The following is a 57671-nucleotide window of genomic DNA, read 5'->3' on the forward strand; positions in this document are numbered from 1 at the left end:
AAACGAATTCACAGTAAACTGGGATATCTGTCTCCAGATCGTTTCGAGTCACTGTACTACAGCAATCTAAAACTAGCGAATTGACCCTATTTACTGTGTCCACTCTATTGACAGAGGTACATTATTGCACTTAATCGCTACTAACCCTTAGCTGCAGAGGATTTAAGGTACAGAAATGCCGTTAATTACACTTCTTCCTTCTTATATAAACTCTCTTTTTCTTGGCTATAATTTAATGCGTTCTATATAGTCGGTGAGCTGTGCCCATTCACACCGCTATTATGCCTTGATCTCCTGGTTATATCCGGGGAACATGCCATGGATGATGAAGAGACTAAAGATATAAGCTAAAAGTTCAATAAGTAAAAAATACAACATATGAAAAATTCACAACAATAGAGATATCCAGAGCATCGAGCCTACAATTGCTGTGAAATTTGCATAGACGCTCTTACTATACACAGAAAGGTTATAAGGAAACGATTACATAATAGCTGTCAGGGTGAAAACAACATTTTGTTGTTATATATATTGACATAAAAGCGTGTGAATACGTAGAATGAAAATAAAACCAGCGTTAATTCACATTTTTTTCTAGAATGAAACGAAATTATTGTCAGAAAACATTACATTTATCCGGAAGGAGAGTCGGGCTCATGTCCAAACTCGATCCACTGCTCGGCCTATCCCCGTATCCGCTATTTCATTACTATGATGAGATGTATGCCGATGCGCGGAGTGTCAGGCCCCACTATCAACATGTGAGCCGTATGTTTGCCGGAATGAGTCCCGAAGAGCTGCAGGGGAAGCAGAACCTCATGCAGCGTCGGATGATGGAAGAAGGCATTACATTTACACTATACAATCCGGCTCAGGACCATCCAATGGAACGGACGATTCCTTTTGATATGGTGCCGCGGATTATCCCGAAGGGGGAATGGGAGCGGCTGGAGGCCGGGATCGTACAGCGCATTACGGCGCTCAATTTGTTCATTCATGATATTTATCATGAGCAGAACATTGTGAAGGATGGAATTGTGCCGCGTCGAATGATCCTCTCCAATTGTTATTTCCGGCCAGAGATGGCGGGACTGCGTGTTCCAGGCGGGGCCTATGTCACTACCTCCGGTATTGATCTCATCCGCCATCATGATGGAAAGTATTATGTGCTGGAGGATAACCTGCGTACACCATCAGGGTTCTCTTATTTGTTCAAAGGGAGATCGCTGATGAATCAGCTGTTCCCTGAACTTTCCCTGGCCAGCTCGATTCGAGATGTGGATCACAGCCTTAACTGCTTTTTATCCGTGCTACGCAGCTTGTCTCCTTCACGGACGCGGGACCCGGTCATCGCACTGCTGACACCAGGTGAATATAACTCGGCGTATTACGAGCATGCCTTCCTCGCACAACAGATGGGAATTCATCTGGTCGAGGGACGTGATCTGGTCGCCCGTGATCATAAAATCTATTTGAAATCCATGGATGGTCTGCGCCGTGTGGATGTGCTGTACCGAAGATTGGATGATGATTATATTGATCCACTGGCCTTTCAGCCCGATTCGTTACTCGGTGTAGCCGGACTCATGAATGCCTACAGGGCTGGCAATATTGCGATTGCCAATGCTCCGGGAACAGGGGTGGCGGACGACAAGGCTATTTACGTGTATGTACCGGACATGATTCGATACTATCTCAAGGAAGAACCGATGCTGGACAACGTGCCGACCTATTTGCTGTCCAAAGCGGAGGAGCGTCAGTACGTGCTGGATCACTTGGAGGATATGGTTGTGAAAGAAACTTCGCTATCCGGCGGATACGGCATGCTGATTGGTAGTGAGGCGACCCGGGAAGAACAAAACGAGTTCCGATTGAAGATTCTGGCCGATCCTGAGCGTTATATTGCCCAGCCCATCATGTCCTTGTCTAGAGCGCCGGTATTGTCGGAGTCAGGGGGAATGACGCCACGGCACATTGACCTTAGAGCATTTGTCCTGATGGGAGCGGACTGCAAGCCGCATGTGATTCCCGGCGGACTAACTCGCGTGGCCATGAGAGAAGGTTCGCTTGTTGTCAATTCCTCACAGGGTGGAGGGGTTAAGGATACCTGGGTGATGGCCTGATATTTTAAATTAGAAAAAAGGGGTGGCTGACGATGCTGAATCGCAATGCAGAGGCGTTATTTTGGATAGGCCGGTATATTGAACGGGCAGAGAACCATGCACGGCTGATCGACGTCCATTATCATATTCAGCAAGAGGCGGATTTTCAGCAGGAAGGTCATAAATGGTCACGGCTGATCGATGCACTCGGGGTACGAAGTGAATACAGTCAACAGTTCGAAACCTTCTCCGAACAGGATGTGTTGTCCTTCATTACGCTGGATCTCGGCAATCCCAATTCCCTCTTCTCCTGTGTTCATCATGCAAGAAATAATCTGCGCACCCTGCGCCAGCACCTGCCCAGTGAGCTATGGGATATTGTGAATAGCTTTAATCTCTGGCTGGGAGAACGTTCAGTGGCGGATATTATGCGCGGACCGCATCAGTTCTATCGTCACGTTAAGGAGCGTACGGCCATGTTCCTTGGCGCAGAACAGTCGGTGATGGTGCGGGGAAATGAGTGGCATTTTATTGAGAGCGGTCGTTTCCTGGAACGAGCGGAGAATACGACTCGGATTCTTCAGTCAGTCACGGCATCATGCAAGGACAAGGACATCAATGCGATGTACACTCAGCTTCAGGCGGTACTCAAATCCGTGAGCGGATACCAAGCCTTCAGGCGGTATTATGCTGATGCTGTCTCACCGGAAAGTATTCTGGAGTTTCTGATTGGAAGTGCGCAATTTCCGAGGTCGATCTGTTTTTCCTTTCATAAGCTGGGTGAACATCTGGCAGCACTTGAGCTTGACGGATCTGACAAAGGGTCAGGGTATGAGCGAGTGATCCGGCAAGCGGGTAGAATCCAGGCGGAGCTGGATTATATGGAGAAGGAGGAAATGTCCGGCGACATGGTAGAGCATGTGCTGCAAGCGCTGGTACAATCCTGCGAGCGGCTGGGTAAAACGATGGAAGGCGCCTTTTTTCGGCGGGAAGGCATCTCAGCATGAAAATCCAAATCCACCATACAACGACATATACTTACCCCGAGCCGGTTACGGACAGTGTCAATGAAATTCGTCTCACGCCGCGCACCAACTATCGTCAGTCCTGCTATCACCATGAGGTGGAGGTGCATCCGCCGGCTAATCTGCTGACGTACGAGGATTTTTTCGGCAACCGCGTTCACGCTTATTCGGTCAATAAGCCGCATACCGAGATGGTTATCCATACCAAGGCCACGGTGGTGACACTCGATAAAGCGCAGGGTGCTGGTTTGCCGTCCATCCCGCTGGCAGAGCAGGTGAAGCTTCTGGGGGATTCCAGGTTCCAGAACCGGTATATCGAATTTATTTTGCCAACTAGCTATACGGAAGTGACGCCTGAACTGGTTGAGTTTGCTTCACAGTATCCTTTTGACGCTGCCGAAGGGATGTATGAATGGGTCAAACAGTTATCTTCGACGATCTTTGAGCAGTTCACGTATGACCCGGAGGCAACGAGCGTGAATACAACGGTTAAAAAAGCATTAAAGCTTAAACGCGGCGTCTGTCAGGATTATGCGCATTTGATGATCGCGGTCTGCCGAAGCGTCGGGTTGCCATCAAGGTATGTGAGCGGATATCATTTTGTTGGGGATTTGCAGGGAGGAAATGCGGATTTTGAACAGGCTTCGCATGCATGGGTAGAGACCCACATTCCAGGTACGGGCTGGCTGGGCTTTGATCCTACTAACGACACTGAAGTGAACTGGCGTTATATTAAGCTGGGGCACGGAAGGGACTACAAGGATATTGTACCTGTCAAAGGGGTATACCGGGGCAACGCGGGATCTCTAACGGTAAAGGTGGATGTAACACGCCTGGATAAATAGAAGTAGAGGGGCTGACTGATTGTGAAAATCAGGTCAGTCCCTCTTTATGTTTGGGATAGATTAGGAGGGGGCATAAATTGTCATTAATGATGCAGAATTACTGTTATCTTAAGAAAGCTAATGTAGATCCGCTAAAAAACATACATGTTCCACCCGGGATACGTTCGTTCAATCCCTGGTCTGACCTGTACATAGCATTTATAATTATATCAACGGGCTATACCCAGTGATGCGCCCCTTGCTTCCGAAACAGCTGATCTCTCTCTGGAGGAGATTGGCCAAGCCTTGAACAACAGTGTTAATAGAGGCCTTGAGCGAAACATTCTGAAGAATGCTAATATTGCAGCTTTAACGGCCAAAGGATAAGGATAAAATAACAGAATAACACAAACATTGGAGGTGTAATATGATTATTAAAGAAGTAACACTTTGGACTGGGAATTTAGAAAAGACTCGCAGCTACTATAGAGACAAGCTGGAACTTGAGATCTCCGCGGAAGCTCCAGGACAGTTTGCCGTACAGATTGGCACTACGAAAGTAACCTTTCATGCAATAGACATGCCAGAGAAACCCTACTACCATCTGGCATTTAATATACCGGCCCAGCAATTTGCCGAAGCTAAAGCATGGGCCAAGTCAAGGCTTACGCTGAACGAGGTGAAGGGGGAGGACGAGGTGTTCTTTGAAAGCTGGAACGCACATGCCTTTTACTTTGAAGACCCTTCAGGAAATCTGCTGGAATTCATCGCTCGTCATAATCTGGAGCATCCTGCCGAGGTGCCTTTCTCAGCCAGTGCGCTCCTTGGCGTCAGCGAAGTTGGAATAGTCACCGATGAAGTGCTTCCGCTTGTGAGACAGTTAAACGATTTTGGTATTCCGAGCTGGGGAGAGGTGAGTGAAGGCTTCACTCCAGTTGGGGATGAAACCGGCTTGGGCATTGTGGTAAAAAGGGGCCGTCAGTGGTTCTTCTCCAATCTGAACGCCGAATTTTATCCCCTGGAGATGCTGGTAGAAGGCATCGGAAGACTTTCGTTTCCAGAGTTAAATGTTGTGAACAAAAAAACCAACGATATAGATTGAACTAAAAAATTTAACGTAAGGGGAACGGAATGGAGGGGAAGTTTGGAACTGAAGGTGCGAAAGTGACTGCCTAAAAGCTTTTCGTAGAAAAGCTGGCATTGGAAGCAAAGGATGTCTCCGGATTTTATCCGCTGATAGCGGTACAATCTAAAGAAACTTGGGGACAACAGCGGCCGGGAGTTCATGCGTTTTCCGCAATGACGATCTAACCCCGTGTAAGAACTCTAAGTTCAATCTATATAATACGTATCAAGATTTCGTGTTGGTCATTTGGATTCTTCTTGGTATACTGTTTTTAAGCATGACCTGTATCTTTTCGTTGGTGTGAAGGTTATGGGGAACTGGATATCAAGTTTGGAAGGGTAGGTTTTTACAAAGGAAGCGTATACGTGATGAAGAGGCTTGTTAGCGCAAGCGATCACGCCCCCCTTTGTAGGACTTGCCCTCTTTTCTTTTTTATAATAATTATTCTTGGATTTTAGGGATCTACCTCAATATCAGTGCTTGCTTAGCCATGTAACGGACACCAGAGACTTTATTGTCTATCGATTCAAGCATTTAGAAAGATAACGGACTCCAGAGACCTTATGGGCAGTAATTAAGCTAAACAACCACGGTTTGGGAGAAATTAGCGTCCCCTGAGTCCTTTGCATATTCCCGAAGCAGCTTCATGTGCAAAATAACGGCTATACGGTCCGTTAGGTCTCATGCGTGAGTTTCAATCTTCTGAATCCTGGGTGACAGGCTCGGGAGCAAATCCTCTGAGAAGACGAATAATGATGATATTAACAGATAACGGAGAGATACGATGGAACAACTTCCAATACACCAGGTGCTGCCTGACCTGAAAAATATACTGGCTTCTAGTACAAACGCTATTCTCGTGGCAGAGCCGGGAGCGGGTAAAACTACCGGAACGCCCCCGGCTTTTCTAGATGAGCCATGGATGGAGGGCAAGACCATCCTGATGCTGGAGCCCCGCAGACTGGCGGCTCGTTCTGCTGCGACCTACATTGCTTCCCGATTGGGTGAAAGTGTAGGACAGACGGTAGGTTACCGAATGCGCATGGATACTAAAGTCGGCCCTCAGACACGAATCATTGTCGTTACTGAAGGCGTGCTGACCCGGATGCTGCAAAGCGATCCTACACTTGGCGATGTGGGTCTTGTGATCTTCGATGAATTCCACGAACGCAGCCTGCATGCTGATCTGGGGCTGGCTCTGACGCTGGAAGCTCAGGCGGTGCTTCGGGAGGATCTTCGCATCCTGATCATGTCGGCGACTTTGGAAACGGAGCGGGTATCATCTCTGCTGGGGGGCGCCCCTGTAGTAGATTGTCCCGGACGGACTTATCCGGTAGAAACGGTCTATTCGCCTGTTCCTACGGCTGCCCACATCGAGAAATCCGCGGCTGTGGCTGTGCGGAGGGCCTTAGCTGAGCAGCCGGGGGATGTTCTCGTGTTCCTGCCGGGGGAACGGGAAATCCGCCGGACCCAGCGGGAGCTGGAGGCCGCTATTCTGCCGCAAGGAACGGTCCTGCGTCCGCTTTATGGACAGCTGCCGCAGACTGCACAAGACGCTGCGGTTGCTCCGGCGGTGCCGGGACAACGTAAGGTCGTGCTGGCCACTTCTATCGCCGAGACGAGCTTGACGATTCAAGGTGTACGCACGGTCATTGATACCGGACTGCGGCGTACACAGGTGTTCTCGCCGCGTACGGGGATGCCGCGCCTGGAGACGGTGCCGGTGTCGAAGGCTTCAGCCGACCAGCGGCGCGGCCGGGCGGGCCGTACAGCTCCCGGTGTCTGCTACAGGCTGTGGAGCCAGGAGGAGCATTACCGACTCCCGGACGAGAACGTGCCGGAGATCAAGGAAGCCGATCTGACGCAGCTCGCTCTTGAACTGGCCGTGTGGGGCGTGCCGGACCCGGCAGCCCTGCCGTGGCTGGACGCGCCGCCCGCCGCGCCTTACGCGCAGGGCGCGGCGCTGCTGCGCCAGCTTGGCGCGCTGGACGCCAGCGGCGCCATCACCCCGCACGGCCGCAGCATGGCCGCGCTGGGTGCGCACCCGCGCATCGCGCACATGCTGCTGCGCGGGCAAGGGCTTGGCGCTGCCCCGCTGGCCTGCCGGCTGGCAGCGCTGCTGCAGGAGCGGGACCTGCTGCGCGGTCCCGCCGGGGGCGATTGCGACCTCACGCTGCGCGTAGAGGCGCTGCTCCGGTTCGAGCGCTCCGCCGGTGCTGACGGCGGCGGAGCTGATCTTGCGGCGCTGCGCACGGTGCAGCGCGAGAGCCGGAACTACCTGGCGCAGCTGAAGGCCTCGCCAGGGGAAGAGCCGGACAGCAGCCTATGTGGACTGCTGCTGTCGTTCGCCTACCCCGACCGGATCGGGCAGAGACGCGGCGAAGGCGCGTTTCTGCTGTCAGGAGGCCGGGGGGCGGCGATGAGAGAAGGGCAGCCGCTGGAACGCTCCGCGTATATTGTGGCTGCCTCTGTGGATGATCAGGGTCCGCACAGCCGGATTTTGCTGGCTGCGGAGTTGGGTGAAATGCAAATGCTATCCCACCATGAGGACAGCATCGTGGAAGAAGCCGAAGTCTATTGGGATAAGGATAGCGGGAGCGTGAAGGCGCGGCGTCGCACGCGACTGGGTGCCCTCATTCTCAAGGAGACGACCCATGAGCGCCCTTCGGCAGAAGAGGCAGCAGAGGGATTGCTGGCGGCTATTGCGTCTGAAGGGCTGGAGGTACTGCCTTGGGAGAAGGGTCCGCAGCAGCTTCGCCAGCGGATGATGTTCATGCATGGCTTGCGTGAGGATTGGCCGGATGTATCTGATTCCGCACTTTTGGAGTCACTTGCTGACTGGCTGGGTCCATATCTGCACGGGATGCGTAGCTTGCGTGATCTTCAGCGGCTGCCCCTGGCCCGGGCGCTGGAGGATCTGCTGGATTGGAAGCAGCGTCAGACGCTGGAACAGGAAGCGCCTACCCATATTACCGTACCAAGCGGCTCGCGGTTGCCTATAGATTACGGCAATCCGGCTGCTCCTGTGCTGGCGGTACGGCTACAGGAAATGTTCGGTCAACAGGATACACCGAGACTTGGTGGGGGACGGGTGCCGGTCCTGCTGCACCTCTTGTCGCCAGCAAGAAGACCCATGCAGGTTACATCGGATCTTGCGAGCTTTTGGCGTAATACATATTTCGAGGTCAAGAAAGATTTGAAGGGCCGATATCCTAAGCATTATTGGCCGGATGATCCGCTGCAGGCGGTGCCGACGAGCCGCACCCGGCCTGTAAAATAGGGGCTGTATTACAGGCGCTGAAGATTCTTCTGCTGATTTGTCCTTCGCTAATGGGGTAATAACATAGCGAACGATAATAACGAAGGAGGACTTTCAAATGACGAAGAAAATCGCAGGTGTGTTTGACACAGAACAGGAAGCGACCCGAGCCATTGAAGGACTTCAAAGCCGTGGGTACCGCACGGATGAAATTTCCATAATTACGCGTAATCGTGATGAATTTCAACATATTTCCGACGAGACCGGAACTATGGCACCCGAGGGTGTTGCAACTGGAGTGGCATCGGGCGGAGTCTTAGGTGGAATTGCCGGGCTTCTGGCCGGTATAGGGGCGCTGGCGATACCGGGCATCGGACCGATTCTGGCAGCAGGCCCGATTGCCGCTACATTGACTGGTGCAGCCGTAGGCGCGGGAGCAGGTGGACTTGTTGGCGGCCTGATCGGACTTGGCATTCCTGAGGAGGAGGCCAGGGAGTATGAAGGCTATGTGGACCGCGGAAAAATCCTTGTGCTGGTGGAGGACCGCGGCCGTGACAGAGAGGTCCATAGTCTTTTCCGGGATAATCGTTCGTTGAATACACATCGTTATGCAGATCAATACATTGATCATCCTGATGTTCTGCCGGAGGATAGCCGAATAAGAAATTCGCAAGAGAATCATTAAAAACTGAAGCCAAAGACTGCATTTTCTACGAACAACCGTAGATATGCAGTCTTTTTTTAATGCCTACCGTCCATGTTTCAACATATGAAAAATTCACAACAGAAAACACCTAAAACCTGCTACACTCCTCCCATAACTTCTCCAAAATCAAATAACTACTCTCCTCAAATACTAATCTCTTGGAAAAAGTAGACCCTTTGCCTTTATTTCAGGTTGTGAAAGTTGGAAAATAGTGCTTATACTAGATTCATAGCAGGAATATATAGGATTGGGTATTTACACATCAGGAGGTGTATCTTGGCATGGCTTTTATGATTGCCCAACGGGCTTTTATTAAGGTGTATCTGATAACAATGGTGGAGCAGCATCGCGGATATGGTTATCAGATGCTGGAGGATATGCGACGGGAATTTAAATCGCACGGATATTCCCCTCCGCAGAGCGAGATTTACCGTGCGCTGCACGAGTTGGTGCAGCAGGGCATTTTGTACCGTACCAAGCAGTTGAAGGGCAATGATCCTAAGGTTGATTTTCAGGAAATCGTCCTCTATCACTTCACCACGGATGGTGAGGAGAAGGCCAAACTTTATAAAAAACAGGTAAAGACCGACCTGGACCGTTGTCTCGGAATTCTGAACAAAGCGGTCACCGATAATTTTTAATAGTCGGGTCTTGAAATTGTGTTATTGGGCTGCCTTATCCCTGGATTTGGAAAAGCTTCGATTGCGGGGGAGATTAGCAACTTTAGTGATATTTTCAGGGGGCCCGCGCCCTGTTATAATGAGTACTGCCGGAATTATTGCAGTATATACTTGGAGGTATTACAGATGGACGAACATATGAAACGTCGATTAGACAAACAAAGAAAACTATTCAGCCAGTTAGGAATAACGCTCGATGCCCTTACGATACATGAGAAGGAATTCGGCATGAAGCTTCGTGGATATGATGCGGAGGAAGTAGATACATTTTTGGACAGTGTAATTAAGGACTATGAACGTTTCTACGCTACCATAGCTGATCTGATGGATAAATGGCAGGAACAGCAGCTGGAGCTGCGCGAGCTCAAAGCCGAAGCCAAAGCCGCGGTTGCTCCGCCAACCATTGTCCGTGGAATTGACCCGATGGATCTGGAGGATGTCATTCTGAAACTGGAAGCCAACATCCGTCAGCTTAAGGACAGAATCCCGCGCACCGAGAGCTACCTGTAATCTCACAATCCACGCTCGCCGGAATTCACTAATGTCAGATGCTGATGGGGGTTAAGCCTTTGGTCGATAGACGGGTATGGAACCTGAAGATTCGCGGCAAGATCGCACTGGGGTATTTCATGATCCTGTTAATGCTTGGACTTTTTCTGCTCGTTGTATCTGCAAGGATCAGCAAGCTGGAAGCTGAGACGGTTTTTCTTAGTGATCACGATATGAAGGTTCATGAGCTAACCTATCAGATTGAGAAGAATGTGCTGGATATGGAAACAGGTCAGAGAGGTTATGCACTCACCGGTAAGATGGAATATCTGCCTCCGTATAATAACGGACTCGCGGAGTGGCGCATTAATTATGCTAAGCTGAACGGCCTGATTGCTGACAATCCTGCTCAAGTTAAGAATCTGCAGACGATCATGGTCAATATTGAAAAATGGATCGAGGATGCCGGACAATACGTCATCGATCTTAAGCGGAATGGCCAGAATGAAGCCGTGAACCGCTTTTTTCAAGACGATACCGGTAAATCCATTGTTGATTCCATCCGATCCCAGTCTGAATATTTTCTCGACAACGAACGGACCCTTACCAATGCACGGATCAACACTCTGAAAGAAGGAAACCACAGATTACTGCTGACGATGTACATTTTATGGGGACTGGTGGCTGTTTTAGCTGCGGTCATTACCGTATTGATTGCAAGAAGTATCGTGAGTCCGCTCAGCCGTGTTATTCTTGCCATTAACAACATTGCCAGCGGAGGTAATTTGTCTGAACGGGTCAGGGTTAGGACACACGATGAGCTGTATGACCTCGGAGATGCCACTAACCGTCTGCTTGAGACTGTGGAACGGGATCAATGGGGCAGTGAGCAATTAAGTGTGATGTCTATTCTGCTTCAGGAAACTACAGATTTGACCGTTCTGTGCAGAACCTTTCTGAACAAGCTCGCATCTATTCTGGAACTGCAATACGGTGCTGTGTATGTACTGAATGCCGAAGACAGCTTTGAGCGGATTTATTCCTACGCGGGTAGTGATGAGAGTGAGAATTCCGTTGGTGTGAACAAGATTAAGCCCGGTGAAGGTCTGGTCGGTCAATGTGCACAGGATATGAAACTTAGGGTCCTGGAGGATCTGCCAGTGGATTACATCAGTATTAACTCCGGCTTAGGCAGAACCGCACCGCGTTATCTCACCTTGGCTCCGGTCATTTTTGAGAACAAGACGTTAGCCGTAGTTGAGATTGCCTCGTTGACCAAGTGGGCTCCCTTCCATTTTGAACTCCTATCCAGGCTTGTGAATATGCTGGGTGTCACGTTGAATTCGGTCACGACGCGAATGGAGATTCAGAAGCTGTATGGAGAATCACAGGTTATGAATGAAGAGCTTCAGGTACAGTCCGAGGAGCTTCAGGTACAAGCGGAAGAACTGCAGAGCTACACCAAGGAACTGCTGGCATTAAATGGCGAGCTGGAGAATCAGAAGTTGATGGCGGAGCGCTCCGCGGTTGAGCTGGAAAAGTATAACGAACAGCTCGAGCAGAGTTCTCGATATAAGTCGGAGTTTCTTGCCAATATGTCGCATGAGCTACGTACACCGCTGAACAGTATGCTTATTCTTTCCCAACTGCTGTCAGAGAATCGCAACGAATCACTAAATGAGGAAGAACAGAATTATGCAGCGGTGATTCATTCCTCCGGAAGTGAGTTGCTCAGTATGATCAACGATATTCTGGACTTGTCCAAGGTGGAAGCGGGCAAAATGATGGTTGAGGTGGATGCTGTCAATCTAACGGAGCTGCCTGCTCTCCTGCAGTCCTATTTTGGAAAAATAGCTGAGCAGCAAAATCTGGATTTCATAGTAGCTCTGGATGAAAGTGTGCCGGATTTATTCTACACGGATGAGCTGCGACTTCATCAGATCCTGCGTAATCTGCTATCCAATGCCTTTAAGTTCACCGAGCAAGGCAGTGTAAAAGTGGAAGTGTCCAGGCTGGAAGCTTTCCAATCCCCGGGCTATGCATCAGAGGAGCCGGTGCTTGCCTTTGCTGTAACCGACAGCGGCATTGGCATCTCCGATAAGAATAGCCAGTTGATCTTCGAAGCCTTCCGTCAAGCGGACGGTTCAACAGCCCGCAAATTTGGCGGTACAGGACTTGGACTTTCAATTTCCCTTCAACTCGCCAGACTGTTAGGCGGCCATATTGCGCTGAACAGTACACCTGGGGAGGGAAGCACCTTTACGCTCTATCTGCCTTGCCGGGAAGAGGAGACCGGGGAGAGTTATATTCCGGGAGCTCAGTGGTCCGAAACGGCAGCATCAAGTGCTGATGACCGCATCTCGGCGGAGAACCCTACATATCGGCAGAACTCAGATCAGTTCGGCAAACAATATGAACAACTGCATGACCGGACCGTGCTGATCGTCGATGATGATGTGCGCAATATCTTTGCTCTGGAAAAGGGACTGGAACCGTATGATATGAGGATCCTGACCGCTCAAACCGGCTTTGAATGCCTGCAAATGGTGAGAGAGCATAACGACATTGATATTGTTCTGCTGGATATCATGATGCCGAATCTGGATGGCTATGATACGTTAAGCATTATCCGGGAAGAGCTGCTTTTGACGAAGTTACCGATCTTGGCGATCTCAGCCAAAACGATGAAGGAGGACCGGGAGAAGTGCCTGGCAGCAGGGGCTTCCGGTTTTATGAGCAAGCCAGTAGTGCTGCAGGAGGTAGTTTCTCAGATGTGCAGGCTGCTGGAAGATCGTGAAAGCTGAGACTTACGCCTGACTTGACAATTTAAAAATTACCATTGACGCCTGCCCGGGTATGATTTATTATGAACCTATAAATGATCATTTATAGTTTAGTGGCGTGTTACCGTAAAGGGCATGAGCCAAGGATTGTCTTATTTATTTGAGACTATTCTTGGCTCTTTTTTATACCTTTCACCTGACAATCACTGGAAAGAGGGGAGATCTTGATACGGGAGCACGAGCAATTTCAAGTACAACGCGTAATCGGCAATAACGTGGTTATGGTGCAGGGAAGCAAGAACGGCAAAGAATATGTCATCATCGGCAAAGGGATTGGCTTTGCGGTGAAGGGCACGGGGGTTATTGAAGGCAATGATCACCGGATCGAGAAGCTTTTTCGCCTGGAAGATCGGGACGAATGGAGCCAATATCAAATTTTGCTGGAAGATATCGACCCTAAGGTTATGAAGATCACAGATGAGATCATCAGCGATATCGGGGAGCAGTTTGCCGGGAAGCTGAATGACAAAATCTATTTGGCGCTCCCAAGCCATATCCAGTTCACCATCTACCGTCTGCGCAACGGGATGGATATTGTCAACCCATTTTTACAAGAAACAAAAATGACCTTCCCGAAAGAATATGAGATCGCTTACAAAGCGGCGGAGAAGATCAATGCCGAATTTCAGGTGCAGATTCCAGAAGACGAGATTGGATTTCTAACTTACCACGTCTACTCTGCTGTTAGTAACGTACCGGTAGGGCAGTTGGTGAAGGCTTCCAACATCGTGAGCGAGTTAATGGACCTGATTCGGGAAGAACGAAACATTACCTTCGAGTACGGAAGCATGAATCATGTCCGGCTGATGATTCATCTGCGCTTTTCGATTGAACGCATTTTACAGGGGTCATTAATCGACAATCCCTTTGTGAAGCATATCAAAAAAGAGTATAAGCGGGAGTATATACTTGCAAAGAAGCTCGGAAAAGCAATGCAAAACTCACTGAGCGTAGAAGTCCCGGAGGAAGAGTTATGTTTCTTGGCAATGCATTTGTACCGTCTGTTTCAAACGCTTGAGAAAAACAAATAGCAGCATAAGAGGGAGTGGCATCATATGTTTTCCAAATGGAAATCTAAAAAAGAAGAGAAACGTACTGGACATACCGTAACAATTAAGGCTCCTATGAGCGGGCAAGCGGTTCCATTGGAACAAGTTCCGGATGATACTTTTGCCGGTGGTCATATGGGCGGCGGAATCGCCATACAACCTATAGAAGGGAAATTGATCGCCCCTTTCGATGGGAAAGTTGCTCATATTGTGAAGTCGAGCCACGCCGTCATTCTGGAACATTCCTCCGGCATGCAGCTACTGCTACATATTGGAATAGAGACTGTCAGCCTGAAGGGGAACGGGTTCACTAGTTATGTAGCTACCGGGGATACTGTGAAGGCCGGACAGACGTTGATTGAATTTGACCTGGAGGCTATTCGTGCAGCCGGCTGTGAGACCATCTCCCCGGTCATAGTGACGAACAATGGTGAGACCGTACCACAGGTAGAAGGTCACTTTGGCCCTGTTACCGCAGGTGAAGACAGTATCCTTACCGTGGTTTTAACGCAATAAGCAAATAGCTTTACTATCTTGCCATTGAAAGGATGAGAGAATATGTTGGCTTTTCTTCAGAAACTGGGCAAGTCACTGATGCTGCCAGTAGCAACGATGCCGGCGGCAGCAATACTTCAAGGGTTTGGATTGATTGACTATGAAAAAGATTTGCATTTAGGCAGCGCGGTAGGAGGCTTCCTGAACCAGTATGTCGCCCCATTCTTGAATGCAGGAGCAGGTGCCATTTTTGGTAACTTGGCCCTAATCTTCGCCATTGGTGTAGCGATTGGATTCGCTGGTGATGCGGTTGCGGCGTTGTCGGCACTGATTGCTTACATGGTGTTAACAAAGATCCTAGCCATAGTTCCACTGCAATTTTCCTTTATTAATGATGATGTCGTCCTGAATATGGGCGTTCTTGGCGGTATTTTCGCCGGTGCGTGGGCTGCATTCCTATACAAAAAATATCATAATATTAAAATGCCGGATTGGCTCGGCTTCTTCGCCGGCAAACGTTTTGTACCGATTATCACTGCTGTCAGCACCATGGTGCTTGCCGTTTTGGTAGGTATGATTTGGAGCCCAATTCAAGATGTAATCAGCGAATTCGGTAACTGGGTGGTTGGTCTTGGTGCTTTCGGCGCATTCTTGTTTGGTACGGCAAACCGTCTCTTGATTCCTATCGGTCTGCACCACGTGATCAATACGATAGCCTGGTTCCAGATTGGTGATTTCACTAATGCCGCTGGCGAACTAGTACACGGTGACCTGACTCGCTTCTTCGCCGGGGACAAAACAGCAGGAATGTTCATGACCGGGTTCTTCCCGATTATGATGTTCGCCCTGCCTGGTGCAGCGCTTGCTTTCATTCATACGGCTAAACCAGAGAAACGCAAAATGGTAGCTTCCATCTTCATCGGGTCTGCCATCGCCTCATTCTTGACTGGTATCACTGAACCGCTTGAGTTTTCTTTCATGTTCGTTGCGCCGCTCTTGTACCTGGTGCATGCTTTATTAACAGGTTTGTCCATGGCTGTCATGTATATTCTAGACGTCAAGCTGGGCTTTGGCTTCTCTGCCGGCCTAATTGATTACCTGGTTAATCTAAAAATATCTACTCATCCGTGGATCTTGATTCCGGTTGGCCTTGCCTTCTTCGTACTCTATTATGTACTGTTCCGCGCCATCATTACCATCTTCAAACTCAAAACACCTGGACGCGAAGATGATATTGAGGATGAGGTTCAGGAAATCTCAGTAGGTAACGGTAATAGTATCTCTGCCTCCTCCAGAGCATCCAAAATTCTGGAGAACATCGGAGGTCCGGATAACATTAAGAACATTGATGCGTGTATCACGCGACTGCGTCTCGTAGTGAATGACGAGAAGGCAGTGAAAGATGCGGCACTCAAGCAGCTTGGTGCTTCCGGCGTGATGAGACTTGGTCAAGGGACGGTGCAGATTGTATTTGGTCCACAATCCGAGCAAATCAAGGATGAGATACAGAAATTGCTGTAAAAAGAAAGATTGATTCACTAGAAAATCACATTTAAATTCCTTCAAGGACGAAATTTATAAATTTCGTCCTTGTTTAATGGCTATTATTAGGAAACTTCTCTAAAAAGTTCGGCCCTTTCGTCCGATATAATAATGCAGATATAATGCGCTAACATGAAAGGGCGAGTGAGAATGTCGATTTGGATGAAGACGAAAAGTCGAATTATGAATGAATCAAGAACAAATAAGTCCCAAAGTTATAAGGATTATGAGCAAGAGTTGACGCATCAGCGCAACAAGATTATGAGATTTATTTTACTATTTATTACATTAACGGTCATTCCATTGATTGTGTTCAGTCAGGAAATGACGGAAGCTATAACTACGCTCATTGTAGCGATTATCGCGAATGTAGTCTTTTTTGTGCTGGTACGCAAAAAAGTTGCCGTGCAATTGCTGTCTTACATAGTTGTTTTAATAATAAGCGGATTTATGTTTTTTATTAATTATTTGCAACCCAACTTATTTTCGTATTTGAGTCTCGGGATTCTTCTTGTGTTTTACCCAACGTACAAACCTGTTTTAACCTATGCGATCATTAGCTTTATTCAGGTTAATTATTTTATCCTTTATCCAGCTACTACAGAATTCGCAAACTATGAATGGGCAGATAACATTAAGTTATTCATCGCGTTTGCACTCCTGATTATCTTGTCGATCCTTTCACGGCAAATGATGATGAATGCCTATGAAGGTAGGCTTAACTCCGAGTTGGCCAAAAAGAATGTTGAAGAGCTTCTGGATCAAATGAAAACATCGATCACCGAAATGGCAACCTTCAACCGTCAACTGCAGAAGAATGTTATGGTTACTGGTGATATTACAGGTGAATTGACCATTGGGTTTACTGAAATGACTAAAGGTATTGAGAGTCAGACGGTCAGTGTCAGCGATATTTCTATGGCGCTCGGCGATGCTAATACTGCGATTCAACTGGTTGCCGATAACTCGGTAGTCATGCGGGAATTGTCCAATACTACTGCCGAGTCAGCGGAACGCGGAAATGAGCAGATTGGGGAACTGTCACGCAGCATCACTGATATAAGTTCTGTAATGGATGATATTACAGCAGCGATGCAGGAACTGAATGAGCAGAATCATAGTATTGGTACGATTGTAACAACCATTCAGTCTATCGCTTCCGAGACCAATCTACTTGCCCTGAATGCGGCGATTGAAGCTGCACGGGCTGGCGAGCAAGGACGAGGCTTCGCGGTGGTCTCCACACAGGTCAGAAAGCTTGCTGAGAACTCCCATCAGTCTGCTGAAGAGATCTCTGGTCGCTTGGATGGACTTAGACTTAAGGTGGAGCAGTTGTCCTCCCAATTGGAACGAGGCAAATCGATGATCGAAACGAGCGAATCTACTGTCAAGCATTCTGAGCGGGTATTCCGCGAATTGTCTGAAATTGCAACTCAGGTTATGAAGCAAGCGGAAGAAGTGGAAGAGAAGTCGATTGAGGTTCGCAATTCATCCGAGGTTATTGTCGCTGAGGTGGATTCCATCTCTGCAATAACTGAGGAGTCCAGTGCGGCATCTGAAGAAATTCTTGCCAGTGTCGAAGAGCAGAAGATGATCGTTGATGAAGTTGTATCCGGGTTCGAGCGCCTGGATCAACTGATTGGTAATTTGGAGAAGCTGTCGGAGAATAAAGCAACGGAATAATTAATTACTCAAAAGCGTTCGTGCCAAACACTCGATGAGTGAGAGGTAGAACGCTTTTTTTTATTATATAAGCCGAACAAAAGAAATTAACAACAAGCTGGCAGGATTGAAGGGGGAAGTTTGGAACTGCAGGCACAAAGCGCTCGCCTGAATGATTCTCTGATCTGCAGTTAACTTTCCAAATCCATTAAGGCCTGGGATTTCTGCAGGAAAACTAACGACGGAACATAGACTATCGACAGATTTCAACCACCAGGAGCGGTACATTCCCTTCACCGAGTGTCGACAGATTTCAACCACTAGGTAAGTATTCCCCTTTACTAGTCGTCTTCCTTGTGGAAAAGAGGGGCTACCTCCCCAACTAACTGCAATTTTGTACCTTAATTTTCTTCAATATAGGCAAATCTGGGGAATAAGGGCGTTTTTGTATCTTATTTTTCGAAAAAACATGCTGAAAGGGGTATACTGGAAAATTTAAGGTACAATATTGCACTTAATCTCCATTTAGCCTTAGCTGCAGAGGATTTAAGGTACGAAAATGCCGTTAATTACACTTCGACTTCGTTCCTTTCTATATAAACTCTCTTTTCTTGGTTATGTTTGTTAGTTTAAATCCGTTCTATATAGATACTGTATTTTTTTGGTATAATCACAGTGTTATTTATTCATTTATCTGGAGGGTTAAACCTATGAGTAGAGATACGGCATTGTTAATTATTGATGTTCAGGAAGCGATGTTTTCGTATCCGGGACAAGAGCTGTACGACGGACCGCGCGTTATGGACCGGATCATCTCCTTACTCGGCAAAGCACGACAGACAGGCACACCGGTGGTTTATATTCAGCATACAGAAGATGAAGAATTCACAAGGGATTCTCCGACCTGGCAGATTAGCGCCCGTATTCAGCCCGAAGAGGGAGAGCGGATTATTGAGAAGCCGACCTGGGATGCTTTTCACCGTACAATTTTGCATGAAACGCTACAGCAGATGGGGATCACTCGACTGATTATTGTCGGCATGCAGACCCAGTTTTGTGTAGACACCACAACCAGACGTGCTTATAGCTTGGGCTATGAGAGTGTGCTCGTTCAAGACGCCCATAGTACTTTTGATACAGAACAATTGAGCGGGAAAGATGTCGTCAGTCACCATAATGACATTTTGGGAGGGAGATTTGCAGAATTGAAGCTGGAGAGTGAGGTTGAGTTTTAACATGAATAGTATAAAGGCATCGATGAAGCCAATCCGCCGCTCCAGGCTGAGATTATTTGTAGGGAAGCGGTATTTTATCTGGAAGAGATATTGGTTATGGTATACCCGGCGAGGTAAGCTTGCTGTACATCGTTCCGGTGACCGGCTACCTTATACAATTATGGAGCATGCAACACCTCTGCTGCGAAGTCTTCGAAATGTAGACATGCAGTTCCAGTATAATAAAATAACGAATCTGCGTCTTGCGGTGGCAAAACTGGATGGGCTGTTGATCCGGCCGGGGGAGACTTTTTCGTACTGGAGAAGTATCGGAAAACCAAGCAAACGAAAAGGCTATGTCGAGGGGATGGTTCTGCACTATGGAGGCTTTCAGGCAGGGATCGGCGGTGGACTCTGTCAGCTATCCAATCTGATCTACTGGATGACACTGCATACGCCGCTTACGGTCAAAGAACGGCATCGTCACAGCTATGATGTCTTTCCGGATGAACAGCGGACACAGCCTTTTGGCAGCGGTGCAACTTGTTCTTATAATTATTTGGACCTGCAACTCACCAATAATACGGATAGTACCTTTCAGTTAAATCTGTGGCTAGATGATACACACCTCCGGGGAGAATGGAGATGTACGGAGAAACCGCTCTACAAGTATGAGGTGTATGAGAAAGAACATGTGATCAGCCTGGAGCCCTGGGGTGGATATATACGCAGTAACCAGATCAATCGCCGGGTGATGACCCGCAGCGGTGAAATTGCAGGTGATGAGCATATTACCGACAATCATGCGCTTATGATGTATTCACCCTTACTGCATGAAACCACCTCGTCATCATGAAAATTTATGAAAAAGGGCTGTATTTTTTCGTGTTTTGCGATACATTAACATATGGAACTTTACAGTAACGGAAAGGATACTCTCACAATATGACTACCAAGAAGCCACCGATTCCTATTCCGTTGTTAATGCTGATCGGAATCATGGCCATTTCTTTTTCATCCATCTTCATTAAATGGTCTGATGCGCCGGCTTCAGTGCAAGGGATGTACCGCTTGCTATTCACCTCACTGTTGATGCTGCCTTTTGCCCGCCCGCATAGCGGTGCTGTTCATAAGCTCAGTACAACCGACTGGGTGCTGCTTATTTTCTCCGGTATAATGCTGGCACTGCATTTTTTGCTCTGGATGGGTTCATTGTCGTATACTTCTGTAGCGAGCTCAACGATGATTATGGCATTGGAGCCGGTATTCATCATGCTGGGTGCTTTTGTGCTTTATAAGGAAAGGACAGCAGCTTCCGCTATGCTGGGTGTAGCCATTGCCATCGGCGGAGTGTGCTTCATCGGCTGGGGTGACATTGGAGTTTCTGCCGATAACCTGAAGGGAGATTTACTTTCGGTTGGTGGAACTGCTGCAGTCGCTGTACATATGTTGATCAGTCAGAAGCTTGTAGCCCAAATGCCTTCCTATTTGTACAGCCTGATTGTTTTCAGCGTAGCAGCGGTTGTATTTGCGCTCTATAATCTGGTGATGGGCATTCCTTTCTTCGATTATCCGCTTACCGAATGGGGAATCTTCTTACTATTAGCCATAGTTCCCACAGTGTTCGGACATCTCCTCTTTAACTGGATGATGCAATATCTCTCCGCAACCACGGTATCGATGAGCATTTTGGCTGAACCGGTTGTAGCCAGTATTCTGGCTTACCTGCTGCTGAGCGAAAATTTGAGTAATCTACAGTGGGCGGGGGGACTGCTCGTAATGATCGGTATGGCTGTTTATTTATGGGCTGAACGAAAGAAAGTAGACTCAGTGCCACCTGCACTGGAGAATGCATCTTAATAGAAGCTTTTTTATCATTAGACAAAAGGAGTCACAACTTAATGAATAACCAGCATCAAGAATCGGAACCGGCTGCAGGCGTGCAGGCTGGATCGGTCAGCGAAGAATCCTGGAATGAGGACACCTACGCCGCCTGGACAAGCCGGTTCGGAACCCCGGCGGAAGCAGCAGCCAAACTGGCGAAAGATCCGTTAGTCAAGCTGTTCCCGATCTCATCATACTTTGGCGAGATTAGCGGGAAGAAAATAATAAATCTTATGGGTTCCAACGGTATGAAGGCAGTTGCGCTCGCTTTGCTTGGTGCAGAGGTGACGGTGGCCGACTTCTCCGAAGCTAATGCCCGTTATGCCAAGGATCTCGCTTCGGCGGCCGAAGTACAGTTAACCTATCACGTGTCGGATGTACTGAATCTTCCGGCGGAAGTCGCAGAGTCTTCTTATGATATCGTGTTTGCTGAACAGGGGATCGTCCATTACTTCACAGACCTGGCGCCTTTTATGGATACAGCCTATCGTCTGCTTTCACCAGGTGGGCGGTTCGTACTGCGTGATTTTCATCCAATAACTACGAAGCTAATCTCATCCAAAGGGTCTACGGCAAAGGTCCGCAAGCATAAGGTGAGCGGCGATTACTTTGACACAGGGCTGGAGGAGAAAATCGTATCGTACTCCAAATACCTGCCTGCCTCAGCGGGCGGAATGGGTGAGAAAAAGAGTGTGGTGCACTGGCGCCGCTGGACACTTGGTGAAATCGTCACGGCGGCAGCAGCCAGCGGACTTGTCATCACCATGCTGGTGGAGGAGCCTAATTTATCTTCGGATGTGTATGATAAAGGAATTCCGAAGACTTTTACACTGGTTGCGGAAAAAGCAGGGCAGGCATAAACCTGCTCCTATATAAATGAAGAAAGGGTCTGGTACATGGCTTTCCATGTGCCGGACCCTTTTTTGTATTATTGCGCCGGCCTCTGTGCAAAATAGTCCAGAACCGCTTCTTCCAGCGGAGTTAGCAGGTGATCCTTACGCCAAGCGATGAAAAAACCGCCTTTTTCTGGCTGAATGCCCGGCAGGGGAGCGTAACGCAAGCGGTTCTGTGCGACCTCTCTTTGAATTCCCTTTTTGGAATAGATCGCGACACCACCTGCTTCGCTGACTAGACTTTTGATAAGCTCCGGTGAATCTAGTACGGTACGATTCCACAGACGGACGCTATTGAGCTGTGCCCACTTGTCGGCGATCCCGCGCAAAGCGGAACCGGCAGCATGTTGTACCCAAGGTTCGCGTACGGCTAGTTCTGCGGTCAGCTCAGGACTTTCTTCGAAGGGATGACCTGGCGCAAATATCAACACAGGCTCGTCTTGTTCGATCCGCTGAAAATGAAAGGTATCATCATTACATTCGCTGGTGTGCAGCAGCGCCAATGGAGTTTCGCGAACCCGCAGCCGCTCTCTCAGCTCCCGGTCTGCATGCACAGACATGGATAACTCTATACCGGGAAAGTCCAGCATGAGCTGTGACATCGCCTTAGGAAGCACATAGCTGCCAGGAATATAGCTGGATTCCAGCTTTAGTTGTCCTTGCGAGGGGGAGGAGAACTGTTTGACACTGCGCTCGGCGTCCGCCGCGAGGGCTACGATTTTTACAGCGTATTGATACAAGGTACGACCTGCTTCTGTCAGCAGCACTCGACCACTACGATATTGAAACAATGGAGTACCGAGTTCGGTTTCGAGATTCTTCATATGGAAGGAAACAGTCGGCTGTTTGACCCCAAGTTCGGCTGCAACTTCTGTAACCTTTTTGTATTTTTCAATTAACACTACGATGTGGAGTTTCATAATATTCATGATGTTCCCCCGGGAAAATGTTGTTAAAAACGGTGAATATTAAGCAGTTGTTTCTTTATTATAGATTATATCTATGTTGCTATACAAATTATGTTGTTATTTTTATCTTTCATTTTACACAACGAGGACCTTTCTCTAACGAACGAGCCCTAGAATAGGAAGAGTCAAAGGCGACACAATGCTGCCAAGGCAATAAAACATGACGTCAGCTTTCACTGCATTTTGTGGTGGTCAAGCGTGTGGGAGCAACTGCTCCACAACAACTTTAGGGGGAGACAAACAATAATGCAATTTAGAAAATCTTGGATCATGACACTGGCTTTAACTAGCGTACTGGCACTTTCGGCTTGCGGAGCAAATAATGCAACAACCAATAATGGTGGAGGTAACACTTCAGCAACAAACGCACCAACAGAAACAAGCGGTACCGAATTAAAAGGTTCGGTTCTGGCATCGGGCTCCACAGCATTGCAGCCGCTCGTTGAGCAAGTTGCAGAGAAGTTCATGGAGAGCAACAAAGGCGTAGACATTCAAGTACAAGGCGGCGGTAGCGGTACTGGCTTGACTCAAGTTGCTGAGAAGCAGGTCGATATCGGTAACTCTGATGTATTCGCAGAAGAGAAGCTGAAAGACGCTGACGCTGATAAAGCAGCAGCACTGGTTGACCACCAAGTAGCCGTAGTTGCGATTGCAGCAGTTACAAACAAAGAAGTTGGTGTTAAAGATTTGACCAAACAACAATTGGTTGACATCTTCACTGGTAAAGTAACGAACTGGAAAGAAGTTGGCGGTAAAGACGAGAAGATCCAAATCATCAACCGTCCAGGCAGCTCCGGAACACGTGCAACTTTCGAAAGTTTCGCATTGGGAACGAAGACTGAAGACCTTCAAGGATCTATTCAAGAAGATTCCTCCGGTACAGTTAAGAAGCTTGTTAGCGAAACACCAGGTGCGATCGGATACCTTGCACTGTCCTACCTTGATGACTCTTTGACAACACTCAGCTATGACGGTGTAGAACCTTCTGTAGACAACGTTATTGCTGGTAAATATCCAGTATGGGCTTACGAGCACATGTACACAAATGGTGAGCCAAACGAAACGGTTAAAGCTTTCCTTGATTACTTCTTGACTGACGAAGTGCAAAGCGGCGATGTAGTAGAGCTTGGATACATCCCGGCTTCCAAAATGCAGGTTGCTCGTGATGTCAAAGGTAACGTAACGACTAAATAAACATCACGATCAAACATTCTTCAGTAGAAATTCAATGTGATTAGAGGCGGAATATCCTTCTGCCTCTCTTTTCACTTTAGAAAGAGGGAGCATTTCAAGGTGAAAGCAAACAAATCTCGTATTGAAAAGCATCATATAGAAGATTTCATCGGACGCACTTATATGTCCTTTTGCGTAACGCTATTAATTGTCATCATTGTATCAATGGTGTATTTTGTGGCGTCCAAAGGCCTGTCCACCTTTATTAGCGGGACAACAAGCGTATCTGAGTTCTTCTTTGGTACTAAATGGTCGCCGGACGGGGATACACCATCCTTCGGTGCACTTCCGTTTATTTCCGGGTCCTTCCTAGTTACTTTGCTCGCAGCACTGATTGCTAGCCCGCTCAGTATCTGTGCAGCATTGTTTATGACCGAAATCGTTCCAGGTTGGGGAAAAAAGCTGCTTCAGCCGGTTATTGAGCTGTTGTCCGGTATTCCTTCCGTGGTATACGGCTTTGTGGGCTTAAGTGTGATTGTGCCCCTGCTCCGCAATATCTTTCCGGGCCAGGGCATCGGGGTGGCTGCAGGCGCACTTGTCTTATCGGTTATGATTCTACCGACAATTACGAGCGTGGCTGCAGATGCATTGTCTTCTTTACCGCAAAATTTGAAGGAATCTTCGTTTGCGCTTGGAGCTACCCGGTGGCAGACGATTTCTCGCGTCATCATTCCTACAACCCTGCCGGCGATTATGACAGGTGTAGTACTGGGGATGGCCCGCGCCTTTGGCGAGGCTCTTGCTGTACAAATGGTTATAGGTAACGCGCCGTTCGTTCCGCGCTCGCTGTTCGAATCGGCTTCTACCTTGACGAGTGTTATTACGTTGGGAATGGGCAATACCACTATGGGCTCACCGCACAATAATGCGCTATGGAGCATGGCACTGGTTCTTATGCTGATGACATTTGTATTCGTCTTCCTCGTAAGACTGCTTGAAAGGAGAAATAAAATTTGAAGCCGAGAACCGCTGACAAAATCGCTACCACGCTTATTGTGTTTTTCGCTCTACTTATTGTAGGCATCCTGGTTGGCCTATTGGGCTACATACTGATGCGCGGAATCAGTCACATCAGTTGGGATTTCCTGACCTCTGCACCTCAGAAGATCCGGGCAGGAGGAGGAGTAGGGCCGCAGCTGTTTAACTCCATATTCTTGCTATTCCTAACCCTTCTGATCACAGTACCGCTGGGTCTTGGTGCCGGAATTTTCATGGCGGAGTATGCACGTCCTGGCAAGCTTACCGCATTTATCCGCTTGATCGTGGAGGTTCTGTCTTCATTCCCGTCGATCGTAGTGGGTTTGTTCGGGCTCTTGCTGATTGTGAACTATTTCAACCTCGGATTCTCTCTGATATCTGGCGCGCTGGCCTTGACGGTATTCAACCTGCCGCTAATGGTGCGGATTACGGAGCAGGCCTTCCGAACGGTTCCGAAGCAGCAGAAAGAAGCAGGGTTTGCGCTTGGATTGTCCAAATGGAAAATTGTAACCTCAGTCCTGTTCCCTGTAGCTTTGCCAACAATCATTACAGGAACGATCCTGTCGGCAGGCCGGGTGTTCGGGGAAGCTGCAGCACTGATGTTCACCGCAGGAATGAGCAGTCCTCGTCTTGATTTCGGGAACTGGAATCCACTCAGCCCGTCTTCACCGCTGAATCCGTTCCGTCCCGCAGAGACGCTTGCAGTGCACATCTGGAAAATAAATAGTGAAGGCTTGGCTCCCGATGCGGTTCAAATCGCTGCCGGGGCTTCGGCTGTGCTGGTTATTACTGTATTGATCTTTAACCTGGCCGCGCGTTACTTCGGCCGCTTTATTTACCGTAAACTCACAGCTTCTAAGCGTATGAACTAGCAGGTATACCAATTAGATCAGAGAATAGTAGGAGGAGTAAGCGATGGGAGCAACAGCAACCGCAAGCAAAAATTCTTTTCAGACCGAACAATTGAGTATTTTCTATGGGACTTATGAAGCCGTTAAAGGGATCAGCCTGCCTTTTCCGGAAAACACGGTAACTGCACTCATCGGTCCTTCGGGTTGCGGTAAATCCACCTTTCTTCGTTCGCTCAACCGGATGAATGACGAGATTTCGGGTTCCACATCCAAAGGCAGCATCTGGATTGACGGCGTAGATATCAACGCTCCAGGTACAGATGTAATCAAGCTGCGGCAAAAAATCGGGATGGTGTGGCAGAAGCCAAATCCATTCTACAAATCCATCTATGACAATATTGCCTTCGGACCAAAGTATCATGGAATCAAAGGTAAACAAGCATTGGATGAGATTGTGGAGAGCAGTCTCCGTCGTGCTGCACTGTGGGATGAAGTAAAGGATCGTCTGAAGGATTCAGCCCTGGCACTATCGGGTGGTCAACAGCAGCGTCTCTGTATCGCACGGGCATTGTCTGTAAATCCACAAATCCTGCTGCTGGATGAACCAGCTTCTGCATTGGACCCGGTATCTACAGGTAAGGTTGAGGAATTGATCAAAGAGTTGAGAGAGGATCTGCGGATTGTTATCGTTACACACAACATGCAGCAGGCTGCACGTATTTCGGATTACACCGCTTACTTCTACCTAGGTTCTTTGGTGGAACATGATAAGACGGAGAAAGTCTTCTCCAACCCTGAGAATCAAATGACACAGGAATACATTATGGGCCGTTTTGGCTGATTATTATGAAGTGGAAAACACTGCTCTTCCCGAGCGGTGTTTTTTTGTTATGCCGCTAGGGGAAAGGGTTATGAAGCAAGGTTATTTGCAAAGTAAGCAAGGATCATGTATGATTAATTGATAATCATTCTCAATAATATTTTGACCAGGAGGAACTATTTATGACGGAATCACAATCGACATCTGCAAATAGCATTGCTGCCATAATCAAGGAACGCCGCTCGATTAAACAATTCAAATCCGATCCACTTCCGGAAGGGCTGCTCGAAGAACTACTGAATGTTGCAGTATGGGCTCCAAACCATGGACTGCGTGAACCATGGCGTTTCATCGCTTTTAAGGGAGAAGGGGCGAAGTTTCTCGGCGATGCAGCTTTTTCTTTGATCAAGCGTGGAGCGGCCGATCCTGACTTTGCAGCTAAACGTAAAGAATACCTCTCCAACATTCCGTTAACCATTATTGTTGTTATGCCAGAAGATCCGCGCCAGCGGGAATGGGATGATGATTATGGTGCAGTCTCTGCCTTAGTACAGAACTTCCAGCTGGCAGCGTGGGAGAAGGGCGTGGGCACGATCTGGAAGACGGACCCTTACATCTACGCACCTGAATTCCGGAACAAACTTGGTGTGAAGCCAGGCGAGAAGATCGTAGCAATGGTTCACGCCGGTTATCCGGAAGTCGTGCCAGCCAGCCGCCCACGGACCGAGGCTGTAGAGCTGCTGCAGGTGGTTGACAGCTATCCGGAGAGTGGAAGCCTGGAGTAGAAGAAAGTCGTGCCAGCCAGCCGTCCACGGATTGAGGCAGTAGAGCTACTGCAGGTGGTTAACAGCTATCCGGAGAGTGGAAGCCTGGAGTAGAATTGTGGTAAAAGAATTAATTGTCAGAGTCCACGTTCGAAACTTTGGAGGTTCCCGTTATTCGGATGCCTATAGAGTGAAGTAGAGCGAACGGAGAAGTTTGGAACTGTAGGCGCAAAGCGTTCGGCAGGAAGCTTTCCACACGAGAGCTAGCACCTGGAACATAGAGTGTCGACAGATTTTAACCACGAGAAACGGGATGCTCCCTTTCACCAGTCGTCTTAATAGTGGAAAAGAAGGGCTCCTCCCCAACTAACGGCATTTTTGTACCTTATTTTTCTTTGATATAGGCAAATGAGGGAAATAAGGGCATTATTGTATCTTAATTTTCGAAAAAGCACGCCGAACGGGCTATTCTGGAAGATTTAAGGTACAAAATTGCACTTAATCTCCAATAACCGTTAGCTGCAGAGGATTTAAGGTACGAAAATGCCGTTAATTTTAGTTCGATCCTTTTTAAACAAGCGCTCTCTTTTCTTGGCTATGTTTGATTTGTATTGCGTTCTGTATTGCGTTCTATATTCATTGTATTGCGTTCTGTATTGCGTTCTATATTCATTGTATTGATTGATCAGTTCAACGTTAACCCCCTGAAAACAGACAGGGGGTTCTTTATTTTCTATTTTGCCTAGGCCATATGAATGTGGGAGTTCTAGTTGACTATCAATTTAAAGTTTTCTAACGTTTCTAGTTTTTGATTATTACAAATTCTTGAGGGTTTAGGCGAATGTATGCGCTAATTTGTTGTAGACTCCCTTGAGACAACGTCAGGAAGCGCTCAAATAAAAGAGTAACAGTGTCTAAAAGTTCATGATCTTGATCCAAGTCTTTAAAAGTGGCGTCACTCCATTGAACACCTAATCTGCGATTTCTTGCTTCAAGAACCTCTTTGGTTTCGTCAAGCAGGGAGATCATGGAAGTATCGCTGAAGAAATGTAGGCCCTCTGTCACACTAGACCAATACCCCGGTGTATCTAGCAAAATGGATATCCAAGCATAATACTCACTGACCGAGTTTTTAGCATGATCGTACAATACACTAAACATACACAAGGCCTGTTGTCCCTTGGTGAGTTGAGATATTACTTGTGTTTTTACGGACATCTCTTTTCCGCGAATTTGTTGAAAGGTTGGTTCCATGCATATCCACCCGAGTCGTTCATCATCCAATGCATCGAAATCATGTTGTTTCACTGTTACTAATGACATTTGATTCCTCCTTTTTTGACTATCATGAGTGTCAATCATAAGGGTAAAAAAATTACTGAGGTTTTACTATTGCTACAGCCGACTCAATCACTTGCTCTAAAAGTATTTCTAGCTGTTCTTTCATCGTAATCTCCAAAGCCCCTTGTGCGAAGAGATCCTGCTGCAGCTTGTCTAAATAATTCATCCCTTGTGAAACAGCGCCCCAGAACTGCATAGCCATGAGGCTGGCATTCCCCTGACGAATTGTTTTTTGGATGATGCCCTGCTCAACGGCATGGGTTATCGGCTGTAGGAAGCTTTTCATCCATTCGAACGGAGAGAACGGTTCATCTGTATAGAAATAGTGCACATCCATGCTGACTCGCATGTAAAAGCGGGACACCTCAGGTTCCTCCAGTACTTGCTTACAGACCATCCGCGCATACTGACTGAACAGTTCAAGTGATGAGCCGTCTTGCTCAAAATGGGACTTTGTAAAACGTTGCGTCTTGTCCATCATGTACTCGTAGAGCTCACGAAACAAGTTTTGTTTGCTTTTGAAATAGTGGTAAACCAGTCCGCGCGCCAGACCCGCCCGTTCCGCTACTTCACCGATCTCAGCAGCCACATAACCTTTTTCCTCATAAACATGAATGGCTGCCTGCAAAATCTCTTGTGACCGCTGTTTACGAATCTCTTCATTTTGTTCTTTCGTGCGTGGTGACATGTTGTGTATCCCTCATTTTCGTTGACATTCATGACAATCAAAAATATAAAGGATATTCAAAATAATGTAAATATTAATCATCTATTGATGCGCTCAGAAACCGAATTCTTTAACGGAATCGGAAATTTCCAGGCCAATTTTTGGAGAATTCAGTTTACTGTTGAAAAACTAATCGTATTAGTTTATATTATAACTAATGATATTAGTTTTGAGGAGGAATACACATGAGAGTGCTACAAGAAGGACGTTTGCTACAGTTGACTTGGATGCCATCCTTTTTTCCGGTAAACTGCTATTTGGTCGAAGAAGAAGACGGGTTGACACTTATTGATGCAGCAATGCCATTTAGCGCCAAAGGGATTATTGGCACAGCAGAGAAACTGGGGAAGAAGATCAACCGCATTATATTGACCCATGCCCATGACGACCATGTCGGAGCGCTGGATGAGGTGGCGAAGCATTATGCAGATGCAAAGGTATATATCTCCGAGCGGGATGCAGACTTGCTTCGAGGGGACAGCTCACTTCGGCCTGATGAGCCACAGACTCCGATCAAGGGAAGTGTGCCTAAGAAAATCACCACCAAACCGGATGTACTGCTTCGGGAGGGGGATACCATTGGCTCACTAAAAGCAATCAGCACACCTGGTCATACTCCTGGTTCAATGTCTTTCATCGATCAGCGCAGCGGTGCGGTTATCGTCGGCGATGCGGTCCAGATGTTCAGAGGGTTTGTGGTAGCAGGAACAGTAGTACCACTGTTTCCGTTCCCGGCGCTAGCAACCTGGCACAAGGAGATCGCACTTTCGAGTGCCCGCAAGCTGTTACAGCTCAAGCCTACTCTCATTGCTGCTGGGCATGGTAACTGGTTAAAGGAACCGGCTAGTGGGCTTCAGCGGGCAATTCTTCGGGCAGAAAAGTCATTACGAAAGGGGTGAGCGAATGTCTCCAAGAGCAGGATTGGATGTCGATATACTTGTACGAGCGGCAGCAGAGATTGCCGATGAGGAAGGGATTGAAGAGGTAACGCTGGCACGGCTGGCAGCCAAACTGGGTGTGCGGTCGCCTTCACTTTATAATCATATCAATGGTTTACAGGGTTTACGCACCCAGTTGGCTATCTATGGACTGGGAGAGCTGAATACGGCGATAGCCTCTGCAGCGGAGGGGCTGAGCGGTGACGATGCAGTCCAGGCGATGGGCCGCGCCTATGTTGAGTTTGCAAGAAGCCGCCCGGGGTTGTACAAAACGACGCTCTCCTCCCCGGATCCAAACAATGCCGAACTTGTGGCGGCCAGTGAGCGTATTTTGTCCCTGATAATTAATCTGTTACAGGTTTATAATCTGGGTAAGGAAGGCGAGTTGCATGCCGTACGTGGCCTTCGCAGCATCCTGCATGGCTTTGCCTCTATCGTGCAGGAGGGCGGCTTCGGGATGCCGCTAGATACCAACATTAGTCTATCCCGCCTAATCGCTGCATTCCTCACCGGGATCGGGCAAATGAACATTCCAGGAAAGTATGAATCTTGATAATGAGTCCTTGCCGATGCGGGAATGAAGGCCAAGGAGAACTTATGTGGAAAGGTGTTTATGAAGAGTTCAGTGAGTTAACGAAATCAGAGCAACTGGCACTGTTTAACGCTATGAAGCAAGATTTGTTTCCAGATGAACCTGACAATATTACAAAACTGCTCAAAAGTATTTGTGAAGCACGTTTCGCTTCTGGAATGGCTTGTGTTCATTGTGGGAGTTTGTCAGTAGCGAAACGGGAAATACCGCACAAGACAACGCTATCTTTGTAAAGATTGCGGGAAATCTTTCGTGAGTCTATGAAAGGTCGTGAAATCACTCATAGAAAAGCCAAGAAGCGTGGAGAAAAAGACGAAGAGAGAGGGATTTCTAACCTTAAAATCGCTGTCGTGGTTGCACAAGACCGAAAAGGTAGCGTGATTGCTCGCAAAGCAGGCACAGGCCGTGTAAAAGCCGAAGAAATAGACACTGTAATTGGTGCTTATATTCACCCGTCTGGTTGGTTAGAATTAGGGGGAAACTTAGCATTTGAAAATCGAGTAGAGCAAATGCTTATTGCAGCGTGTCAAAAATCCAATTATAGAACTGCTGAAATGATAAGAAGTGCATAATAAAAGACCTCAAACAAGAGATCACTTTGTTAGTTTTTTTTGCGTTGCTTATAAAGCAAAAGTGAACTGATTAACAACAAGCTAAGTCCAATTTGCAAATACCATCCCTCATAAGACAACATGATAATTAGTTCCCAAATGTTCGATGGACCAGAGTTCTCACAACCATTACAGTACGGATAATCAAAAATATAAGGAATTAAGCCAACAACAAGTGAAATTACTCCTAAAACGGCTAATAACATCGTATATTTTTTAAAATCAGTCCCCTCCTTCACCAAGGGTAATAAACCATCAAATCTCAAGTTCTTTTACTGCTAAATAATTAGACGTAAACTTTGACAGAATGTTTCGTTATTACAAGCTCTCTAAAAACAACAATCTTTCAGAAAACAGCCTTTAATAATGTGGTTACCGAGCTGTGGAGATCTCTGGACATTGTGATTTCGAGAGTGAAGGAACGGTTGAACGCAGAAGAGGAGAAGAATGGCCGGAACAGCTCCTCGTATGAAACGGTCGCATACCCAGTGGCTACATTCCAGAATGGCAGAGGCCTAGACGCCGTCGTCAATTGCCTGGATGGGCAAAACAATATTTTGCTCTAAAACATACCGAACCGAAAATACATCATATACGTAAAAAAACGGCTATTAACGCTCCATTTCGGAAGCATTATTAGCCGTAAGCGCTTTCTATAGAAAAACGTAAAGGCTGCTTCATTACAGCATAGGACCCAGATAGGCTGCAAGGAAATACAGTAACCCAAACAACAGCATGACATAAGCCGTGTACTTGATGGCATTGGAGGCAGTGATACGTGGATCGACAGATTCTTGAACCAGGACCTGTTCTTGTTCCTTCGCTTCGAAGTCTTCAGACCGCGGGTCTCTCATCATGATAATCTCCTCCTTGGATGTTGAAGCCTTAACTCTATTGTGACATATCTGTGAACTAATTTCAACAAATATGTGGCTATAATTTGAACAAATATTTAAATTTAAGTTATTTATGGGCTTTTAATCGAAGAAATCTCTTGACACTGGATGGATCGCCATCATTTGAGAGGGATTTCCCGCACACGCAAGGCCAACCTTTTATCCTAAGATTGAACATTAGATTAACTGAAATTACATTACACGGGTGAAAAAGCACAATAAAAAGCCAGCCGGGCACAAATTTGTGTCTGACTGGCTTTTATTTTATCCTGCGCAAAAAGCGATCTGTGCAAAAAGCGATTATGCCCAGTTGCCGTTACGGAAAATCGGCTCGGCATTGCCGTTATCCGTAATTCCGTCAATATTCATTTCCGGAGAACCCATCATGAAATCGACGTGGGTTAGACTTTGGTTCATGCCTTTAGCAGACAGTTCTTCCTTCGTCATCTTGATTCCATCTTGTAAGGTAAAGGCATAAGCTGCGCCCAAAGCCAGATGGCAGGAAGCATTCTCGTCATAGAGGGTCGTGTAATATAGAATACCGCTCTCTGAGATCGGGGAATGGAATGGTACAAGTGCCACTTCACCGAGGTAGGAGGCACCTTCATCCATTGCCAATAGCGCAGCAAGCGTTTCTTGGCCTTTTTCGGCCGTGAAATCAATGACCTTGCCATTCTCAAGTGTCAGTGTAAAGTTGTCGATAATATTGCCGCCGTAGCTGAGAGGTTTCGTGCTGCTCACTGTACCGTTAACACCAGTCTTCAAAGGAGCGGTGAACACTTCTTCAGTAGGAATATTGGCCAGGAACGGCACTCCGCGTCCATTCACTGCGCCAGCCTGACACCAGATATGCCCTTCCGGCAGTTCGATGGTTAGATCTGTTCCCGGTGCAGTGTAGTGCAGCTTGCGGTACTTGCGATCATTAAGGAATGTACAACGATCTTTCAAGCCGTCCAGATGCAGAGTCCATGCTTCAACCGGATTCTCCTGATCGGCACGCACTGCTTTGAAGAATGCTTCCCATAATAAGTCGACTTGCTGATCCGCAGGCGCTTCAGGGAACACCTTCGCCGCCCAAGAAGGGGATGGGAAGGCCACTATGCTCCAGCTTGCAAAATTGTTCATCAGCATTTCACGGTACGCCGCCATCGCCTGCCCGCTCGTCCGTTGGTTGTTGGCAATACGCTCTGAATCTACTCCAGCCAGCAAGTCCGGGTCTACAGAGATGATATTCAGGAATGCTGCGCCGTTCTTGGCGAGATCCTCCAGCTCATCGGCCTGCCATTTTGGAGGCACAAGGAAGGATTCCGATGGTGCCAGATCATAACGGGTACGAGTAACTACCTCGTCGCTGTAATTGACCTTTACCAACTGGGCTCCAGCTTCATAAGCGTTGCGTACGACGAGGCGCACCAATTCTGCCGAGGTGATATCGGCATTGACGACCAGCGTCTGTCCCGGCTGGATATTCACCCCGATTTTTACAGCCAGCAGTGCGTAATTCTCCAGCTTTTGCTTGAAACTCAACATGACATCCTGTCCCCTTATCCTTAAAATTCTTTTAAAAAGCCCAGTTACCTTTGAGGAATACAGGTTCCCGAGTGCCGTCTTCAGATATTCCATAAATGTCCATCTCGCCAGAGCCGATCATGAAGTCGACATGCGTAACACTGGAGTTCAGTCCGTGAGCAATTTGTTGTTCTTCATCCATCTCTTTGCCGCCCTCCAGACAGAAGGCATAAGCCATGCCGATCGCCAAGTGGTTAGAGGCATTCTCGTCAAACAAAGTATTGTAGTAGAGGATATTGGATTCGGAAATTGGAGAGTGATGTGGAACCAATGCCACTTCCCCGAGATATTTGGCGCCTTCATCCATGCTGATTAGATGTTCAAGGGACTCTTGACCCTTCTCCGCGCTTACGCTAACAATCTTGCCGTTCTCAAAAGTCAGAGAGAAGTTGTCAATAATGTTGCCTCCATGGCTAAGCGGTTTGGTGCTGCTAACGACTCCGTTCACACCGGTCTTAAGCGGAGCTGTAAAGACCTCTTCGGTAGGCAGATTGGCGACGAAGCTGTGGCCTTTCGCGTTGATGCTGTCACCCTGAGCCCACAGATGACCTTTTGGAAGCTCGATGGTCAGGTCGGTACCAGGTGCTATGTAATGCAGTTTCTTATATTTTTTGGCGTTTAGCACATTTGCTTTGTTCTCCAGATTGTCCAGATGCTCATGCCAAGCGGCAATTGGATCTTCCTGGTCAATACGTACGGTATGGAAAATAGCTTCCCACAGCTGTGCTACGCGTTCTTCTGATGGCAGCTCAGGGAACACTTTGTCTGCCCATGGCTGGGAAGGAACAGCAATAACGTTCCAGCTAATCTTATCCGACATCTGGTAAGCGCGGTACTTGGCCAGTGCGGCACCGCGTGTTTTCTGGAAATTAGCAATACGTTCCGGATCAATGCCTTTCAGCGCGTCCGGGTTCTCGGAGATGACTGCCATCACGGCTGCACCGTTCTCAGCAAACTCGGTCATTTCACCGGCATACCAGGTTGGAGCCTTCGTAAAGATCTCAGGTGCAGCATGCTCAAAAGTCTGACGGGTAATGCTCTCATCACTCCAGTTAACCTTGACCAGGCTTGCACCTACGCCATAGGCCTTTTCAGCCACAAGACGGACGAATTCCGCTGCGCTAATGGGAGCGTTAATGACCAAGGCCTGCCCTGGTTGAATGTTGACGCCAATCTTGACTGCAAGCTCGGCATATTTGTTAAGCTTTGTTTGAAAATCGCTCATGTAGATTTCCTCCATTTACCTTTAATCTAATGCTTTACAAGGGTTGTCTTAAATTATTAACCGCCGGATGAAAAAAGTCAATTATGCCAAGCGAAGGCGGGATTTGCTTTCATTTCAATGCTATACTGGTGTAGTGAAGCAACAATCATTGGAAAGGGTGTTTATTAGGATGACAGCTGAGATAGTAAGCGCGGAAATGCGCCGCAGCGAGGATGGAAGTTTTGTAGGCAGAACGGTGTTTACATTGGAGAACCATACTTCTTCGTATGAGATTACGTTTTATAGTAAGAAGGGGAGCGAGTGGGATTACAGCCTTAGCTTTGCCGGAGAGCCGGGAAGTGAAGAGCAATTCCTTCAGACGGATACCTTGCTGGAAGAGAACGATGAAATCTTCAATCAGCTGTTAGATGCAGCTATCGAAGTTCAGGAAGTATAGGAAGTAAAGGAAGTAAAGCCGTAACTTGGATGCAGGCGCAGTTATCTATTCTATTGCGCCGCATCCGCAAGTTAGCACTTATATTTTTTTAACCAATAGTAATATTGCCTTCAGGATAACGGTACAATTCTTTACTCTTCTTCGGCTTCAAGGCGTAGGCGAGTGTAAGTGGTCCGATCCGTCCAACAAACATCAGGATGATCACGAGCATTTTACCGATCATAGTTAGCTCAGGGGTAAGACCCATCGTGATGCCAGAAGTGCCAAACGCCGATACCGCCTCAAACAGGACAGTGAGGAAGCTTGCCCGCTCTGTCACGGACAGCAGCATCGTTGCTATGACCACAAGCATCAGGGACAGCAGGGTCATGGTAATCGCACGGTAAACATTGTCTTTGGAGATACGGTGGCGGAACATAATGATATCCTCTCTTCCCCGCAAGCGGGCATATACGGCACTGGCAAGGATCGCAAATGTCGTAATCTTGATCCCACCGCCTGTTGATCCCGGAGCCGCGCCGATAAACATCAGGAGAATCAGCAGAAAATGCGTGGACTCCCGTAGCAGCGGAATATCGATGGTAGTCACCCCGCCTGAACGTGGCGTTATGGCTTGAAGAAATGAGGCCATCACCTTCCCGCCCGCATGAAGTGGCTTCAGGGTATGGTTCAACTCCAACCCGAAAAAGATAACTGCCCCGAGCCCGATTAACACAGCAGAAGTGGTCAATACAACCTTGGAGTGCAGCGTAAGGCGTCTGCGCTTGCGGAAGTCTATCACATCAGCCATGACGATAAATCCAATCCCGCCAAGGAAAATAAGCAGCATCGAGATAATATTGACTATAGGATCTTCTACATATCGGGTTAGCCCACTGAACGGTCCGTGGATATCCCCGAAGAGATCAAAGCCTGCATTGTTAAAGATCGAAATGCTATGGAAGATCCCGTAATAAACAGCTTTTCCTAATGGCATATCCAGCATAAAACGAGCGGCCAGCAGAACAGCACCAGACAGCTGAATCACGAGTGAGTAGAGCAGGACTCTGCGAATGAGTAGGACAATGCCCTGCATGGAGTTTTGGTTCATAGATTCTTGCAGCAACAGTCGTTCCTTCAGGGATATGCGTTTATTCAGCACCAGCGTAATAAGAGTCGCCATGGTGACGAATCCCAATCCACCGAATTGAAACAGCACCAGTAGAACAATCTGTCCGAATGTGGTCAGTTGTGTTCCCGTATCGATTACAGCTAGTCCTGTTACACAAGTAGCAGATGTAGCCATGAATAGGGCATCGATGAAGTGAATTCTTCCTGTTGTTGATGAAACTGGCAAGCAAAGCAGCGTAGTCCCAACTGCGATCAGCAGCAGAAAACCGAGTGATAATATTTTGGGTGGTGTAAGTTTAGGACTGCCTAAGTTTAGATTGGCCAATGTAATTCTCCTGACGATTCATAATGGAAAGTTGTTGACCAGATTATAACACAACTCCGCAGAGCTTCACTAAGCGTAGGAGGAAAAAGGTGTGTTTTATCTAATTGGTAATATAAAGATTTTGTGAAATCCAGTGGAGAGGATATATGGAAGGACATTGAGAATGACCACTGGTTTAAGTTTAAAATCCTGATGGGAATTTCTTGATGATCTGTCGATGTTGATAATTAAATCAAGGAGGAGTAAAAATGATGATTACACTTAGAGTGCTACATCCCGGCGATGCCGAAGAACTGCTAAACCTGCAACACCGTCTGGATGAGGAATCTTCATTTATGCTGCTTGAACCAGACGAACGAAGGACCACGGTAGAACAGCTGAAGGACATGCTCACAAGTGTGGCATCTTCAGATACCTCGGTGCTGATCGGGGCTGAAGCAGAGGGTCATTTGGTTGGCTATCTATCCGTGCGAGGAGGGAATGTCCGGCGGAACAGGCATAGTGCCTATATTGTCATCGGTATTCTCCGGCAGTATCAGGGCCTCGGCATTGGGAGCGGATTATTCCGGGAAGTGGACTCTTGGGCTGTGGAGAACGGGATTGTCCGACTGGAGCTGACTGTAATGACCCATAATGACAAAGCGGTGGCGTTGTATCAAAAGAGCGGTTATTCCATTGAGGGAACCAAGCTGAAATCGCTTAAAGTGGACGGGCAATGGGTGGATGAATATTATATGAGCAAGCTTTTAATAAATGTGTGAATTAATAATAACAATTAATTGGAAAAGGGTTGAGCAGAAGAATGATCTGCCCAACCCTTTTTATATCATTAATAGTTAATTACATAAATTATAATGACTCTTGTTCCTCAGACGCTGGTGTCTCAATGATGATCTCCACCTTACGAATCCGGTGTTTGTTCATCTCCCGTACAATCAGGGTCGCATGTTCTAATGCCACACTCTTACCAACAGCGGGATCGTTCAAGTGACTGTAGAGCCAGCCTCCAATGGTAGTTACTTCTTCATAACCGAAGTCGATACCCGTAATCTCTTTTACTTCCAGGAGAGAGACCTTACCGTCGAACAGATAGTCATTGTCAGACAGCTTTTCCACATTCTTGCGTTCGTCACCGTCGAATTCATCGCGAATCTCCCCGACAATCTCCTCAAGAATATCCTCGATCGTGATAAGTCCGGAAGTACCGCCGTATTCATCAAGCAGAAGCGCAATATGCACACGTTCGACCTGCATACGAGTCAGAAGCGTCTTGACCGGAGTGACTTCGGACACAGTCAGCACTGGCTGAATGAGACCCTTAAAGTCAAAGTCAGGATTATTATCATACTGTAAGAAAAGCTGCTTCGTATTGATCATACCGATAATATTATCCTTATTGCCTTCCGCCACAGGAAAACGGGTATACTGTTCCTTACGGATAATATCCAAATTCTCCAACAGAGAATGATTGGTGAACAAGCACACCATATCTGTCCGGGGAACCATGATCTCACGGGCTAACATTTCGTCAAAAGCGAAGATCCGGTTAACATAACCGTATTCCGCTTTGTTGATCTTGCCACTTTCGTAGCTCTCCGAGAGGATAAGACGAATCTCTTCCTCCGAATGGGCGTCGCCATGTTCGCTGGCCGGCTTCATACCGAACAAACGGACCAGAAGATTAGCGGAACCGTTCATGAGCCAAATCAACGGGTACAAAATTCTGTAGAACCAAATAATCAGTGGGGCTGTAATTTGTGCAATTTTCTCCGGAACATTAATAGCAGCAGTCTTTGGCGCAAGTTCGCCGACAACGACGTGCAGGAATGTCGCCACCAGGAAGGCGAGTGCAAAGGCAAGCGGTTTACTCACACTCTCACTGAGACCAAGCCAGTGGAAAATTGGGAACAGCAGATGCTCAAAAGCAGGTTCTGCCAGTGCCCCGATGCCGAGTGCGGTAATTGTAATCCCGAGCTGACAGGCGGACAAATATCCGTCAAGATTGGCAGCGACCTTTTGTACGGAGAGAGCGTTCTTGCGTCCCTCAATCACCATTTGGCTGATCTGGCTGCCTCTCAGTCTTACCATTGCAAATTCCGTTGCTACAAAAAAAGCGGTGAAAATAATCAAAATAGCCACCAACGTCAAACTAAGTCCTATACCCATATAATCTTTACCATCCCTTTCGTTCCTTAAATAGGTTATACTCATATTATGAGTTCTTATGAACCAATTTTACGAACTTTTCGCTAAAATATCAAATGTAAGTGATTTACATTATTTCTGAAGGGAAACAAGGAGGGATACTGACATGGAGTCATTCACATTGACCCGTATCGAAATGTCCTGTCTTCTGCTCTCGCTCACCGGTGTTTCATCGCAGAAACCGCTGAATATCCTGCAGGAAGCCTGGACTAAATTTCATCATGATGAGGTCCGGACCGGCACGACGCTGCCGGCCTTTTTGTCTACCGACATTCCGCCTATCCTGCATAAGATCATCAAAGGAGGGGCCGTTAAGGGCTTATCTCTTGGTGAGATCGCAGCACTGGGCCATCTGGTTGAGTATTCGAACCTTTCGGTTACAGCGATGCAGAACTGGGTGAAGCGCGACTTCAAGGAATATTTGGGTTCTCCACAAGCAGGGAAGAAGTATTCATTTAACCAGGCAGCGCTGCTGTTTATGATAGATGATTTGAAGTCGGCACTTGATTTTGAGAGTATTCGTCAGCTTTTTCAGCTGCTATTTCTGAAGCCGGAGCGCGATGATGATGATCTCATTGAGCCTGCGCAGATGTACTCTTCCTATGCCGGTCTTTTTGAAGAGATCAAGAGTAACCCTGTACTGCATACCCAAAGAATCGGTGGACGCGACCTGCATAAGAATACCTGGAAGGACAGTTCGCTCGCCAGAGCAACAGAAGGCATCCTGACCCGGTTGAATCATCTGAGCAAGTCGCAGCGGGAAATGGTGCAGAATGCGCTGCTGGTAGCTGCTATTTCTGTACAGACCTGTTACTTCCAATCGCTGGCCAAACAGTATTTTAATGCGGTGTTATTCCTTGATTTTTGAACACTTCGATTCTAAAATGTGTATGAGCAATAATCAGGGTAAGATTTAACAGTCGAGAGGCGTAGAAAGTGGGGACTTGAACGTGAATCAAATGACGCTGCTGCGGAATCCGAAGCAACGAAAGCTACTGTTCAGCGCGGGGCTAAGCTGGATGTTCGACGCGATGGACGTGGGGATGATTTCTTTTGTCGTTGCGGCATTGGCTAAGGACTGGAAGCTCGGGCCGGAGCAGATTGGATTATTAACTAGTATTAACTCTATTGGAATGGCTGTCGGGGCAGCGGCAGCGGGAATTTTGGCGGACCGCTTTGGACGTAAATCGGTGCTATTGTGGACATTGTTGATTTTCTCTGCGGCGAGCGGACTGTCCGCTTTTGCCACCGGATTTACCATCCTGTGTGTTCTCCGGTTCGTTGCCGGATTTGGACTTGGCGGGGAGCTGCCGGTAGCCTCTACTTTGGTATCAGAGAGTATGCCAGCTAAGGAGAGAGGCCGTGCCGTAGTGCTGCTGGAGAGCTTCTGGGCACTAGGCTGGATTCTTTCTGCACTGATTGCCTTCTTCGTAATTCCTGATTACGGTTGGCGTGTAGCCTTTGCGATAGGGGCCGTGCCGGCGCTCTATGCTCTTTATCTTCGCCGGGCGATTGATGACTCTCCGCGCTTTGCAGAAATCAAGAAAGCCCCGGTCTCTCTGAAGAACCGTATCGCTACAGTCTGGTCCTCGGAATATCGTCGTTCGACGATCATGCTCTGGATCTTATGGTTTACAGTCGTCTTCTCTTATTACGGTATGTTCCTGTGGCTGCCTACTGTTATGGTGCTTAAGGGCTTTAGTCTGGTCAAAAGCTTCGAGTATGTCCTGATCATGACCTTGGCTCAATTGCCTGGCTATTTCACTGCCGCTTACTTTATTGAGAAATTCGGCCGTAAGTTCGTACTGGTGATTTATCTGCTGTTCACGGCAGTCAGCGCTGCCTGGTTCGGCAACGCCACGACGGAAGGAATGTTGATGGCAGCGGGTATTTGCCTATCGTTCTTTAACCTTGGCGCTTGGGGTGGCATGTATGCCTACACGCCGGAGCTGTATCCAACGTCTATTCGTTCGACGGGAGCAGGCTTAGCTACTTCCTTTGGACGAATCGGGGGGATTATCGCCCCGCTGCTGGTCGGGATGCTGGTAGCACGATCCGTGGAGATCAGCTCTATCTTTATGCTGTTCTTCGCAACCATCATCGTAGGTGCTGTTGCGGTGTTGTTGCTAGGTAAAGAAACCAAAGGAATAGAGCTGGATTGAAGCAGGCTGCGCTAAGCGCATTGCAAGATTGCAAGAAGACCTTGAGTACGCATGGAGACGGTTCTTTCACGATAGTGAACAGGGCCGTTTTTTCTAATATTAGCCAAGGCAAGGGGAGGGAGGAGAACCTATGAGCAACGGAAAGAAGCCGCATTTCTCGGAATGGGTATGGGAAAGCACGGAGCAGAATATAGCTATTCCACCACGGGATGCTTCAGCGGCAGCGGACTCTGTACCGGAACGATCTGCCGTGACGAAGCCGCAGCGCTCTGCCTCGAAGGAGAAAAAACAGAAATTGCCGGAGACTGCCGAGCAACTGCAGCTTTGGGATGCAGAAACAGAGGAGCCAGTGACCACGACAGAGAGTGAATTCGTGCAGCGGGCAAGGCAACTTGCAGAGGTTAAGGGAGACGCGGCACTCTTCGTGCCGTTCAAGAGCTATTGGCCGAATTATGGTCATATGACGGGGGCACAGAGCAAATGGTATTTCTTCTGGCGCGGTGAAGTCCGTGAGGGAAGATATCCGGCTACGGATTTATCTTATGTTTTTCTGCATGTGTATGAATTGATTAATGGTGTTGGCTGGGATGATCCGCAAGATGGATATGCGCAGTTATGCCGGATATGGGAAGCGTATCGGGATAAGTTCAAGCGACTGGATCAGTATATGGGTGGCTGGATTGCTGATTTTTCCTTCGTACATAAACTGGAGATTCCACTCTCGCTGATTGTAGCCCGTTCCCGGGGACTGGCAGGAGACCTTGCCGAACTGGAACTAATGCGCTGTCTCTCTTCGGCCAGGGAACAGTTGAGCTTTGCTGTGCTTACCTTCATGTCAGACTATGACATCAGCAAGTCCAAGTTCTTCACCGGCGAAGGCCAGGAAGCTGCTGAATTATATATCCCCAAGGTTGTATCATTAATCGATGCCTATGTGATGCGCAAGCATGGACAGTCGCTGGTGGAAATGTTCCCGCCTGGGGCGCCAGTGCTAAGAGAGCGCTATCTGTTCCGCAGTGCGGTATACGATATTTCACTGTACGGTTACTCCGTGCTCGTTCCGGTGGTTCGGATCAGCAAGTCTCTTCCGCTGCGTAGTCTTGTAACACGTCTGTTCCGGTTAACTGAGAACAAACTGCGTGAGCTGATGGGCTTCCGGGGCAGGTTGAAGGGTGTGAAGCTGGATGCTGACATGGAAGAGTTGGTCTCCCAGTACCTTCAGCGGGAGTTTCATAGAGCCCAGCAGGAAGAAATGGGACCCGCAGTTGTCATTGACGCAGAGAAGCTGGAACGGCTGCAGGCAGACTCTGACGTTGTGCGCACCCTGCTCACTGTCCAGGATTTGGGGTATACTGAAGAGGTAGAGGCTTTAGACTGGTCTGAGCCGGGGGTAGTAGATGCCCACAAGAAAGTTCTGGAAGGCAGCGAGAAGATTAATGACGGGTCGAAGATCGTTAAGGCGAATGTGGACGAGGGTTATGACCAGAGTGCTAAGTTACATGAATACGAGAGCAAAGATCTGAGTGATAAGACCGGGAACGATCATGAAGCTTCGGTCACTGCTGGTTTTGTTGCACCCGATCGCATAATTAACCCTGTAAGTAAGGCTGCTCAGGAAGAGGGAGACTCGCGACTTGAAGAGACAGCCGATGATTCGGAATGGGTGTCTTTTGCTGCGGCATTAACCCCCCTCCAGCGGAATGCAGCTCTGGCCTTGGCTGGTGACGATGGTTGGAACGAGGTGCAAAAGCTGGCCGCGGCGAATGGCACAATGGCTGAGCTGCTAATGGACGAAATTAACGATATCTCGATGGACATGCTTGGCGATCTACTGATCGATGGAGAAGAGGTTATGGCTGAGTATGTGCCTATGCTTTCATATTTGAAGAGGTGAATCACTGGATGAATGAGCTGAAAATACCGAAACGGATGACGACGGCACTCGTCAATTCTCTGACCGCAGGGGTTGTGCCACGGATCGGGCTGGAGCATATTGCCGTTGGCCGCAGGCCGGAGATCGAAGCGATCCTGCGTGATATGGATAACATTGCTGAAGGCGGTGCCGCCTTCAAGCTGATCACGGGCAAGTTTGGTAGCGGCAAAAGCTTTTTACTGCAAATGATCCGCAATTATGCGATGGATCGGGATTTTGTCGTAGCAGATGCTGATCTTTCCCCGGAACGGCGGCTGGTCGGAACGAAAGGACAGGGCCTGGCTACCTATCGTGAGCTGATGAGCCATTTATCGACCCGTACCCGCCCGGATGGCGGCGCGCTGGAGATTGTGCTGCAGAAATGGATTCTCTCGCTTCAGCAGACTGTGATGCGGGAACAGGGCTACGGCCCTGAGCATGCCGGTCTTGGCGAAGCTGTGGAGAAGCAGATCTATGCTGTGGCTTCCGAGATGAGGGGGCTGGTCCACGGCTTTGATTTTGCCAAGATTCTAGCGTCCTACTGGAACGGCCATAAGCTGGCCGATGATGATCTGAAGCAGGACGCACTCCGCTGGCTGCGCGGTGAATTCGCCACAAAGACCGAAGCACGAAAAGCGCTCGGTGTTGGTGTTATCATTGACGATGACAACTGGTACGATTACATGAAGCTGTGGGCGGAATTCACAGCGGCTATCGGGTACAAGGGGCTGCTTCTCTTTATTGACGAGGGTGTCAACTTGTACAAGATTACGAATAGTATTTCACGGCAGAGCAATTATGAGAAGCTGCTCACGATGTTCAATGATACGATGCAGGGGAAGGCGGAGCATCTCGGGATTTTCCTTGGCGGGACTCCACAATTCGTTGAGGACGGCCGGCGGGGCTTGTTCAGCTATGAGGCTCTACGTTCCCGGCTTGTGGCTGGGCGGTATGCCGCAACAGGGCTGAATACCTTTACCGGGCCGATCATCGGTCTGGAGATGCTTTCACCGGAAGAGATCCTTGTTCTGCTGGAGCGGCTGCGCGATATTCATGCCCTGCATTACGGATATGAGTCGACGCTGAGCAGGGAGCAACTTGTACACTTCATGGAGGAAGCCGTCGGCAGACTAGGTGCGGACGAGCTGTTGACACCACGGGAGATCGTACGTGACTTCATGGATCTGCTGCATTCGCTGCACCAGCATCCGGAGCTGTCCTTTGAGAAGCTGGTGGGTGAAACGAAGGCTAAGGGTGACGAGGCCGAGCAGAGCGAGATGGATTCGTTATTAGCGGAGTTTGAGCTATGAGCGAGAACCCTTTTTACCGGCTGGCCCCATTTATTAAGGAGTTTATATATAAAAATCGTTGGGAGACCCTGCGCGAAGCTCAGGTTGACGCCTGTCGGGTACTGTTCGAAACACCGAATCATTTGCTGATTGCTTCGGGTACAGCATCGGGCAAAACGGAGGCGGCCTTCTTTCCCGCACTGACCGAGTTGTACGAGCGTCCCTCAGATTCTGTTGGGATTTTATATATCGCGCCGCTCAAAGCGTTGATCAACGATCAATTTACAAGGCTGAACGATCTGCTGCGTGAGGGCGGCATCCCGGTGTGGCATTGGCATGGAGACGTTCCCCAGGCTGAGAAGACGAAGCTGATGCAAAAGCCGTCCGGTGTGCTCCAGATTACCCCCGAATCGCTGGAAGGGCTTTTGATGAACCGGCCGAATGCTATTCCGGCCCTGTTCAATGATCTGCGCTTCATCGTTATTGATGAAGTGCATGCGTTTATGGGCGGCGATCGCGGCATCCAGGTCCTCAGCCAGCTGGCGCGAATCTCGCGCATGGCAGGCTGTTCGCCGCGGAGGATCGGACTCTCGGCGACGCTCAGCGACTACGAGTCCGTGACGAAGTGGCTGGCGGCGGGAACCCGCCAGCCCGTCGAGATCTCGGCGCCGCAGGGCGGGCGGAAGCTCCGCCTAAGCGTCGAGCATTTCTCGTTCCCGGACGCCAGGGACGAGAAGGGGGCCGAGCAGCTTGAGCTGGCTCGGCAGTCGTATTTTGATTACATCTACGACTACACCCACCTGAAGAAAGCGCTGATCTTCACCAACAGCCGTACCGATGCTGAATCGGCGATTCTGGAGATGCGGCGGATCGCCGCGAAGCGGGGGGAACGGGATGTTTTTCACGTTCACCATGGCAGTATCTCGGCGCTGCTTCGGGAGGAGACCGAAGCAGCGCTCAGACAGGGTCCGGGCCCGGCGGTGGCCGCCGCAACCTTGACCCTGGAGCTTGGGATTGACCTGGGCGAGCTGGAGCGGGTAATCCAGCTCGGTGCGCCTTACAGCTGCGCGAGCTTCGTGCAGCGGCTGGGGCGTTCCGGTCGGCGGGGCGACGCCGCCTCCGAGATGATTTTCGTCACGCCTGAGGAAGAGGACGAAGAGGCACAGCTGCCCGCCCGTATGCCCTGGAGCCTGCTGCGGGCCATCGCTGTAATCGAGCTGTACGTGCGGGAGAAATGGGTGGAGCCGCTGGCGGTGCGGAAGCTGCCGGTAGGGCTGTTATACCATCAGACGATGAGCATTTTGAAGAGCATGGGCGAGGCTGAGCCGGATGACCTAAAGGAAGCGGTGCTGAGTCTGCCATCCTTCAGGGAGGTTGCTCCGGAGGATTATGATGACTTTCTAACCTACTTGCTGGGTATGGGACAGATCGAAAAGATGGACGAAGGTAGTCTCTTGATCGGGCTTGCGGGTGAGAAGATCGTTAACAACTTCCGTTTCTACGCAGTGTTCAAGGATGATGAAGAGCATGTGGTCTATAACGGAACAGAAGAGATCGGTTCTATTACGACGGTGCCGCCGCCAGGGTACTGCTTCACGCTCGCTGGCAAGCTGTGGAAGGTGGAGGAGGTAGACAACCGGCATAAGGCGGTGTATGTCAAAACTTCACGCGGCAAGGTGGATACGCTCTGGCTCGGTGCCGGCGGTGATGTGCATACCCGGATCATGACCAAGATCCGGGAGGTACTGGGGGATACGGCGCTGTATCCATATTTGGCGCCTAGTGCGGCAGCCAGACTGGAACGAGCACGCCGTCTGGCCAAGGAAAGCGGCTTGCTGGAGCGCTCGGTACTCCCGGCTGGCGGGGATTCGATGTTCATCCTGCCATGGGCCGGCAGCAGACAGTTCCGTACGCTTGAACGATTACTGAAGAACAACCTCAAAGGCCCGCTTAACCTTCGTTCCATAGTGCCAATGGAGCCTTATTACATGGTGGTTGCCGGAAAGACGGATGCCGAAACCTTGGAAGCAGAAATCCTCGCTGAAAGTACCGCTACAGCAGACCCGCTCGGACTGTTAGCCCCGGACGAGGCTCCGTATCTGGGGAAGTACGACGAGTTCATCCCGCATGATCTGCTGCGCAAAGCATTTTCGCTGGATGGTCTGGATCTCCCAGGTCTGCTTGAGGTCCTGAAGCAGTGGCGGCGGCCGCGATAAATGTACTGGTGAGAATTTGACCGGGATAAATGCAAGGAAAACAGGAGCAGTCCCAGCATAGGACTGCTCCTGTTTATGTATGACTAAGTTTTGTACAAGTGGCCGGAAAGAATAGGACGAAGATTAGTTGGTCCAGTGTACCAAGGTGACGCAGGGCACTAATCCGAGCGACTCGGCGAGCCGGATAGAGGTATGGTTGGTTTCAAGCACATGATAGCGCGGGATTCGTCCGTCCCGGTGAAGATAGAAGAGTGCTGTTTGCACGACCTTCTTCGCTAATCCTTTGCCTCTTGCAGATTCCACTGTATAGACGGCACCGATCTCCCACACTTGGTCTTCATTACGGAAGGCTAGACAAGTGCTTAGCGGCGTTTCTCCCTCAAAAATAGATACAGAGAACGCTCCACTTCGGAAATACTCTTGTATTTCCTCCAGGCTGTAGTGATTTCCCTCCCATAACGGCAAAAGGCGGTTATCCAGCAGTTCTACCTGAACAGCCTCCTGTGCGGGTACCATATGCAGATTGGCAGGAGTAGTGTACGTGATATATCCCCGGGCTTTAGTCAATGAAAAATGCTTGGACAATGCATCGTAGTAAGCCTCGTCCTGAAGCTTGAACACAAGCTTGGCGTCTTTTGGCACCAAGGCAAGAAGATGGGGGAACACTGCGGGACTGCTGTATTCCATAAATACAATAAGCTCAGCTTCCGGGTATGTTCGATGATCGTAAGCATAGGCTTCGGCTGGCAACAGCAGCAGGACTCCCCGTCCCTCCGGACCCTCCACGTAGTGGCAGTTCATCACATGGCTGAAATACGTCACCATTTTAAGCAGGGTGATGTTCCTGAGCGGCTGCTCACGCAAATAGTTTAGAATAGTATCTCTCTGGTCCATTGTTGTCAGGCTCCCCTCTTCATATATGGCTATACAGATTGAACTTGTAATTTTCCTATTTTGGGATGTGCCGTGACTTCAGAGAATGTTTGGACTTCCGGCCGCTGTTGTCTGCAAATTTCTTAATTTTAACCGCTAATAGCGGTAGAAATCTGCAGACAAAGGCGGTCGCTCTCGCTCCTACAGTTCCAAAATTCCCCTACGTCACTTTCCCCTTCATATATATTTTCAAGTTCAATCTATATAGTTACTTTTCAACATAATCCCCGGCATATTTCCCTTCATAGAAAAAGCCATCTAGTTCCGCAGCAATAGCAACATCGGTCTCAACATTTCTGACTTTGTACACCTTTGTTCCTACTTCAAAGTGATTGGAATAGACATCCGAAGTGAATTTGTGCGACTTTTCATTAGAGATCTCCTCCACTGTTCCAAGTTCTTTCTCAATCTCTGCAGTTGTCTTGAGATCAAAGGAATACAGCTTGCCGTCCCATACAATAAATCTGGAAGTCCAGTCAGGGCTGCCTACATATTGTTTTTTTGTCGCCGAGGAACAGCCAACCACCGTAATTATAAGCAGTGCTGTTACAAGTACCAAAAATATTTTTTTCATGTCTATTTCCTCCTCAGCAGTATTTTGAAATTTATCTTTAATTTTATGCTTCTTTTTTTCAGAAAGCTACTGAAAATTCTCATTCTGTTTTTTTTAGCCTCCCTCATTGCGTTTTTCCACCCGGTATTCACTTGGCGACATCCCGCTCCATTTGCGGAATTGCTTGGAGAAATACAGTGCATCGTTAAAACCGACAGAAGAAGCCACTTGATCAATTGTCAGATGTCCGCGAAGCAGTTCTTCGGCTTTGTTCATACGTACTTTCATCAAATATTGCTTAGGAGACATCCCGGTTCTGATTTTGAAGGCTTTGGACAAGTGAGCCCGGTGATAGCCAAGGGAGGAGGCCATATGATCAATGTTGACCTGCTGATGATACTCAAAGGTAATCCAGCGTATGGCCTGATCGATCTGCCGGTCGATGATGCTGGGCACAGCTTGAGACGGAACAGACAGTGTACTGCGGTTGTCATAACCAAACTGATGAAGAAGGAGACGCAGCCAGCCGGAAGCCTCCAGACTTTCCAATTGCGGATACGGCGATTGTTGAAAGGACAGCCGGGTCTTCTCATACAGAACTCTTAGTTCCGACAAATGTTCGGAGTGAATGACTGGCTGCTCTTTCGTAATCCCGACTCTGCTGAGCAGTGCCGGGACAGCATCACCCCTAAGACCGACCCATGCATAAGACCATGGCTTGAGCGTGTCGGCCTGATAGCAGAACAAAGCGCCTGGAAAGATAATAAAGGTATCTCCTGTACTGCAGGGATGAATCTTCCCGCTTCCGCTCTGAAAGGTGCCTTCTCCATCAAAGACCGTATGAATCAGATAATAGTCGTGGACAGACGGACCGACCTTATGACCGGGGACCGGTGAAGCTTCACCGCTGAATAATACGGTCAAATCTGGTTCGTCCGGTATCAGGTTAAAGCCGGATATATAAGATGAATGTTCTGGACTCATAACGTAAAGCCGCCTCCTGGACAATTGAAAATAGAACCGGAGACCATTATAGCAAATTTAGATCCATGCAACAAAAATCCATATGTCTCTTGTATTTCTCCATATTCAATCGAAGCGTGCTAATTTATAGTGGATATTGAAAAGAGCGACGCTGAATGCCTGCTGTTAGTGCATTTTAAGGCGGATTAATCCTTGTGATGCAACAGGAATTATAATTAATGCAGTCTTCAGTGTATACATTTGAAGGAGGATTTCACATGTCCAAAATTACATTTATCGGTGCAGGTAGCACCGTGTTTGCCAAGAACGTACTGGGTGACTGCATGAGAACACCTGCCCTGCAAGGTTTTGAGCTGGCCTTGTTTGATATTGATCCGGTTCGTCTTGCCGATTCGGAGAACATGCTGAATAATATTAAATCTTCCCATGGATCCACTTGTCTAGTCAAAGCCTACACTGACCGCAAAGAAGCACTGCGCGGTGCCAAATATGTAATTAATGCAATTCAGGTCGGTGGTTACGATCCGTGCACAATTACTGATTTCGAAATTCCGAAGAAATATGGTCTTCGCCAGACCATTGCAGACACAGTCGGCATCGGCGGGATTTTCCGCAATCTCCGCACGATTCCTGTCATGCTGGATTTCGCCGCAGATATCCGGGAAGTCTGTCCGGATGCCTTGTTCATGAACTATACGAACCCAATGGCAGTGCTGACGAATGTCATGAGTACGTACGGAGGCGTGAAGACGGTTGGCCTGTGTCACAGTGTGCAGCACTGTGTTCAGGATTTGTTCAGGGATCTTGGCATGGATCATAAGGGTGTTCAGGGCAAGATTGCCGGTATCAACCATATGGCTTGGTTACTGGAAGTGACCAAGGATGGTGAGGACCTGTACCCGGAAATTAAACGCCGGGCGGCAGAGAAGCAGAAGGAGCATCACCATGACATGGTGCGTTATGAGATGATGCTGAAATTTGGTTACTACATCACTGAATCTTCCGAGCACAACGCAGAGTACCACCCTTACTTTATCAAGCGTAACTATCCTGAACTGATCGAGTGCTTCCAGATTCCGCTGGACGAGTATCCGCGCCGGTGCGTAGAACAGATTGGTAACTGGAAGAATATGCGTGAAGATCTGGTCAATAACCCGGGCCTTCAGCATGAACGCTCCGCTGAATATGCATCTTACATCATGGAGGCTATTGAGACGAATGTGCCGTTCAAAATCGGCGGCAACGTCATGAATACTGGCCTAATTACCAACTTGCCTAAAGAAGCCTGTGTTGAGGTGCCATGTCTGGTTGATGCCAGCGGTATTACGCCAACATTTGTAGGCGATCTTCCGCCACAATGCGCAGCCCTGAACCGTACCAATATCAATACCCAATTGCTGACGATTGAAGCAGCGATCACACGCAAGAAGGAGCATATTTATCACGCGGCTATGCTGGACCCACATACATCTGCGGAGCTGTCGATGGATGATATCATCGCGATGTGTGATGATCTGATCGAAGCCCATGGAGATTGGCTGCCGAAGTACAACTAATATTCAGGAATAAGAATGGAAGAAGGACAGGATACTATTCCCAGAAGGGAACTATCCTGTCCTTTTTGTATATTGCATTCGTATTCCATGTAAAGGAGGTACTGCCATGAGTAAATCAGTCCTGGTGATTGATGACGAGGAACGGATATCTAGGCTGCTTCAGCTCGAGCTATCCCATGAAGGTTATGAGGTTGAGATTGCCCATGATGGAAGAGAAGGTCTGGAGCTGGCGCTCGGGCAGCCTTGGGATATCATCATTCTGGACATCATGATGCCAGGCCTGAATGGAGTAGAGGTTTTGCGCAGATTGCGCAAAGTGGATGAGACTACACCGGTTATTCTTGTTACCGCCCGAAATACGACGCCTGATATTGTATCTGGATTGGACCAGGGAGCCAATGATTATATTACGAAACCTTTTGAGATTGAAGAACTGCTGGCAAGAATTAGGGCGCATATTCGCACGCCTGCCGTGAAACCTCAGCCACAGGGAGAAGAAAGTTCTATTATCGAAGCAGATAATTTGACTATCAATAAACGGACCAGAGACGTCACTAGAGGAGAGCAGCGGATCGAGCTGACGCCCAAGGAGTTTGACCTGCTTGTGTATATGATCGAGCACAAGAATCACGTCTTGAGCAGGGAGGAGATCATCAAGGATGTCTGGGATTTTGAGTTCGTGGGAGACACGAATGTAGTGGATGTGTACATCCGTTACTTGCGGCAGAAGATCGACAAGGGACACAAGAAGAAGCTGATCAAGACCAGCCGGGGTATAGGATACAGCATTCGGGAGGAAGACGATTGAAGATCGGTACCCGAATTAATCTTCTCACTTCCTTGGTCCTCATCGGTATTCTCCTGTTTGTAGATATCACTGTATACTGCCTATACATCACGAATGCTACCCGCAACGCAAATGAGCTGATTCTGAGTAAATGGGAGCCGATTGTGAACAAGGCCGCTGCCCTCCCGGAGGCAGAACAGGAGCTTCTGCTCCGAAGTTCCCTGACACAGAGTACCTATATCCGTATATCCGATTTCCTTAACCATAAAGTCTATGAAATAACGCATGGAAAAGATATGAACTTGAGCGGTATTTCCTTCAAGTATGCCAGGCACCGGAAGTCGCTCCTTTTGGAGCGGGAAAATGAGTTAGTTATGGTCGTACATATTCCGGTCATGGTAGAGAATAAAGTGACCCGTGGTTATGAGATCGCTGCAAAGCTGGATGGTCTGAAGGCAAGCATTCAAAATCTTCTAACCATCCTTAGCATATCGTCATTGATCGCTGTCCTCTTATGTCTGGCAGCAGGCAAGCTGGTGTCCCGGACCATTTTGAAGCCCATCACCAAAAGCATCCAGACGATGCGGAAGAATGAAGAGAGCCTGACCTTCAACACTATTCCCCTACAGGGTTCCGCTCGTGATGAGCTGTATGATCTGACAGAGACCTTCAACCGCATGATTGGACGATTGGAAGAAAGCTTTTGGAAGCAGCAGCAATTTGTATCCGATGCCTCTCATGAACTGAATACGATGTTGACGATTATTGAGGGTTATGCCAATATGCTGAAGCGATGGGGGAACGAGGATCAGGCGGTGCAGGAAGAGGCGATTCAGTCGATCTATGAGGAAACTAAGCGTATGCGTAAGATGACCCGGCAGCTGCTTATGCTGGCCTCTTCGCAGCAAAGCACAAAGCTGAATCTGGAGCCAGTGAATATGGTGGAGGTCTGCCAGCAGGTGATTGCCCGCTTCCATTTGATTAACGAGCGTACAATTCGGCTACATGCCAGTCCCGGGGCGAAGGATATTGAAGCAGACCGCAATAAAATTGAGCAGCTGCTGATTATCTTGGTGGACAATGCGCAGAAATACAGTTCTCAAGTGGTAGATATTTTTATTTCCGGAAAAGATGGAGAAGTTACGGTTGCTGTGAAGGATCAAGGAATCGGAATTCCGCAGCACGAGATCAAACACGTCTTCGAGCGGTTCTATCGCGTGGACAATTCACGGCACCGCAAGACGGGAGGAACTGGATTAGGTCTGCCGATTGCCAAATCTATTGTGCAGGAGCATGACGGCTTAATCTGGATTGAAAGTGAGGAGGGCGAGGGAACAACTGTAAGTGTCAGGCTGCCTGTAAGACCAGCTCCGGGTCCGGCAAAGAAATCGGGAGAGATCAGGTGTTGAGCATCTATAGAAGAGCCGCGGTAAAGCCACATCCAGAGTTATCGGATGTGGCTTTTAAAGTGTTCTATTCTTCAAAATTAAAATATCCAAGAAAATCTTGTGACGCATTATTGCTGTTATTGTTGTTATTGCTGTCATTGTTGTTTTTGTTGTTATTGTCGTTGTTGTTATCTTTCGTTGCATGGGAGACAGATTGTCCGCTTGATGGCAGAACCCGACGGGCTGTTGTGTAATGCGAATCCCACCAGCCGGAATTCAGATTCGTGACGGTGACACCGCCTTTTCCGTAAGTATGCAGTATCTTACCGTCGCCCATATAAATAGCTACATGGTGAATAGGAGAGTAGAAGAAGACGAGATCACCCGGTTGCAGCTGACTTCTTGGCACATAAGTGCCTGCGGTAGATTGCTGTGTTGATGTACGTGGAAGGGTAACGCCGTTCTGCTTGAATACATATTGAGTGAAAGACGAGCAGTCGAAGGAACTTGTGTTTCCTGACTTAGCTCCAAATTTATAAGGAGTTCCCTGGAATTTTAACCCGGTTGCAATGATGCTATCTGCTACAGAAGAAGAAGTCTGACTCGATGCGGCATAGGCTGTACTGGAACCGTCCAAGATAGCAACACCTGAAGTCATCAGGGCAAGCCCTAAGCTGACACCGACACAAAGCTTGCGGATACGTTGTTTGTTATGGATACTCATACATTACCTCCTATGGTTTTGTGCGGGCTGATTACCCTGAGAACACCATAGCATAGATAAAATAACCATAACTTACCATGCAACCTTGGATCTCGCTTGTGCCAACCAGTCTGGAGAGTTTATTAGAGTACGCTGAGAAATTTCACATCTCTTTCTTATTGACACAATTATAGAAAGGAGACTTGGGGACTTCATCGCTGCGGCGGTGGGGTCTTTTTGCTGTTTCGTCCAACCCCCTGCAATAAAACAAGCATAAAAATATTGTATTATTCCTGCATCACAGCGCGGCGAAATCATCAGGAGGTGGGAAACGGTGATCGTGAAAAAACATAGCTTAGCACCGGGTTCAGCCTATAACACGCCTTATCATGTTATCAGAGGGAGCCAGCGGGGACCGGTCTTTATGATTGTCGCGGGGATACACGGAAATGAAACGGCCAGCATGAAAGCAGCACAGCGGATAGTGGATCAACTTCGTCATGGAAGTAGGGGTATTCAGCGAGGGACCTTGATTATCGTCGGCCGCTGTTGTCCCCAGATTTCTTATTTATAACCGCTTCTAGCGGTTGAAATCCGGAGAGCTTATGCTTGCGATGTGAGCTTTCCTGCGGAAAGCTTTCAGGCGGTCGCTATCGCTCCTACAGTTCCAAACTTCCCCCTTCGTTCCTCCTCGCTTTTTGTTACTTTCATTGTTCATTTTATTGAAAATACACTTCCGTATCTTCCCTTATAAACGGGCTCTCCGAAGTCCTTAACCCACTCATTGTACAGCTTGCGTGAGACGCCGTCATGGACAATGACATAATCGGGATGATCGGCTTTGACGATCTCCGGCAAATATTCAGAGAACCCGTACATGGAGCGTTCAAAGGCTGTCCAGCCCAAGGCACCTATAGATTCTTTTGTTATAAAAGGGTCCTGTCTGCCATCACAGAGGATATCCCCGCCGCGGAACATCACGTACCCGGATGAGCCGTAGCGGGAGAATACCCGCGGGCGTACACCGTCCGGTGTTTTGTCAAGAATATAGGTCATTTCATCGACCGGGTAGCTCTTGGCATCTACTACGGGCGGAACCACAAAGATGTAGGCGGTATTGATCGCCAGGCCCAATGTTAAGCAGAGCAGGATCGTTTTTCGTTCGGGCACATACGCAAACTTGCGTAGCCTGGATACCTTCGGAAGCGCCTCAAAGAACACGGCGGCAAAGTAAGGGATGAACAACCACATGAATAAGTTTTGCTTGAAGTTGGACACACCCAAATACAGAATCCCGAGCATCATAAAGAACCGGAACGGCTTACGCTGCAAGGCAAAAGGCAATGTGGTTGCGAAAAACAGCAGGAGCAGCAGAATCGGAAGATTCAATAGCTTGTTGAATTGAAGCGGCTGCCACTCGTTGATCAGCAAATTGAAATTCTTCTGGGTGACGGCCAGGATGAACAGCAGACTTTTTAGCCCACCAGGGTTGGCTAGACCAGCAAGCCAGGTGAGCACATAGACAACGATATGGCGTCTATCCAGTGTTTTGGCAATCAGCGCTTCCAGGAACGTCATTCCCGTAAATACAGCGATGACGAGCCACACGCCCGCGTGAAAGTTGGCGATAGCACAGGACAGGAGGATCATCGCGGCTGCGTATCTCTTTTTGGCAACCATCTGAAATTCGCGCATGTAAACAAAAAACCACACAATCATGAACGCAGAGATCATTTGGGGCCTGCCCTTGAAGTAATTATAATAAATCCAGCAGCTGATCAGCAGCACAAAGGGCAACAGCAGCGGATGGTTCTCTGATAGGCCCAGTTCCTTGCGTGATACCCGTCCCAACCGAAGCAGCCCCAGAATCAGTAACAGTAGGCACACAGCAGTTAATATGTATATCCCCGGCCAGCCGAACGCTTGATATAGCGGCGCAACGAGCAGCTGGAATCCGAATTCATGCGGTACATAAGGCAGTTTATCCCCGTAAAATGTATGTATAGCGTGATGCAGCACCTGACCGTGCTCAATCATATAACGCCCCACTTCGATATGCCAAAAAGTATCCGGATCATTATACGAATATTTGGGCATCATTACCAAGATGAATCCTATAATTAGAACACAAAATAAGATATGGGTAGCCTTTGGCTTCATCAGATCAGTTCCTTCTCCACTTTTTCTCCTACTATACAGTGACTTCCCTAAGGAATGGTTAATATTCTGACATTTTACAAACGGTATTTATTGTCCGCTTATGATTAAGGTTTACAGTGGAGAGGAGCCTATACCAAAAAGGAGACTTCTTATGAAAATAAATCCGGTTGTCCTTATCGTATCCTCTGCTTTTGGCGACGGTCATGCCAAGACAGCGCAGGCGCTTCAGCAGTCTTTTTTGGCGCGCGGGGTAGAGCAGGTGTTTATTGTCGATTTGTTTGCGGAAGTTCATCCTTTTCTGAATGCAGTCTCTCGTACCTTTTATTTGAAAAGCACGGCTTACGCTCCCGGTCTGTACGGCATGCTGTACGATATGACAAGTCGAATGAAGCCCGGCCAGCCGCTCAGCCGTTTTTTACATTCCATGGGGAAGCGTAAGGTTGAAGAGGTTCTGAATCGTTTGAAACCAGATGTGATTATTCACACGTTTCCTTATTTGGCCGCCTCCGAGCTTAGTGAGAAAGTCGGTATGCAAGTGCCGATATTTACCGTGCTGACAGATTATGTCCTGCATGGGCGGTGGATTCATCCCTCGACGTGGAAATACTTTGCACCTTCGGATAGTGTAAAAGAAGCCCTTTTGGCATCTGGAGTCCCTCCACAGGCGATCACAGTCAGTGGCATCCCGATTCGGGAAGCGTTCCAGAAAATTCCTGATCGTGCAGAGCTGCTGCGCAAGCACGGGTTAAACGCAAGCAGACGTTATATTCTTCTCTCTGCAGGAGCTTACGGTGTCTTGGGTAATGTTCAGCGGATTATCCGCACTATCTTGAAGCAATCCGAGTTCGACGTGATTGTACTATGCGGGAATAACCATAAGCTGCGCCTGAATCTCGAACGTCGCCACCAGTGGAATGATCGGGTGCATATTCAGGGGTACACCGATCAGATTCATGAGCTGATGTCACTCTCATCCGGGCTCTTGACCAAGGCAGGAGCCATCACGCTGACAGAGGCCTTTTCCCAGTCCTTGCCGGTTATTGTTTACCGTCCGCTACCGGGGCAGGAGAAGGGCAACGCCCGCAGCCTGTCTGGGCAAAAAGCGATCTATACCGCGTATAACGAGAAGCAGCTGGCAGATTATCTCCACCAGCTGCAGATTAAGAACGGTCAAGAAGAAGTTCAACTGTCTATGCATGCCCTCTCTCGCAAGGAATCCTCCCAAGTCATCGTCTCAGAAGTGCTGGATGCCCTGGAAGCGGCTTTTGTTCCACAAACTGTACATCGTTGACATGAGTGTATTTAATGTATATATTACACATATACATTAAATACAGACCTCGAGAAACGTTGGTGACCTAAAACGATGAATATTGTGATATCCGGCACTTCCGGAGAGCCCATCTATGCACAAATTGTTCGGCAAATCCGTCAGATGATCCTGCTAGGAGATCTCTCGTCGGGAACACCGTTACCTTCCATTCGCCTGCTCGCCAAAGACTTACAAATCAGCGTGATTACTACAAAGCGGGCTTACGAAGAATTGGAGCGGGAAGGACTCGTTAATTCCATTGTTGGCAAAGGTTCTTTTGTATCCGGAGCAGATCAGGAGTACATTCGGGAACAGCGCTTGCGGATGATAGAGA

The 57671-nt window shown here is 48.3% G+C and carries 51 protein-coding genes and 2 pseudogenes (1 of these 53 running past the window's edge); 39 read left to right on the forward strand and 14 right to left on the reverse strand.

Annotated elements, in window-relative coordinates; genetic code table 11:
• Positions 1-656 precede the first annotated feature (656 nt).
• From HPT30_RS17280 to HPT30_RS17360, 17 genes are all read left to right on the forward strand, one after another.
• On the forward strand, positions 657-2123 hold the full coding sequence (locus HPT30_RS17280) for a circularly permuted type 2 ATP-grasp protein (protein ID WP_175372604.1): 1467 nt from the start codon (positions 657-659) through the stop codon (positions 2121-2123).
• A 32-nt stretch (positions 2124-2155) separates the two neighbouring features.
• Positions 2156-3109 (forward strand): alpha-E domain-containing protein, encoded by a 954-nt coding sequence (locus HPT30_RS17285; protein ID WP_175372605.1) that lies wholly within the window; start codon positions 2156-2158, stop codon positions 3107-3109.
• Positions 3106-3972 (forward strand): transglutaminase family protein, encoded by an 867-nt coding sequence (locus HPT30_RS17290; RefSeq protein WP_175372606.1) that lies wholly within the window; start codon positions 3106-3108, stop codon positions 3970-3972. The genes HPT30_RS17285 and HPT30_RS17290 overlap by 4 nt, the downstream gene beginning before the upstream one ends.
• A 406-nt stretch (positions 3973-4378) precedes the next feature.
• On the forward strand, positions 4379-5053 hold the full coding sequence (locus HPT30_RS17295; protein ID WP_175372607.1) for a VOC family protein: 675 nt from the start codon (positions 4379-4381) through the stop codon (positions 5051-5053).
• An 808-nt stretch (positions 5054-5861) separates the two neighbouring features.
• Positions 5862-8357, forward strand: coding sequence for an ATP-dependent helicase HrpB (gene hrpB / locus HPT30_RS17300; RefSeq protein WP_175372608.1), 2496 nt, complete (start codon positions 5862-5864; stop codon positions 8355-8357).
• A gap of 97 nt (positions 8358-8454) precedes the next feature.
• Complete coding sequence (locus tag HPT30_RS17305; protein ID WP_175372609.1) at positions 8455-9021, forward strand: general stress protein; 567 nt, start codon at positions 8455-8457, stop codon at positions 9019-9021.
• Between the two features lie 302 nt (positions 9022-9323).
• Positions 9324-9683, forward strand: a complete 360-nt coding sequence (locus tag HPT30_RS17310; protein ID WP_175372610.1) for a replication termination protein — start codon at positions 9324-9326, stop codon at positions 9681-9683.
• 165 nt (positions 9684-9848) lie between these two features.
• Positions 9849-10232: a DivIVA domain-containing protein gene (locus HPT30_RS17315; protein ID WP_175372611.1), complete on the forward strand. Its 384-nt coding sequence runs from the start codon at positions 9849-9851 to the stop codon at positions 10230-10232.
• A gap of 59 nt (positions 10233-10291) precedes the next feature.
• Positions 10292-13015, forward strand: coding sequence for a CHASE3 domain-containing protein (locus HPT30_RS17320; protein ID WP_175372612.1), 2724 nt, complete (start codon positions 10292-10294; stop codon positions 13013-13015).
• 203 nt (positions 13016-13218) lie between these two features.
• Positions 13219-14085: a PRD domain-containing protein gene (locus HPT30_RS17325; RefSeq protein ID WP_217622425.1), complete on the forward strand. Its 867-nt coding sequence runs from the start codon at positions 13219-13221 to the stop codon at positions 14083-14085.
• Between the two features lie 24 nt (positions 14086-14109).
• On the forward strand, positions 14110-14619 hold the full coding sequence (locus HPT30_RS17330; RefSeq protein ID WP_066369615.1) for a PTS sugar transporter subunit IIA: 510 nt from the start codon (positions 14110-14112) through the stop codon (positions 14617-14619).
• A 42-nt stretch (positions 14620-14661) separates the two neighbouring features.
• Positions 14662-16119 (forward strand): N-acetylglucosamine-specific PTS transporter subunit IIBC, encoded by a 1458-nt coding sequence (nagE, locus tag HPT30_RS17335; protein ID WP_066369612.1) that lies wholly within the window; start codon positions 14662-14664, stop codon positions 16117-16119.
• Positions 16120-16290: 171 nt separating this feature from the next.
• Positions 16291-17823, forward strand: coding sequence for a methyl-accepting chemotaxis protein (locus HPT30_RS17340; protein ID WP_175372613.1), 1533 nt, complete (start codon positions 16291-16293; stop codon positions 17821-17823).
• Positions 17824-18512: 689 nt separating this feature from the next.
• Positions 18513-19037, forward strand: a complete 525-nt coding sequence (locus HPT30_RS17345) for a cysteine hydrolase family protein (protein WP_175372614.1) — start codon at positions 18513-18515, stop codon at positions 19035-19037.
• Position 19038: 1 nt separating this feature from the next.
• Positions 19039-19872, forward strand: coding sequence for a VanW family protein (locus tag HPT30_RS17350; RefSeq protein ID WP_175372615.1), 834 nt, complete (start codon positions 19039-19041; stop codon positions 19870-19872).
• Between the two features lie 89 nt (positions 19873-19961).
• The gene (locus HPT30_RS17355; RefSeq protein WP_175372616.1) at positions 19962-20876 is read left to right on the forward strand and encodes a DMT family transporter; all 915 of its coding nucleotides are present in this window, start codon (positions 19962-19964) and stop codon (positions 20874-20876) included.
• A 41-nt stretch (positions 20877-20917) separates the two neighbouring features.
• Positions 20918-21760, forward strand: a complete 843-nt coding sequence (locus tag HPT30_RS17360) for a class I SAM-dependent methyltransferase (RefSeq protein WP_175372617.1) — start codon at positions 20918-20920, stop codon at positions 21758-21760.
• Between the two features lie 68 nt (positions 21761-21828).
• On the opposite strand, the gene HPT30_RS17365 is transcribed toward HPT30_RS17360, so the two are convergent.
• On the reverse strand, positions 21829-22722 hold the full coding sequence (locus HPT30_RS17365) for a LysR family transcriptional regulator (protein WP_175372618.1): 894 nt from the start codon (positions 22720-22722) through the stop codon (positions 21829-21831).
• 285 nt (positions 22723-23007) lie between these two features.
• Here HPT30_RS17365 and HPT30_RS17370 point away from each other — a divergent pair, with 285 nt between their 5' ends.
• From HPT30_RS17370 to HPT30_RS17390, 5 genes are all read left to right on the forward strand, one after another.
• Positions 23008-23955 carry a phosphate ABC transporter substrate-binding protein PstS family protein gene (locus tag HPT30_RS17370; protein ID WP_175372619.1) on the forward strand — a complete coding sequence of 316 codons (948 nt, stop codon included), beginning with the start codon at positions 23008-23010 and terminating at the stop codon, positions 23953-23955.
• 99 nt (positions 23956-24054) lie between these two features.
• A complete protein-coding gene (gene pstC / locus HPT30_RS17375) occupies positions 24055-24951 on the forward strand; it encodes a phosphate ABC transporter permease subunit PstC (protein ID WP_066369576.1) in 897 nt (298 codons plus the stop codon).
• On the forward strand, positions 24948-25844 hold the full coding sequence (gene pstA / locus HPT30_RS17380; RefSeq protein WP_175372620.1) for a phosphate ABC transporter permease PstA: 897 nt from the start codon (positions 24948-24950) through the stop codon (positions 25842-25844). Before pstC ends, pstA begins: the two co-directional genes overlap by 4 nt.
• A gap of 43 nt (positions 25845-25887) precedes the next feature.
• Positions 25888-26664 (forward strand): phosphate ABC transporter ATP-binding protein PstB, encoded by a 777-nt coding sequence (gene pstB, locus HPT30_RS17385; RefSeq protein ID WP_175372621.1) that lies wholly within the window; start codon positions 25888-25890, stop codon positions 26662-26664.
• A 161-nt stretch (positions 26665-26825) separates the two neighbouring features.
• Complete coding sequence (locus HPT30_RS17390; protein WP_175372622.1) at positions 26826-27428, forward strand: nitroreductase family protein; 603 nt, start codon at positions 26826-26828, stop codon at positions 27426-27428.
• 780 nt (positions 27429-28208) lie between these two features.
• On the opposite strand, the gene HPT30_RS17395 is transcribed toward HPT30_RS17390, so the two are convergent.
• Together HPT30_RS17395 and HPT30_RS17400 are read right to left on the reverse strand one after the other, a co-directional pair.
• On the reverse strand, positions 28209-28730 hold the full coding sequence (locus HPT30_RS17395) for a hypothetical protein (protein ID WP_175372623.1): 522 nt from the start codon (positions 28728-28730) through the stop codon (positions 28209-28211).
• 52 nt (positions 28731-28782) lie between these two features.
• Positions 28783-29436 (reverse strand): TetR/AcrR family transcriptional regulator, encoded by a 654-nt coding sequence (locus tag HPT30_RS17400; RefSeq protein WP_175372624.1) that lies wholly within the window; start codon positions 29434-29436, stop codon positions 28783-28785.
• Between the two features lie 224 nt (positions 29437-29660).
• Here HPT30_RS17400 and HPT30_RS17405 point away from each other — a divergent pair, with 224 nt between their 5' ends.
• The 3 genes and pseudogenes from HPT30_RS17405 to HPT30_RS17415 form a co-directional block, all read left to right on the forward strand.
• The gene (locus HPT30_RS17405; protein ID WP_175372625.1) at positions 29661-30374 is read left to right on the forward strand and encodes an MBL fold metallo-hydrolase; all 714 of its coding nucleotides are present in this window, start codon (positions 29661-29663) and stop codon (positions 30372-30374) included.
• Between the two features lie 4 nt (positions 30375-30378).
• Positions 30379-30966 carry a TetR/AcrR family transcriptional regulator gene (locus HPT30_RS17410; protein WP_175372626.1) on the forward strand — a complete coding sequence of 196 codons (588 nt, stop codon included), beginning with the start codon at positions 30379-30381 and terminating at the stop codon, positions 30964-30966.
• A 44-nt stretch (positions 30967-31010) separates the two neighbouring features.
• Positions 31011-31472 (forward strand): annotated as a pseudogene (locus HPT30_RS17415) (transposase); the annotation flags it as partial.
• A 134-nt stretch (positions 31473-31606) separates the two neighbouring features.
• On the opposite strand, the gene HPT30_RS17420 reads toward HPT30_RS17415, so the two are convergent.
• The gene (locus tag HPT30_RS17420) at positions 31607-31882 is read right to left on the reverse strand and encodes a hypothetical protein (protein WP_175372627.1); all 276 of its coding nucleotides are present in this window, start codon (positions 31880-31882) and stop codon (positions 31607-31609) included.
• A gap of 33 nt (positions 31883-31915) precedes the next feature.
• On the opposite strand from HPT30_RS17420, the gene HPT30_RS31190 reads away from it, so the two are divergent.
• Positions 31916-32182: an AlkZ-related protein gene (locus HPT30_RS31190; protein WP_446685660.1), complete on the forward strand. Its 267-nt coding sequence runs from the start codon at positions 31916-31918 to the stop codon at positions 32180-32182.
• 114 nt (positions 32183-32296) lie between these two features.
• On the opposite strand, the gene HPT30_RS17430 is transcribed toward HPT30_RS31190, so the two are convergent.
• The 3 genes from HPT30_RS17430 to HPT30_RS17440 all read right to left on the reverse strand — a co-directional run bounded on the left by HPT30_RS17430 (position 32297) and on the right by HPT30_RS17440 (position 35306).
• On the reverse strand, positions 32297-32473 hold the full coding sequence (locus tag HPT30_RS17430) for a hypothetical protein (protein ID WP_175372629.1): 177 nt from the start codon (positions 32471-32473) through the stop codon (positions 32297-32299).
• A 339-nt stretch (positions 32474-32812) separates the two neighbouring features.
• Positions 32813-34042, reverse strand: coding sequence for an aminopeptidase (locus HPT30_RS17435; RefSeq protein WP_175372630.1), 1230 nt, complete (start codon positions 34040-34042; stop codon positions 32813-32815).
• A gap of 31 nt (positions 34043-34073) precedes the next feature.
• Positions 34074-35306, reverse strand: a complete 1233-nt coding sequence (locus tag HPT30_RS17440; RefSeq protein WP_175372631.1) for an aminopeptidase — start codon at positions 35304-35306, stop codon at positions 34074-34076.
• Between the two features lie 169 nt (positions 35307-35475).
• On the opposite strand from HPT30_RS17440, the gene HPT30_RS17445 reads away from it, so the two are divergent.
• The gene (locus HPT30_RS17445; RefSeq protein WP_175372632.1) at positions 35476-35742 is read left to right on the forward strand and encodes a hypothetical protein; all 267 of its coding nucleotides are present in this window, start codon (positions 35476-35478) and stop codon (positions 35740-35742) included.
• Positions 35743-35830: 88 nt separating this feature from the next.
• On the opposite strand, the gene HPT30_RS17450 is transcribed toward HPT30_RS17445, so the two are convergent.
• Positions 35831-37177, reverse strand: coding sequence for a TrkH family potassium uptake protein (locus tag HPT30_RS17450; RefSeq protein WP_175372633.1), 1347 nt, complete (start codon positions 37175-37177; stop codon positions 35831-35833).
• A 248-nt stretch (positions 37178-37425) separates the two neighbouring features.
• On the opposite strand from HPT30_RS17450, the gene HPT30_RS17455 reads away from it, so the two are divergent.
• Entirely contained in the window at positions 37426-37938 is a 513-nt protein-coding gene (locus HPT30_RS17455) for a GNAT family N-acetyltransferase (protein ID WP_175372634.1), read from the forward strand.
• Between the two features lie 88 nt (positions 37939-38026).
• Here the strand turns inward: HPT30_RS17455 and HPT30_RS17460 are convergent, their stop codons facing one another.
• Complete coding sequence (locus HPT30_RS17460) at positions 38027-39343, reverse strand: hemolysin family protein (protein ID WP_175372635.1); 1317 nt, start codon at positions 39341-39343, stop codon at positions 38027-38029.
• Between the two features lie 145 nt (positions 39344-39488).
• Between HPT30_RS17460 and HPT30_RS17465 the strand changes: the two genes are divergently transcribed.
• The 5 genes from HPT30_RS17465 to HPT30_RS17485 all read left to right on the forward strand — a co-directional run bounded on the left by HPT30_RS17465 (position 39489) and on the right by HPT30_RS17485 (position 46961).
• Positions 39489-40250 (forward strand): DUF1836 domain-containing protein, encoded by a 762-nt coding sequence (locus HPT30_RS17465; RefSeq protein WP_175372636.1) that lies wholly within the window; start codon positions 39489-39491, stop codon positions 40248-40250.
• A gap of 91 nt (positions 40251-40341) precedes the next feature.
• Positions 40342-41544 (forward strand): niacin permease NiaP, encoded by a 1203-nt coding sequence (locus tag HPT30_RS17470; RefSeq protein ID WP_175372767.1) that lies wholly within the window; start codon positions 40342-40344, stop codon positions 41542-41544.
• Between the two features lie 130 nt (positions 41545-41674).
• On the forward strand, positions 41675-43438 hold the full coding sequence (locus HPT30_RS17475) for a TerB N-terminal domain-containing protein (protein WP_175372637.1): 1764 nt from the start codon (positions 41675-41677) through the stop codon (positions 43436-43438).
• A gap of 8 nt (positions 43439-43446) precedes the next feature.
• Positions 43447-44766 carry an ATP-binding protein gene (locus tag HPT30_RS17480; protein ID WP_175372638.1) on the forward strand — a complete coding sequence of 440 codons (1320 nt, stop codon included), beginning with the start codon at positions 43447-43449 and terminating at the stop codon, positions 44764-44766.
• On the forward strand, positions 44763-46961 hold the full coding sequence (locus tag HPT30_RS17485) for a DEAD/DEAH box helicase (protein ID WP_175372639.1): 2199 nt from the start codon (positions 44763-44765) through the stop codon (positions 46959-46961). Before HPT30_RS17480 ends, HPT30_RS17485 begins: the two co-directional genes overlap by 4 nt.
• 123 nt (positions 46962-47084) lie before the next feature.
• Here HPT30_RS17485 and HPT30_RS17490 read toward each other — a convergent pair whose 3' ends face one another.
• The 3 genes from HPT30_RS17490 to HPT30_RS17500 all read right to left on the reverse strand — a co-directional run bounded on the left by HPT30_RS17490 (position 47085) and on the right by HPT30_RS17500 (position 49431).
• On the reverse strand, positions 47085-47855 hold the full coding sequence (locus HPT30_RS17490; RefSeq protein ID WP_175372640.1) for a GNAT family N-acetyltransferase: 771 nt from the start codon (positions 47853-47855) through the stop codon (positions 47085-47087).
• A 247-nt stretch (positions 47856-48102) separates the two neighbouring features.
• Entirely contained in the window at positions 48103-48468 is a 366-nt protein-coding gene (locus HPT30_RS17495; RefSeq protein ID WP_175372641.1) for a hypothetical protein, read from the reverse strand.
• A 93-nt stretch (positions 48469-48561) separates the two neighbouring features.
• Positions 48562-49431 carry a helix-turn-helix domain-containing protein gene (locus tag HPT30_RS17500; protein ID WP_175372642.1) on the reverse strand — a complete coding sequence of 290 codons (870 nt, stop codon included), beginning with the start codon at positions 49429-49431 and terminating at the stop codon, positions 48562-48564.
• Positions 49432-49688: 257 nt separating this feature from the next.
• Between HPT30_RS17500 and HPT30_RS17505 the strand changes: the two genes are divergently transcribed.
• From HPT30_RS17505 to HPT30_RS17515, 3 genes are all read left to right on the forward strand, one after another.
• Positions 49689-50987, forward strand: coding sequence for an alpha-glucosidase/alpha-galactosidase (locus HPT30_RS17505; protein WP_175372643.1), 1299 nt, complete (start codon positions 49689-49691; stop codon positions 50985-50987).
• Positions 50988-51093: 106 nt separating this feature from the next.
• Positions 51094-51795 (forward strand): response regulator transcription factor, encoded by a 702-nt coding sequence (locus tag HPT30_RS17510; RefSeq protein WP_175372644.1) that lies wholly within the window; start codon positions 51094-51096, stop codon positions 51793-51795.
• Positions 51792-53183 carry a sensor histidine kinase gene (locus tag HPT30_RS17515; protein WP_175372645.1) on the forward strand — a complete coding sequence of 464 codons (1392 nt, stop codon included), beginning with the start codon at positions 51792-51794 and terminating at the stop codon, positions 53181-53183. Before HPT30_RS17510 ends, HPT30_RS17515 begins: the two co-directional genes overlap by 4 nt.
• A 208-nt stretch (positions 53184-53391) precedes the next feature.
• Here the strand turns inward: HPT30_RS17515 and HPT30_RS17520 are convergent.
• Positions 53392-53820: pseudogene (locus tag HPT30_RS17520) on the reverse strand (C40 family peptidase); the annotation flags it as partial.
• A 379-nt stretch (positions 53821-54199) separates the two neighbouring features.
• Between HPT30_RS17520 and HPT30_RS30710 the strand changes: the two are divergent.
• Positions 54200-54439 (forward strand): succinylglutamate desuccinylase/aspartoacylase domain-containing protein, encoded by a 240-nt coding sequence (locus HPT30_RS30710; RefSeq protein WP_175372647.1) that lies wholly within the window; start codon positions 54200-54202, stop codon positions 54437-54439.
• 140 nt (positions 54440-54579) lie between these two features.
• Here HPT30_RS30710 and HPT30_RS17530 read toward each other — a convergent pair whose 3' ends face one another.
• Positions 54580-55965: a hypothetical protein gene (locus tag HPT30_RS17530; RefSeq protein ID WP_175372648.1), complete on the reverse strand. Its 1386-nt coding sequence runs from the start codon at positions 55963-55965 to the stop codon at positions 54580-54582.
• A 211-nt stretch (positions 55966-56176) separates the two neighbouring features.
• Here HPT30_RS17530 and HPT30_RS17535 point away from each other — a divergent pair, with 211 nt between their 5' ends.
• Both HPT30_RS17535 and HPT30_RS17540 read left to right on the forward strand, forming a co-directional pair.
• Positions 56177-57316, forward strand: a complete 1140-nt coding sequence (locus HPT30_RS17535) for an MGDG synthase family glycosyltransferase (RefSeq protein ID WP_175372649.1) — start codon at positions 56177-56179, stop codon at positions 57314-57316.
• Between the two features lie 75 nt (positions 57317-57391).
• Positions 57392-57671, forward strand: the 5' portion of a protein-coding gene (locus HPT30_RS17540) for a GntR family transcriptional regulator (RefSeq protein ID WP_175372650.1). 101 nt of this gene lie beyond the right edge of the window; only the first 280 of its 381 coding nucleotides appear in the window; it begins with the start codon at positions 57392-57394; its stop codon lies off the right edge, out of view.

Source organism: Paenibacillus agri (assembly GCF_013359945.1).
GTDB classification, from domain to species: Bacteria; Bacillota; Bacilli; order Paenibacillales; family Paenibacillaceae; genus Paenibacillus_AQ; species Paenibacillus_AQ agri.

Bases quoted from the DNA above. Each gene is read 5' to 3' on its own strand.
- HPT30_RS17280 (WP_175372604.1), top strand. From the start codon at position 657: ATGTCCAAACTCGATCCACTGCTCGGCCTATCCCCGTATCCGCTATTT.
- HPT30_RS17285 (WP_175372605.1), top strand. From the start codon at position 2,156: ATGCTGAATCGCAATGCAGAGGCGTTATTTTGGATAGGCCGGTATATT.
- HPT30_RS17290 (WP_175372606.1), top strand. From the start codon at position 3,106: ATGAAAATCCAAATCCACCATACAACGACATATACTTACCCCGAGCCG.
- HPT30_RS17295 (WP_175372607.1), top strand. From the start codon at position 4,379: ATGATTATTAAAGAAGTAACACTTTGGACTGGGAATTTAGAAAAGACT.
- hrpB (WP_175372608.1), top strand. From the start codon at position 5,862: ATGGAACAACTTCCAATACACCAGGTGCTGCCTGACCTGAAAAATATA.
- HPT30_RS17305 (WP_175372609.1), top strand. From the start codon at position 8,455: ATGACGAAGAAAATCGCAGGTGTGTTTGACACAGAACAGGAAGCGACC.
- HPT30_RS17310 (WP_175372610.1), top strand. From the start codon at position 9,324: ATGGCTTTTATGATTGCCCAACGGGCTTTTATTAAGGTGTATCTGATA.
- HPT30_RS17315 (WP_175372611.1), top strand. From the start codon at position 9,849: ATGGACGAACATATGAAACGTCGATTAGACAAACAAAGAAAACTATTC.
- HPT30_RS17330 (WP_066369615.1), top strand. From the start codon at position 14,110: ATGTTTTCCAAATGGAAATCTAAAAAAGAAGAGAAACGTACTGGACAT.
- nagE (WP_066369612.1), top strand. From the start codon at position 14,662: ATGTTGGCTTTTCTTCAGAAACTGGGCAAGTCACTGATGCTGCCAGTA.
- HPT30_RS17340 (WP_175372613.1), top strand. From the start codon at position 16,291: ATGTCGATTTGGATGAAGACGAAAAGTCGAATTATGAATGAATCAAGA.
- HPT30_RS17345 (WP_175372614.1), top strand. From the start codon at position 18,513: ATGAGTAGAGATACGGCATTGTTAATTATTGATGTTCAGGAAGCGATG.
- HPT30_RS17350 (WP_175372615.1), top strand. From the start codon at position 19,039: ATGAATAGTATAAAGGCATCGATGAAGCCAATCCGCCGCTCCAGGCTG.
- HPT30_RS17355 (WP_175372616.1), top strand. From the start codon at position 19,962: ATGACTACCAAGAAGCCACCGATTCCTATTCCGTTGTTAATGCTGATC.
- HPT30_RS17360 (WP_175372617.1), top strand. From the start codon at position 20,918: ATGAATAACCAGCATCAAGAATCGGAACCGGCTGCAGGCGTGCAGGCT.
- HPT30_RS17365 (WP_175372618.1), bottom strand. From the start codon at position 22,722: ATGAATATTATGAAACTCCACATCGTAGTGTTAATTGAAAAATACAAA.
- HPT30_RS17370 (WP_175372619.1), top strand. From the start codon at position 23,008: ATGCAATTTAGAAAATCTTGGATCATGACACTGGCTTTAACTAGCGTA.
- pstB (WP_175372621.1), top strand. From the start codon at position 25,888: ATGGGAGCAACAGCAACCGCAAGCAAAAATTCTTTTCAGACCGAACAA.
- HPT30_RS17390 (WP_175372622.1), top strand. From the start codon at position 26,826: ATGACGGAATCACAATCGACATCTGCAAATAGCATTGCTGCCATAATC.
- HPT30_RS17395 (WP_175372623.1), bottom strand. From the start codon at position 28,730: ATGTCATTAGTAACAGTGAAACAACATGATTTCGATGCATTGGATGAT.
- HPT30_RS17400 (WP_175372624.1), bottom strand. From the start codon at position 29,436: ATGTCACCACGCACGAAAGAACAAAATGAAGAGATTCGTAAACAGCGG.
- HPT30_RS17405 (WP_175372625.1), top strand. From the start codon at position 29,661: ATGAGAGTGCTACAAGAAGGACGTTTGCTACAGTTGACTTGGATGCCA.
- HPT30_RS17410 (WP_175372626.1), top strand. From the start codon at position 30,379: ATGTCTCCAAGAGCAGGATTGGATGTCGATATACTTGTACGAGCGGCA.
- HPT30_RS17430 (WP_175372629.1), bottom strand. From the start codon at position 32,473: ATGATGAGAGACCCGCGGTCTGAAGACTTCGAAGCGAAGGAACAAGAA.
- HPT30_RS17435 (WP_175372630.1), bottom strand. From the start codon at position 34,042: ATGTTGAGTTTCAAGCAAAAGCTGGAGAATTACGCACTGCTGGCTGTA.
- HPT30_RS17440 (WP_175372631.1), bottom strand. From the start codon at position 35,306: ATGAGCGATTTTCAAACAAAGCTTAACAAATATGCCGAGCTTGCAGTC.
- HPT30_RS17445 (WP_175372632.1), top strand. From the start codon at position 35,476: ATGACAGCTGAGATAGTAAGCGCGGAAATGCGCCGCAGCGAGGATGGA.
- HPT30_RS17455 (WP_175372634.1), top strand. From the start codon at position 37,426: ATGATGATTACACTTAGAGTGCTACATCCCGGCGATGCCGAAGAACTG.
- HPT30_RS17460 (WP_175372635.1), bottom strand. From the start codon at position 39,343: ATGGGTATAGGACTTAGTTTGACGTTGGTGGCTATTTTGATTATTTTC.
- HPT30_RS17465 (WP_175372636.1), top strand. From the start codon at position 39,489: ATGGAGTCATTCACATTGACCCGTATCGAAATGTCCTGTCTTCTGCTC.
- HPT30_RS17470 (WP_175372767.1), top strand. From the start codon at position 40,342: ATGACGCTGCTGCGGAATCCGAAGCAACGAAAGCTACTGTTCAGCGCG.
- HPT30_RS17475 (WP_175372637.1), top strand. From the start codon at position 41,675: ATGAGCAACGGAAAGAAGCCGCATTTCTCGGAATGGGTATGGGAAAGC.
- HPT30_RS17480 (WP_175372638.1), top strand. From the start codon at position 43,447: ATGAATGAGCTGAAAATACCGAAACGGATGACGACGGCACTCGTCAAT.
- HPT30_RS17485 (WP_175372639.1), top strand. From the start codon at position 44,763: ATGAGCGAGAACCCTTTTTACCGGCTGGCCCCATTTATTAAGGAGTTT.
- HPT30_RS17490 (WP_175372640.1), bottom strand. From the start codon at position 47,855: ATGGACCAGAGAGATACTATTCTAAACTATTTGCGTGAGCAGCCGCTC.
- HPT30_RS17495 (WP_175372641.1), bottom strand. From the start codon at position 48,468: ATGAAAAAAATATTTTTGGTACTTGTAACAGCACTGCTTATAATTACG.
- HPT30_RS17500 (WP_175372642.1), bottom strand. From the start codon at position 49,431: ATGAGTCCAGAACATTCATCTTATATATCCGGCTTTAACCTGATACCG.
- HPT30_RS17505 (WP_175372643.1), top strand. From the start codon at position 49,689: ATGTCCAAAATTACATTTATCGGTGCAGGTAGCACCGTGTTTGCCAAG.
- HPT30_RS17510 (WP_175372644.1), top strand. From the start codon at position 51,094: ATGAGTAAATCAGTCCTGGTGATTGATGACGAGGAACGGATATCTAGG.
- HPT30_RS17530 (WP_175372648.1), bottom strand. From the start codon at position 55,965: ATGATGCCCAAATATTCGTATAATGATCCGGATACTTTTTGGCATATC.
- HPT30_RS17535 (WP_175372649.1), top strand. From the start codon at position 56,177: ATGAAAATAAATCCGGTTGTCCTTATCGTATCCTCTGCTTTTGGCGAC.